This window comes from Verrucomicrobium spinosum DSM 4136 = JCM 18804 (assembly GCF_000172155.1).
In the GTDB taxonomy this organism is placed as follows: Bacteria; Verrucomicrobiota; Verrucomicrobiia; order Verrucomicrobiales; family Verrucomicrobiaceae; genus Verrucomicrobium; species Verrucomicrobium spinosum.
On record NZ_ABIZ01000001.1, the window covers coordinates 6,738,710 to 6,796,380 of the forward strand.

Sequence of the window (57,671 nt, forward strand, 5' to 3'; positions counted from 1 at the left end):
CTGCGGTGTTGAGGTTGACCTTGCAGGTTTCGTCATCCGTCCAAAACGCGATGCGGCTAACGATGGGATTGCTGGTCGTAACTTCAGCGGCATTGAAGGTCGCCATGCCGCCCTCACCTCCGGTGGGTGCCACGACGCGCCCATCCTTTAGCACATAGAGCCAGCGCACCGGCATGGGGAGGGGGTTAGTCGCAGTGGCGCCCGGCACCGGCACAGACGCGGATAGACCAAAGCCCTCCATCTTGCCAACTTCCGGATCATCCTCCCCACCCAGCAAGCTGTGATCGACGATCGGATAGTGGTTTTCCACAGTCCCGTTCGCACTCAATCTTGCCACGGGCTCATTGAGGTCAGTGAACTGGGCGGTCTGCTCATTCCACTTCGCCAGCGTTGCAGCTTCGTTCAGCGCATTGAATGAGACGCTGGACTCCGACATCTTGTCTGAGGAATACAGCCGCCAGGCGGTCTCCATGTCCGAACGACCCGCAGTGGCACCTGCACCATTGCCGAAGACGCGAATCATCCCAGGTTGAGATGCCCATGTTTTCGTCACCCCCAGGCCAGTCGTCGCTTGTCTGATCTGGCCCATCACGATACTGACGGGCATATCGGAGAGCTGACGCACTTTGGCAACCTCACTGAAAGCGGACGAAGCTCTGGTTTCTGACGAACTCATGGAGAGCATGGCCAACACCAGCCCCATGAGCAGCGCCACAATCGTCAGCACAAGTACCAGCGCCATGCCGGCTTGACGACGGTTCCATTTGGATCGCGGGGAACTGCACAATGAGTTACTCATAAGACTCAATTAAGTCGAGTGTGAACAATGAACTTCCGTGGTGACAATCTTACGTTCGCGCTAGGACCCAGAGCTTCTGCACGCCTTTTTTGCCGTGCATCATCACCCGGATACCGCACCCATCCCCTGCGCCCCGCCTTCGCGATAGAAGAGAGGAAAGGACACCCCTTTGGCAGCAAACCACCAGTGGCATCAATTGAATCAATGCCATACCCCAGTCCCGAGGGCAGGACGATTCACGCGCAAGTATTGATGCATTGCGACTACATGGTATTGCTCTGGTGATTCAATCCTCAAGCTTACGCTGCGCATTCCATAGACAGCGAGCCACAGAGACAATGCGCTTGCTGGTTACGCCAGGAAGCCAGACCGCGCAAACGCCCCCTAGCTTCGCGCTTTCGATCATGGCAAGAGCCCACATGTGAAGTGAGGTTCCGGGTCAGTTCCACCCACAGTGAACCCGACTCCGTCATGATACGCGCATTCAGCTTCCTCAAACATCTAAGTCAGGGCTGCGGGTTGTTCGCAGCCATCGGCATGGCACTGCCTGCTGCCCACGGTGGCACGGTGACGAAGGAGAACAACACCGATGATCTAAACCTGGGATCGAGCTGGCTTGGTGGCACCTCCCCTCAAGCTGCCGATATTGCACAGTGGGACAGTGCGGTAACTGGAGCCAACAACGTGATCCTGGGGGCGGACGCCAGCTGGCAGGGATTGTCCCTGCTCAATCCAGCGGGCGCAGTCGCCATAAGTGGCAGCAACACTTTGACGCTAGGCCGTTCCGGCATCGACATGAGCAGCGCCACCACCGATCTCACCATCAGCGCAGGGCTGACACTGCTGGGCAACACGCAGCAATCCTGGAAAGTGGCGACAGGAAGGACACTCCACCTTCACACGGGAAGCTTCACTCGGACCGCGGGTGCCATTCTGAATATACAAGGTGGAGGCGCAGTCACGACCACAAATATTTCCAATGATGCCACGGGCATCATCGGACCATGGGCCACGATCGGCACCGGCGCAGCCACCCGCTACGCCACCGTCAGCGGCGGAAACATCGTCGGATACAACGGCACAGCTGCCGCAACCGCCGCCAACGTCACCAGCACAGCCGGCACGGAGAACTATGAACTGGCCGCGGTGGGAGCATTCGGGGCGGGAGCCTCTTTCCACACGCTGCGCTTCACCGGCGCAACGGGGGCTATTACGGGCGCAGCAACCGCCAATGGCATTTTGAACGCGGGCGGCGGCACTCTGACGTTGAGCAACGCCATCACCGTTGGCTCCACGAACGAACTGGTGCTCAACACGGCCAACGGCAATATTACAATCGCCTTCAATGTTGCCAATAAAAGCGGAGACAGTTCCAGACTGATCAAAACCGGGTCTGGAGCCCTCACGATGTCCATCCCCAGCAACAATCCCACCAGTGACACCATCTTCAGTGGAGGCACTCACCTGCTTGAGGGAACCATCAACGTCACCACCGCACGCGGCCTGGGCGACGCCGCCACCGCCACCGTAGCCATGGAGGCCGGGACCACGCTGCACCTGAATGCGGGGGGCACCACTTTCACCATGGGCAACATTACCGGCGCGGGGACGATCAATGTCTCCTTGGGGGCTGGCAGCGCCACCACTCAACTGTCCCGGAGCAATTTGAGTGGATTCACCGGCATTCTGAACATCGGCAATGGCTCCGCAGGCGGTAAGTTCTTGCTTAGCACGACCACTGGGGGCACATCAGCTTCCGCCATTAACGTTGCCCAGAATGGGACCCTCTACGTAATCGGCGGCATCACCGTGAACGCCGCGCTCACGCTCAGTGGTGGAGATACCGGAGAGTCGCTGGGGCAACTGCGCCTGGAAAACAACAGCATCTACGCCGGAAACATCACGCTGGCCGGAGACATCTCCGGAGCAGGCGACGGGTTCTTCAACGGTGGCATCATCACGGGGAACATTGGTGAGTCCGGCGGGGTGCGCACCCTGTCAAAAGTCACCACCGCCACCCTGGCTCTTTCAGGAGCCAACACCTACAGCGGCGCGACCTCCATCCTGGCGGGCACATTGAACCTCACGGCCAATCTGGGCAATGCCAGCCGGTCTAGCGATGTCCTCGGCATCTCCTCCAGTGCGGCATCCAATCTCTTGCTCGCCAATGGCACAACCCTGAGCTGGTCAGGATCTTCCGCCGCCAGCACAGACCGTCTTTTCACCATCAACGGCAGCGCGGCCGGACACGGGGCCACAATCTCGGCCAACGGAACCACCACCGCAGCAATCCTCACGTTCACCAACACGGGCTCGATCGCCTATGGGGTGGCTGACCAGACCCGCACGCTCACCCTGCGAGGCACCAACACGGGAGACAACACCCTGGCCATGGCGATCCTGGACAATGGTACAGGTCTGGTGAGCTTGACCAAACTTGACGCAGGCACATGGGTGCTGACGGGCAACAGCAGCTACAAGGGCATCACGCTGCTCTCCGCGGGCACACTCAGCATCTCGACAAGCTCGAATCTCGGTGACGCCAGCAACACGCTGACTTTCGATGGTGGCACTCTGCGAGTGACAGGGACAAGTGTTGCGAATCTCGACAGCAGGACCGTGACTTACGGAACCAACAAGCTTGTGGCCCTCAACATCGCCGATAGCTCCCACACCTTCACCTTCAGCCAGGCACTGACACAAGGCTCCGGTGGCTTTACAAAATCAGGAGCCGGACGCGTGGATCTCACGAACGCAGGAAATAACTACACCGGGGTCACGGACATTGCTGGAGGCACACTCCGGCTCAGAGGTGCGGGGCTCCTCAGTGCCGGCAGTGCCCTGCGACTGAGCGGAGCGAATGCCATCCTCGACCTGAATGGGACGAACCAGACAGTAAAAGGCTTTTCCGGCACAAGCAGCAGCACGGCGAAGATTGTGAACAATTCCGGCAGCGGCACCTCCACCATCACCATCGGTACCGGGGCTGCGAACGGAACTTATGCGGGGCAGATATTGGATAACGACGGAGTCAGCACCGGCGGCAAGGTCGCCGTGGTTCACGATGCCGCGGGCATCACCACCCAATTCACCCCCACCGGCTCCAACACCTATAGCGGCGGCACCACCGTGAAGCAAGGCACGCTCCAGGGCAATGACGTGACCGCCTACAGCGGCGCTACGACGACCGCCGCCGTCAACCCCTTCGGCCCTGGAAAAATCACTCTGGCGGGAGGCGCTTTGAACCTCCGTATCGGAGCAGGCGATGACACCACGGCCCAAACCCTCAGCCTGGGGAATGACGTGGAGGTCACCGCCTCCTCCACGCTGAATTATGCCAGACAAGGGGGCAACACCGCGAACAAGACCCTGGCTCTGGGCAATCTCAACCTGGGAGCCTTCACCCTCACCACCGTCGGGGCAAACGGCTATGCCGTGAGCTTCTCATCCGTCACCCTCACTGGGAATGGGACCATTGGCGGCAACTCGCAAGCCCCCATGACCCTCGGAGCCATCGGCGAATCCGGCGGCTCATATTCCCTCACCTTCTCAAAAGGGTTTTCAAACACCCCTGTCGTTCTAACTTCTGCGAGCACGTACACAGGCGGCACAAATTTATCGGGGGTAGCGGTGACCTTGCAGGACAAGGCAGCCTTTGGCACGGGCACAGTCAATCTGGGGAGTAGTGGCGTGGCCACCCTTCTGGCGTCCAAGGCTCTGACTGGGGCGGACAAAATTGCCAACAACTTCACCAATACCGTAGGAACACTCACCATTGGCGGCAACAACGACATGGAATTCAGCGGGACGTGGAACGTAGCATCCAATCGCACGACCAGCATTACCAACACCGCAAAAACGGTTTTCTCTGGCACTGGCACATCGTTGGGGATTCTCGGAGTGAGCAACGGTACAGGGTCCATCGAACTGGCCACAGACCTGATCCTAAATGGCGCAACCCTGATCAACGGCAGCGGTGGTACAATCAATGCGACAGGCGGCGCCAAGCTTAAAATCAACACTGCAGGTGGCGACATCGGCACCACTGGGATCCTTACCATCAATGCAGATCTCGCCAACGGAACCGCAAGCAATATTGACTTCTGGAATAGCGGCGGAGGAACCGTCATTCTTCGCGGAGCAAACACCTGGACCGGTGCCACAAACATTCAAGGTGCCACCGTCGATGTCGTCTCGCTTAACAGCGTGGTTGGCGGTACGGCAAGCAGCAGCCTGGGCGCCCCGGTAACAGTCGCAGCAGGCACCATCGGCATGGGCTTTTCCTCAACCTCTGTCGCACTCAAGTACAGCGGCACAGGGGAGACCACGGACCGGGTAGTCAACCTGACAGGCACCACGGGCGGAGTAACCATTGAACATGCTGGCACGGGCTTGCTCAAGTTCACCAGCAACTTCACGGCCACCGGCGCCGGGGAAAAGACGCTCACCCTGTCGGGTTCCACCGCAGGTGTCGGAGAGATTGCAGGTGCGATTGTGGACAACAGCGCCGTCAACAAAACCAACCTGAACAAGACAGGAGTCGGAACCTGGGTGCTGTCCGGCATCAACACCTACACAGGAACAACCACGGTGACTCAGAACATGCTCCAAGTCGGCCGGGGGGGAAGCGGCAGGACTGGCGGCGGAGCTGTTACCATCAAGACTGGAGGGGCTCTTTCTGGCACCGGGCTAGTCCACGGCGTGACTTTCACAGCTGAGAGCGGCTCCACCATCTACGCAGGTGACGGCACAGCCCAAAGCGATTATGGCACCCTGTACTTCGAGGCCAAGACAGGCCCTGGTTACTTCGACTTTAAATCAGGCAGCAAGGTGATTCTTGGCCTCAACCCAGGCGACATCGGCGACTCGCTTGATTTCTACAGTTTCTCGGATGGAACGCTCATCTTCGATGGCGATCTCACCGTTGCCGCAGAATCCTACTCGCCCGCTGCGGAGACCACCTTTGCCCTTCTGAGCTGGATAGGAATGAGCACCACCACCTTCAACTCCCGATACGACGCCGCCTCATACAACGGCTATCTGCTGGGGAATGGGGATGACAATCTGGGATTTGATCTGCCAGATATCGCTGGCAGCGGCTACGGGTGGGACATCAGCCAGTTCACCATCGATGGTACTATCTCGACGGTAGCAATCCCTGAGCCTTCCCGGGTACTGCTGCTGCTCCTGGGGCTCGCGGCATTCTCCGCAAGACGTCGCAGATAATCTGCCCCCAAGGCTTACGAGTTGCACGCACCACCTCCCTGATCAAACCGCGGGGAAGCTAGCCACAGGGCAGCTTCCCCGTTTTTGTGGCAGCCATTCAATCTGCCTCCACTAACTCGATCTACTCCCAGCAAAACGTGGCCCGTAATTCGAGGCCTTACTCACCTCGTCTGGCGCCTCATAGCGAGCATTGCTCATCTTCCGTGTCACCGGCCACTGATTCACATCAGTGGCTGCTTATCCTGTTTCAAACCCTGACGAATGAAATTCATCGCATAGCTGAGCACTTGACGCCAACCCCCTCCCTACCGAGATGCAAAACCGTGTCAGGCGGCTACCACCGTATGGGTGGTAGACGACCTGACCGACGACGAAATTGAGGACATCGCCCGGGAAAGCCCGGTGGTGCACTTTGGCAGCTACTTGTCCATCTTCGACAAGGACAACGTCGAGCGGGTGCCCAAGCCGAACATCCTGCAGATCCGGATCAATGAGGCGTTGATGACGCTCAAGGCCCTGGAAGCGCCTGTCCGCCTACTGGTGACCAAGATCCGCCAGTGCGGCGGCTCTACCTTCTCTCTGGAGGTCGCCTACCACGAGGGCCGCAACCGCAAAGTCGATGCGGTCATTATTGCCGATGTGGGCCGGAACTCGGAGAAGATGCTGACGCGCCTGGAGGACTACAAGAACAAGGACCAGTTCCCGTGGGACACTGAAATGGTAGCAAAGCACGGCAAGATCTCCCTGACCAATGGCACCACCTTCGAGATTGATTCAGCCCAGAACTGGAACGCAGGCATTTCGCGAACCCGACAGGTCTTCCTTGCGTCAGAAACACCGAAATGGTCCCGGTCCGGCGCGAAGAATGACAAGCGCATCATGGCGGCCGTCCTGCCGTCCATCCCCAAGCGCCCTGGAACGGTCGTCATCTCAGAGGGCACCCCCTTCGGTGCGTCAGGATGGCAGTACGAACAGTGGCAGGGCGCCCTTACGTTGGAGGAGTTTGTGCGGCGACTCAAGGCTGGGGAATCCAATCCCGGCAACGGGTGGGTGAAGATCTTCGCCGGCTGGTTTGAGTTCGAAGAGAACCAAGTCCCCATCACCGACCGGGAACGAGAACAGATCGGGGCCAGGCTCAGCAACCGTGAACTGGCAGGGATTGAGAGATACGGATGGACGCCGGAGCAGATCGCCTGGCGGCGCGCCACGATCGACAGCGAGTGCGGCGGATCCGAGGAAGACTTCGACCAGTACTATCCAGAAGACGACGTCTCATGCTGGCTCAGCTCTGGCCGCCCTCGCTTCGACATGGGCAAGCTGGTGGAGTTGGAGACCCGGGCCCGCAGCGCCTCCCCGGAAACGGGGCGTCTGGTGCTCCAGGATGACGGAGAGATGGTCAGCTGGTCCCCCGACTTCGAAGGCAAAGGGGACATCCTCATCTGGGAGCAGCCCAAGGAGGGCTGCAGGTACCTGGTGTCATGTGACCCCGCGACCGGATCAGACCAGACCGAAAGCGATAATCCCGACCGTCACAGCATTTCCGTCTGGCGCGCTCCGTACGTTGACGGCTTCGGAAACGAACGCAGGATCAAGATGGTGGCCCGCGTGCGCCCTCCCTTCCAGGGCGAGGGCGATCTGGTGGCCACACACATCACCGCCCTTTCGGCCTACTACGGCGGCTGCATCGTGGTTCTGGAGATCAACATGGGGCTCCACATCCTGGAGCTGCTGAAGGCCCGCGGTGTGCCCCTCTACAAGCGCGAAGTGTTCGACGAGAAAGACCGCGACAAACCCATCCTGCAATACGGGTTCAAGCTCAAAGACAGGAACATCAAACGCGCCGTCGTGGATTGCCTGGCCATCCACATTCGGGAACGCGCCATCGAGGTGGAGTGCCTCCATTGGATCGGCGAGGCGAAGTCCTTCATGATCGATGCCCACGGCAAGGAAACTGCCCCTAGCGGCCAGCATGACGACGATGTGATGCAGGGGGCGATGGGGGTGTACTCGATTGGGGCAGCCACGCTCTATAAGACGCCTCAGAGAAGGCGGAGGAAGCCGCGGGACTGGCGGGATTGGACGCGGGCGCCGTACAAACAATAGGCCTACCAGAATTTTTCTCAGCAGTAATTTTTCAATTGCTCGACCGGACTCCAGATTCGCCAAGCGTTCAAGCATTTGGTTTTCAAAGCCCTAAGCTATTTAGTCCAATCAAACTATGCAATTCTCTATCGTGAAGCCTCAGCACAATCCTACCAATGCTTGTTGAAACTTAGACTCTGTGTTCAAATTAAGCAGGCATGTCCGATAAGACCACTGCCCGTCGCCGCCCCAAGCGCTGGAATCCAAAGGCACTTTTCGCCCTCGTTCTGGCATTCATTTTCATAGCGCTTGCGGTGCTGCCCTACCTGGGCGATCCCGTTCGGCTCGCGCTCATAGCAGGTGCCCTCCAGCTGTTTTTTGTGTTTGTGAAGCATTCCCGCTAACGTCAGAAGGGCACGTTAAGTGAATGATCGTTGAACCAGTGTTTGGGATCTGTTCAACCGGCGTTGCCCAGTACACCTCTCGAAAAGATATAATTCCTCAGAGTGATTGGGGAGGGACGCCCTATTGATGCGCCCCTCCCCTGGGTAATCTTATGGAGATTTCTCTCCGATACCAATCTCTTTCAATCTAGCTGGGTCGACTTGCCACAACCTAATCACAGTCATGTTCTCATCTAATCCACCAAGCTTGGCCTCCTGTTGAGGGACAGCCTTCTTTCGTCTTTTACGCTTACCGTCGTTTTTGTATTTATTACCCATTGGTGCCCGCAGCGAGAATTGCGCTCGCTACAGTGGCTCTCCGAAGGGGGCCACTGCTCAGCTGGAACGGACAAAAGATGCACGATGGGAAGATAGCTCGCATGGCCCAGTCGTGCAAATCAGGTCATCGCAAAGAGGCTTTTCACCCCGACTTGGCTCCAAATCGGCCGCCACCACCTCGCCAACCGCACTTTTCCCTTGCATAAAAGAGCCAACCTGTAGGTTGCTTCGTAGGGCGGAGTAATCCAGCCCACCCGGCAACCTGCCGATTGAGCCCGCGTTCGCCCTACGTTCGCGGGCTTTTTCGTGCCCGGCAATCCACTGGCCGGGATGCTTGGCCTACTCCCCCAAAAGAGGTCAGAGACCAGGGAGACCTGATCAACGCGCAATAGTGCAGCCCGTGAGACGGCAGTGCGTGCGGCGCGCTAGAAACCAGCAAACTCGTAGGGGGGGTTACCGTTAAATCCGTGAAACACCGGGTTTTGGCCGCGAGGCTAGATAAGGGTCGAGGGTTATCTCTCGCGGCTCTCTCTCCTCCGGAGGCGGGAGGGGAAATTTTGGAAAGAGGAGAAAGTTGGGCGAGGAATCAGGACTGATAGTGCGCCCCTTTTTCATGCGGTGGGCTAGTCCGTGTAGCGAACTACCAATTTTGCCGTTGACCTCTCCAAGGGAATCCCTCACCATGAGGAAATCCCCTATCGCCACCATGAAACCGCTACTCTGCACCCTGGTCGCCGCCCTGTCCGTGTCAGTCTTTGCCGCCGATTTGACTCCTGAGGAATGGACGAAGCAGGAGGCCGTATATACTGAGCAAGGAATAAAGCAGTACGCCACGGCTCTCAAGGACCCAGCATTTCTGGAGGCGTTGCAAGACGCTCGGGACGCAGCGGAGGCGAGAAAGGACGAGATCATGCAGTCGCCCGACTGGTCGCTCAAGCTCTTGGCGAAGGTGCACCTGCGGCACTATGGGCGGACCGTGGATGCTCCCGCTCCAGTGGCACCAGCGGCTCCCGTAGCCGCTGCTCAACCACCGCCTGCACCTACTCCAAAGCCGAAAAGGGTGGTGCTATCCAGTGTCGATAGCGTTAGAGCGTTCTGGCTCCAGGGGATCTCAGACCGCGACCCTGAGATTTGCGCCTACTTCAGCGCCTCTTCCAGCCGCGAACGTGCTGACACACGGAGAGCTCTCGCCGCCGGGCAATATGACCTCGAAGCGCAGGCCTTCGCCCTTCGAGTCAACTATAAGACATATGCCGATGCTGGGCTCTCGCAAGAAGCCTCGCGGTGCGCTGAAGAGCACGAGATGGTGATGGCCCAGATCAACCAACGTGAGGCCGCGTACCAGGCGCAGCAGACCGCCGCGCTGGCCGCAGAGGCTGCCGCTATCCGCGCCCAACAGGCCCGCATGGCTGCACAGTATCGTGCTGACACCATGGCCCTCCAGCGTCAGGTCCGTGACATGCAGGCAGCCCGTGCCATGCGTGATCAAGATGCCGCGTTTGGGCGCGGAGCTCCCTGACTTGGCTCCAAGTCGCCCTCTGTCCTGCTGACACATTGCCGCGCCTCAATACGCTAGGCGTATGGCAACCGTAGAAGATCAGGCAGAGCAGGATGCGGCAATACAGGAAGAGAAATTGGGATCTCAGCAACGCGCTGAAACTAACAGGATCACCGGCCCCGCACCATCCCGACAGCAAGGCCGCCCCCAAGTCACCGTCCCGCCCGTAGAGCGCCGACGGAGCACCAGCAGCCCGGACCGTGCGAAGACCGCGGATGAGTGGCGACAACGCCAGGGCCTCACGGGCCTAGATGCCTATTACGCACAGCAGAGACGCGCCCAGAGCGATCACGCCATGTCGACGATGATGGCAGGCGGGAAACAAACCTCCTCCGCTCCAGCCGCCCCTGCGACGCAGCCCGCCATCCAGGCAACGGCCACAGGCAGTGTTGGCGCAAGGTCCACCACCCAGCCCGATCCTGACACCCTAGCCCGCGAGCAAGCGGCGCTGAACGCCCTGAGGCCCTACTCAAAGCCCCTCGGTGACGGCGTGGCGATGCGCAGCAGTGACGGCAGCGTGAAATTCGAAAGCGGCGCGACGATCACGCCTACGGGCACTATCTCCACCACGGGCACGGGCAACCGTGCGCTCGCCAGCCGCTACGGCACCGGCAGCGTCACATACGGTTCACGCACTCCCCCTCCCCTGACGGCCGCGGCTCCGACGGTCTCACCTGCCCCGGCTCCGCCCTCCGCGACGCCCCTCACACCGCAGGCAACAACCGCAGCAACGACACTGCCCAAGCCTCCCACGGCCCCTGCGCCAGCAGCATCTGCCCCGTCCCCTGGTGTGGCAACATGGCAGCCTGACGTCGATGGGTGGAAACGTGAGACGCAGGCGAAACTGGACGCGTCGCGCGCCCAGACGGCCTCCCCTCCTGCACTCTCACCTGCCACTCCACCCCCTCTGATGCGCACCCCGCTCCAGACGGCGGGCATCAAACTCCAAGGCGGCGCGGCCCATGCGGCCGAGGCGTACACCGCCCCCGCCCGCGCCGCAGGTCAGGTGGTGGGAGCGGCTGGAGACCTCGCCAAAACGGCCGTTGGGGTGGCCCTCGGAACGCCCAAGAACGTCTGGAAATGGGCCAATACCCCACGACCGGTCGCCCCATGATCCCCGCCATCCTCCCGCCAGCGCTCCGTCCCTACGGCATGCCTCGCAACAATGCGCAGGGTGCCTTTCACCCGCTAGCTCTGAAAAAGCTGCTCCCACCACCTCAACCACCCCAGGCCGACGCGAACAGCGCAGCCGGAGGTCAAGCCGAGCCCCTCGACCCTCTCCGCCCGCTCAATCGCCATGGCAACCGACCCACTTGAAGTTCTTCACGACGATCCGAACCTCCGCCGACTCAACCGCGCCGCCCGCCTTGCCCCAGATGGCCGCACCAACGCGGCCATCAATCAGCAGCGTGAGCAATACATCCAGGCACGGCTCGACGAGCAGCACGCCGCCGAGCTGGAGCAAGCGCGCACCGACCGTGGTGCCTACAGCGACCAGGTAGAGCCTCAATTCGCGTCAGAGAACCGCCCTCGCTACACCGACCCGCAGGGCATCACCCGCCCCACCCAACCCGACGAGGTGTGGCAGGCACAGCAGCAGCACAAGCTGGCTGAGGAACAACGCAAAGAAAACCTGCGCATTGCCAGAGCCAGCGGCATAGAGATCGAGGCCGACCCCGCCACCGGCCTGGAGCGCCCAAAGGTGGGCCAGAATGGCAAGCCCCTCTACACTCCCGCCATCGTTGGCCAGCCCCAGCGCATGGCCACGTTGCCGTTCACGCTCAAAAATCCCGACGGCACCACCAAGCAGGAAGACCGTGCCCAGCCCGACGGCTCCCCCTGGACAGTGGTTCGAGCCCGCACACCTGACGGTCGCGAGTTCAACACCCCGGCTCAAGATGTGAAGTGGGATGCGGCAACACGCACCCACCGGCTGAAGCATCCCGAGTCCGGCCAGGAAGTGGCCATCCCGGGCGAGAGGCCTCTCACCCAGACTGACGAGAAGACGGGTAACATCTCGATCCTGTCCACCGACGCCGCCACCGGCATGCTTGCCCCGCAGGTGATCGGCAAAGACGAGCGCATCACCCGCAACCTGCAGTTCGACCAACGCACCCAGGAGGTCACCGGCCGGGCGGCATTTCTCCAGCAGGAGCATGATCTCAGAACCCTCGAGGACCAACCCAAACTTGAGGCCCTCACCGAGGCACAGAAGAAGGCCAAAGAGTTCGACAAGGAACTCTTCACCTACGCCAACGGCCAGCCTGCCCGTCTCTTCACTGACGCCCGCTCCGGCATCACCACCACCATCCCGCTGGATGACCCGGTGCAGGTGCAACAGGCGCGTGACTGGTTGACCAAGCGCGATGCAGCCCGCAGGCAGGTGGAGGAGCTCAGCATGCCCGCGAAGCAGGCGGAAGAAGCTGCCCGGGCGCGCCAAACGGAGCTGCATCGTCTTGCCCTCCGCAAGGTGCGTCTGGAACAGGCAAAGCAGGCGCACCTCCGCAAGCTCGATGAAGCGCAGCGGGCTGGTGCCATCTTGCGAACGCCTGACTGGTCCAAGCTCGAAGCCGATCCCATCACCCAAGCCAGCGCCCGGGCTGCCGTGGGGGAGCAGGATCCTGCCGCCCAGGCAGCGTTGTCAGACGCTGAACAAGCTGCGAGCAACACCATCGTTTCGAGCATCGCCCATGCCCTGGAGGGGTACACGCCTCAAAAAGCCACCCAGGACCAGCAGCATCTGGCGAAGGTCATGGGAGCCTTTGTTGATGAGGAAGGCAACATCGACACCTCAAGGTTTGGCCAGACCCTGTTTGCTGGTCTCGGTCTCATCGGAAAGGTCACGGGGACGGGCAACACCTTGACCGCTCCACTGAAGGATCTCGGCAACAAAGCCATCGCCTTCTCTGCCGCCGCGCAGACCTTCAAAGGCCTGGCAGGCAACCACGACCTCACCACCGAGCCGGGCCGCGCAAACGCGCTCAAGGCGTTATTTCCCACATCCAATCCGGACGCTCTTGTCGCCACCTCGCGCCAGGTGGATGTGGGCGGCACCCCTGCAACGCTGATCGATCTCTCCAACCCGGCCACGGGTGAAGATCTAGGAACCTACCACCCCAGCGGCAACTTCATGACCGTGGGTTGGGAAACGCAGTCCAAGATCGGCACGCTGCGGGCCCCGCAGCTCGCAGACAACGGCATCCCAGCCTACTTCGGCAATCCCAACAACCGCCTCAGCGACGGTCAGAAGCGTGCCTTGCTTCAGACAGGTCTTGAACTGCGTCTGTCCGGCGAGAATGATGAAAGCACCTTCGCCAGGCTCGATCATGCAGGCCTCGGCATCCGTGGACTGCGGGACAAGCTCCAGAAAGGTGAACTCTCCTACCAGGAGGCTCGCGCTCTCAAGAGCCAGCTCTACGGATGGGATGAAACTGACCTGCCCAAGGCCATCACGGAAGATGGCCTGACCGCATGGCTGGGGAAGAATGAAGCCTGCCGTCGAATGTGGCAGACCGCCAAGAAGCCCGAGGCAAAGGCTGAAGTGGTCACCGCCTACTTCGATGCGTTGTACGGCAAATCTCGCCAAACGGATCTCGCTTTCAACGTGGACGGGCTCAAGCAAGCGAGGGCCCAGATGCTGGAAAACCTCGCTGGGAAGGGCATGGGAGATAAGGCGCGAGACTTCGGCGCAGAGCTTGCCAAGCAGACATTCGGCTCCCTTGCCGCCATCATCTACCGCAGCGTGAAAGAAGCACCAGCCCGGCTCGGGGCATGGAAGGCAGCCGACAAGCTGACAGGCTGGGATTGGGTGAAGGCAGTATCTGACTCCGAAGACGAACGCCTCGCCATCAGCGACGAGCAGACCGCTGACTGGCTTCGGAACACCAACACCTTCTTCGGCGGCACCTTCTTTGATACCCACGGGGTGGGCTACGACTTGCGCCATCTGTTCCTCCAGCTTTCCGACAAAGCCGCCCAGGCAGGCAGCCTTGACGCCATTACAGATCCAGAAGCCGCCGAACTGCGCGATCGCATCACCGGGCTCTACCATGCTGATCGTATCGGCAGTGCCGAGGGAGCGGCCCGTGGGTTCACGCCCGATGCATTCGATGTTCGCAAGGATCCCGCCATCCGCGCGGCCCTGCAGGATTACATTGAATCAGGCAATGCCGACCACAGAGAGCGGGCCTTCCGCCTGTTTGCCCTCGATCCCAAGGCGCGCAGACTGGAGCAGCGCATCCAGGCCTACACCCTCAGCCCTCGCAGCGCCACGATGGAGGACGTGCAGGAACGTGCCCGGGAAATCTTCGGGCTGGATCTCACCAACGAGAAGTCCACGGCCATCCTTCGTCTGGCCTCAGAGATTGAAGCTGCGGGCAAGAATGAGCAGGCCATTGCCGCGCGCGTGAAGGCTGCCGGTTCCCTCATGGGAGTCGGGGACCAGCATGCCGCGGCCGTCATCTTGCAACACATAGCCGGGCAGGTCACCAATGATCCCGGCTCGTGGGCCGCCTACATCAACACGCTCGACAGCGCAGGCATTCAAGAGTTCGGTGCCGAAGGTCTCACCACCTTCGCCGGCACCGCTTTCAAAGGCCTCAAGATCCTGCGAGTAGCCGCCGGGGCCGCGGTCAAGACTGCCGCCAAAACCACTGGATCAAAGACGCTCTCCACCGCGGTGCGGATGGCGCAGCAGACAGAGAAATCCGTCGCAGGCAGACTGGCCCGCGCCAATCGCATCCTGGATGAAACCCGCTTCGGTCGGAGCTGGGACAAAGTCAAAGCCGCTCTGGCCGGGCCCGCCGCCCGTGCACCGTTCACGCCCGCACTGGGTCAGACACTGCCGGCGTGGAAACGCGCCACCAACGTGGCGTTCGCTGGCGCAGGCACCTACAGCAGGACCGCCTTTGCCGAGGGCCTCGAAGAGACCGTCGCTGCCGTAGGCGAGCCGGGGGCAACCATGGACTCTGTCGCCGAACAGACGGCCATGGGCTTCATCTACGGCGGATTGGGCGGTCCGTTGATGACCGTCACATTCGCCCCTCTCGCCGCCGCCTCCAGCGCCCGCCAGGCGCGTGCTCAAATGCAAGCCCGTGATCAGTGGGCGCAGGAGCTCAATGCAATCGGGGCTCAGGTACCAGGATGGCAAAACGTCACCGGCGCGGACTTCGACCTCTATCATGCCCTGATGGATGTGGGGACAGTGACAGCGTCTCAGGAGTCGCTGAAGGCCCTCAACACCGAACGCCAGAGCCTCGCTGAGGAACTTGCCGCCATGCCCGGGAGCGCCCCCTCTCCACGGCGGACAGAGATCAACACCCGACTGCAGACCATCGACTCTGAACGGGCCGCCCACTCCGCCGCCATCACCTTCGCAGCGGGCAACGCTGCCGGTGCCCTGGCAGCGGTGCGCGATGCACGACAACTCAGCCCCAGCCAGCGCGCCCTGCTGACCGCCGCCGCAAAGGTGGCTGGTGGCCGCACCGACTTCACGGTAGAGGAGGGGAAGGCCATCACCAGCTCCCCTGAGGTTTTTGAAGTCGCATCCACAGAGCTGGAAGGCATCACCGATCAGGGCCTGCAGCGCCTCACTGATGCCGCCAATGTCCGCCTCACAGATGCCGGACGTGCCCAGATCCAGGCGGCGATGCCAGAGCTGGGGGCGCTGATCTCCACTGCTGAGAGCAATCGCCTCTACGAGCAGCAGCAGCAGGCGCAAACCCAACAGCCATCCTCCACCCCGTCCCCCGCTACCGGGTCTGCATCCGCCGCCCCGACCTGGAGCGTTCGAGGAGACAACGGTACCCTGGCCACACTGCCCGCCACCGAAGCCGCCACGGCTGAAGAGGCTCTGCGCAAGCTGCAATTGCGACTGCCGGAAGGTGAGAACGTGGATGCACGCAGCCTCACCCAGCCTGAATCACAAGCCCCCGCATCGAATGGCGCCCCAGCCTCTCGCGAGCAGCTGATCAGGGATGTGATCGCCAGGGCCATCGCAGCCTATCCCGGCCTCAGCAGCACCGTCTCAGTGCTGGAGGGTTCCCAAGGCGTGGGCGACAGCGGTGCCGCGTATGACTACGGGCAGGATCGCGTCTTGCTGTCAATCCCCAAACTGCTTGCTGAAACCGAGGGGTTCACCGCCCAGCAGACGGCCAGTCACATCGCCACCGCGGTGGACGAAGAGATCCGCCATGCCGCCCACATGCAGGCAGCTCGTGCCCTCTACGAGCTCAGCGGAGACTCCCGTCCCTTCCACGTGTGGCGGGCCGCTCACTACGGTCGCCTCTGGAATGAGGAGTTCACCGAAGAACAGCGCCAGGCCACCTTGGACCTGTACGGCTCCACCCTCGACGCCGCCCAAGACTGGGAAAAGGCATTCGAAGGCATTCGAATGCTGTCCCAGACCAAAGCGTCCGGACAGACCACCGAGGCCGCGAAAGGTTACCACATCCAGCCCAATCAACAGGGCATCCTAGCCCACCTTCGCGCCGTCTTCGCCTACCTGAAAGATCTCGTTTCCAAAGGAAACCTTCCGGACTCCATCCGACGGGATCTCGATGCGATCGAAGCCACGCTAAAGCAATTCAGGCAGAGCGCCAGCCCCACCACTGCCACGGCATCGCCTTCAGGCAAAGCAGTGGCCCAGATGTCGCAGAGCGAGTACGCCGCGCACCTGACAGCGCACGGCCCACCAGATGGCGTCTCCTTCTATGACGCGCTCACCGCCCGGCCAGAGCACCGGCACTTCACCGCCCAACAGCGTGCGGAGTACTACATGCAGCACCGGTCCGCAGTGAAGGCCTTCACGCAACGGGTCAGCGACTTTTGGACCAAGCTCAAACAATCCCCGATTGCCGGCATCGTCGCGCGCGGAGTGGAAAGTGCCTGGACCAATTTCGAAGTTGGCAATGACACGCACGTCAAAGGCACCGACAGGCACAAGGCCTACGCCACCCTTGCAGACGTTCTGAGCCTCTCTCAGCCCGACATGCAAGGGTTCATGGAAGCACTGCGAGATGCTGGCTTCCATGGCCAGGTCAAGTTCCCCGGCATGGGCTCACGGGCGCTGCTATCCTTCGACAACGTCGTCATGCACGGGGCGACCGAGAATGATGCGAAGGTGGCGGAGCGGGTCGCGCGGGAGTATTTCGGCACCCGGGTGCAAGGCACTCAGTTCGGCATCGATCAGGGCGGCAGGAGCCACACCCAGGCCCTGGCAGACAGGGCAGAGCAGAGCTTCAAGAGCCAGGCCAGGTCCACCACCACGGCTGCGGTCAAGCATGCCGGGCACCCTGCCACATCCGCCATACATCGGGCGGAAAACGCGATGCTGGCCCCCTTGCTGGGTGACAGCCCCAGCATCTCATCACAGCTCTCGGCCTCCCCCTTGCAGCCCAGCGTTTTCTGGTCGCGTCTCTACCGGCAAAATTTGGCAAAGTGGCAGGCTGGGGAGCCCCTCGGCCTCCCTTTGGTTCGCCTAGGGCCCACCCCCGCGGTCATCCGTGCCGCTGGGGCCGAGGGACACATGCTCGTACTTCCCAACAGCCTTTTCGACAAAGTCACCAAAGAGGTCCACGCAGTTCCTCTCGCGGCGCTCGAGCAACTTCCGGAGGGTTTGGCCGATCCCGTAGCCATCTTCCCCTCCCGCACCCGCCCAGACAGCCTGCTGGTGCTTACAGAGTTCACAGAGCCTGGCCAGGGCCCCATCGTCGCAGCCATTCACTTGGACAAGATCTCAAGCCACGGAGTAGCCGTCAATCAGATCCAGTCTCTCTACGGCAAATCTGCCAGGGAAATCGCCCTGATGTTCGGAGAGAACCCGATCTACGAGAACAAAACAAAGAGCCTTTCGATGGCACGACTATTTGGGCTCCAATTGCCCAAACGCGGGACGCCACCGAAAGGCTTCTCAAAGATACTCGGCCCGGATGACATCGTCAACCCCCAAAGCGGGTCAGGCACTCTCAACGCCGCCCCCTCCGGGAGTTCCGCCAGCCAGGAAACCCTGCGCCTCCTCCTGGAGCGAGCCCGCACCCTGGGCCTTGCCCACCAGCTCTCCGGCATCAGCTCGCGCGCCAGCGCCCTCATCAGACTCGCCTCCCAGAAACCGCAATACCACATCGCCCCCGCCCTCCGCGCCGCCCTCCGCGCCTTGATCGGGTTCAAGGAAAAAGGCGGCAAGGGTACTGTCGAGGAGTATCTCCAGCAGCAGGACAGGCTCACTCCAGGCACTGCCCCAGAGATGGCACAACTCGCCGCCGCCCTGGGGAAAGCAACTTCGCCAGAGTCCGTTCGTGCCATCCTCGATGAGTACTTGCGCCTCGCCCATGCGGTCACCACCACCACCGGCGAGCCGCTGCCCACCAACGCAGACCTCATCCGTCGTGCCATTGATCAGAGCAGCATCCCATCCGGCAGCTCGGCAACCCAGCGGCTCAACACATCCCCCATTCGGCAGGAAGACCTTCGATTTGCGGCCCAGGCCTCTGCCGAGCTGGCGAAACACGACGAAGTCTTCCGCCACCCTGTCAGTAAGAGCGGTTTGTTGGAAGATGTGATGGCGGATGTCGTGGATTTTGCCACTTACTTGGGCGAAGACACCCGGCCGGATGAACGTCAGGAATCCGAGGCCGACAGGCGTTTTGTGTTCCGCACCGATAATGGCAAACTCTTCTACGTGTACGAACGCGGTCAGCGTGGCCGTGGTGAGGTCTGGATTGATGTGAGTCGATTGGAGGAGGGGGATGGTGGATCGGCCATCTATGCCGCTGTCGGCAACTATGCGAAAAACAGCCGCCGCAAGTTCATTGGCGATCCCAAAGGGCTGTCCGAATCCGCAATCGTGCGGAGAACCTCAGCCATGCTTTCCCTGGCTCTGCGACATGGCAGAACAGACTTCATGGAGCCAGCCGCAGAGCAACTTAAAGGCGTTCCCGAAAAAGGCATTGCACCGCTCAAATGGGAAGGCGATGATGTAGCCAAGATCGCTTCGCTCATCGAGACGTTCCTTTCGCATCTCCACCAGAAGATCCCGGCCCTTCGCAACTACCGTTATGACTTCGAGCGACAACAGTTCATTTACAGAGACGGAAGACCCGTTGGCCGAGAACGCTTTGACGCCGGAGCAGAAACGAATCTGGTTCGCGCATCTCGAGCGGGTCAGGCAACACTACGTCGCGCTATATTCCTCCAATCCCTTGCATCAAGCCAGGGCAGCGAAAGACCCCAACTACTGGAAGCACTTCTCCATGGGAATCGTGAACATGCCGGGAGTGGAGACCCCTCAGTTTCATTAAACGAGGGCGGCCCCCTCCATCAGCTCTTTGCCGCCCCCCTCCAGCCCCCTTCAGGAGGCCCCTCCCTCCACGAGCGGGCCCTGCGGGCCATCCTGGCCCCTGTCCCGCAGAAGATCCGCCTGATCTTCGCCGAGTTCCTCAAGGACCGCCCCATCGCCGGGATTGCGCAGGAATCCGGCCTGCCTGAGGTGGCGGTGCAGAACATCGTCAACCAGATGCGGGCCCGGTATCTCACTGCGCTCAAGTTGCTGCAGGCGGACGCTCTGGCACTGCAGGCCGCCGGGCCCATGACCTCCGCGAGCACCCGGCCGCGGTTGAGCTTCAGCCGGGGACAAGGAAACAACTGGCACAACAGAGCCCCCGCCTCCCGGCGTGGCAGCACGAGCCCCTCCGTGTACCGCGAGGCGCTGGCAGCCATCCGGCAACGCCTCCCCGGGCTGGTGCACCAGCGTGTCCTGGTCTTTGACTCGCCAGCGGATCTCGCCGCCTCCTCCTATGGGGAGGACTACAGCGATGCGGAGATCGCAAGCATGGAGGAGGCAGAAGCGCTCTTTGACCGGCACACGGGGCGCACCCTCATCTTTGCCAGCCAGATCGAGCTGCGCGTGGGCGAAACGCCGCTGCACGCCCTCGCCCGCCTTCTGCTGCATGAGCGCGTAGGCCATGAGGGGGTGAACTTCCTGCTGGCCACGGATGAAGCCGTTGGGCGTTCGTGGAACCAGCTCGCCTCGCGCATCCCCCGCGGCGAGCTGCAGGCCATCCTGAATGAGCCAGGCTACCAGCATCTGGCCGGTCACCCCGCAGACCTGGCCCTGGAGTGGCTCGCCCGCAAGGTGGAGCAGGTGGAAGGGGCCCGCACCGTGGCAGAGCTGGAGAACAAGCTGCCTTCCCTGGCCCGTCGCATGTGGCAGGCCCTCCAGGAGGCGGTCGCGAAGCTCCTGTCCATGTTGTCCAGAAATGGGAAGGCCGCCTTCGAGCGCGATGTGCGTGACCTCATCTCCAAGGCCCGCCAGGCCGCCCTGGACGGCCGCAGTGCGGCGCATCTCACCGACGACCTGCTGCGCCGCGCCTCGGAGCGTGTGCCCCGCAGCCAGCCCCCTGATTTCATCCGTCTTGCCCTGCCCCACAACCCTGATATACTTGACCCAAATGGAAACCAAACCGGCCGTTCCCATCAAGATCGCAACCCTGGACGAGCGCTTGAAAGCCTCCGCCGCAGTGCCCTGGGAGGACGCCCTCGCCGCCATGAAAAGGCAGGCCGGGTACAAGGCGGACCAGAACGACGATCCGGCCGTGAGAGCCCTGGCTTATCTCGAGTCCATGGAGAAACGCTCACACGGGGAATAGCACCTCTCCAAAAGCTCGGTGGAGCGGAGCACGATGTCTATCCACACCAGCCTTCCAACCTGGCCGTCAAGCTCACCAAGCCGGGCGAGTTTGGCTGGGACGGCAACTTGCAGACCTACCTGCGCCGTCTGGCCTGGGGCAACCTTCTTTTCGACGATGACGTTGCTGTTGAAGGCCTGACCCAGCTTCCTGGCGAAAGCCTTCCACGCCTGGTCACCACCCAGCCGTGGTACCGCGCAGACAAAGTGCGTCCGCATCCAGATGCGAGCGAGGTGGAGGCCTACATGCGCGCCAGGGGCTTCCTCAAGGTGGCAGACGGTGCGTACGTGCACAAGCATCTGGACATCTCGGCCAGCGATGCCAAGGCAGCCAACTTCATCCGGACGGAGGCCGGGGTCATCCACCCCATTGATATCATCCTCGACCACACCCCTGAGCAAGAGTACCGACGCCTGCGAGAATTGGCGGAGCGGACTCCGCAGATGCTTGCTCCCCGGCAGACAAAGAGCGGGACGGGGCCGGACGCCCGATTGCAGTTTTCCTCTACCGGATCTCACGAACGGATGGTACAGGCACAGCAGGAGCTCGAAAATTCATTCGAAAAAATACAAAAAATCACCCAGGGCATGTGGGGGAGGCTGCCGGCCAGCTTCCAGTCGACGGTTGAAGCGTTGATACGCGGTGAGGACGCTAAATATCCCGGTATCGAGGCGATTCGACCAAGAAAGGGGCTTGATCGCGAGTCTCGAATTGTCGAAGCATCATTCGCTCACTACATCGCTCAGGATCCAGAGAGGGCACTGCAACGTTACTTTGAAATATCCAAACAGGAGTTTCCGCATGGGCGCTATGTTGGCCCCGATGCAGCGAGAGAGGTGCTGCCCGAGTATTCAGAACATGCCTGGTTTCGAACGGCTTTCAATCTGGCCACTCTGGCACCTTCTGGATATATAGCCTATCGTCTCGCAATGCCCACGCTCTATGCCGATAAATCACGCTCAGTCGTGTTATTTACGGCGGGAGGCTACGCGAGCGGGAAGACAATGGCCACGAAGTTGGCGTTGGGAAAACTAGTTGAGGCTGCCGCTGCCGTTGTGGATTCAACGGTTAGCAGTGAAGCAGCAGGATCCCGCCTCATTGAGGGGGCATTGGCTGAGGGTTTTCAACCTGCCTTTGTATTTGTTTACCGTCCCTGGCTGCCTGCATACCGAAGCGCGGTCAGCCGACTACAGTCGAGCGGCAGGCCTATTGGAGCTGTAGAAACTGCCAGTGCTCACTACGAATCGCAGAAAGCATTTTTGGAGCTGGCCAAGAAGTATCATGGGAAAGCTACATTTTTTGTGCTGGTGAATGACGGTGCACTAGAAGACATTCGCAGAGAGCCTGTTGAGTATCTTGAAAAACACGCGTATTATAAAGCAGATGAAAAAGGAAGCCGACAACAAGAAATGGCGGGCGAATATGCCGCCTACCTCGACGGAGAGTTCTCTGCCGGAAGACTTGGGGCGCTTGAGTACACCGCCGCCAGATTTGGCAATGCTGATAGACGAGTCCTTGACCGACTTCAAGGAGAAGGCGAGAGCGTACCGTGACGAGCATGGAATTCCGTTGCCACCACCCGAGACGCGTTTCTGAAAGAATTTGGATCCGAATTGACCTGCCGAATTCGACAATGCAATGCATGATATTGTCAGTTTGAATGGCGGGACTCCTGACCTGTTATTTCAAAATACGCCCCCGGACGGAGTGACGTGACACGGCTCTGTAAAATACGATGGCGCAATGCGACTCCGACAACCGTGAATGTGAGTTTAGCAAGTAGGCCTGATCTGGAATTTGACTGATCCACCGCTCCTTGCTGACCTTGCCCCTCTCCCGGCTAACGCTGTGCGAGGGGTTTTTCTTTGTCAGCTATCGCCATTCCAGGCCGCCACCCCCGCTGACGCATGGTATTGCCTTGAACCTCAGCAACACGCGCCACCGCACCATCACCTGCTGAGGCGAAGGCGGTGCACGCGATACTAGCCGAGACGGCGGAGGAGTTCGAGGAAGGTGTGCAGGCGGGGAGCCCCTCGGCCTCCCTTTGGTTCGCCTAGGGCCCACCCCCGCGGTCATCCGTGCCGCAGGGGCCGAGAGACACATGCTCGTACTTCCCAACAGCCTTTTCGACAAAGTCACCAAAGAGGTTCACGCAGTTCCTCTCGCGGCTCTCGAACAACTTCCGGAGGGTTTGGCCGATCCCGTAGCCATCTTCCCCTCCCGCACCCGCCCAGACAGCCTGCTGGTGCTTACAGAGTTCACAGAGCCTGGCCAGGGCCCCATCGTCGCAGCCATTCATTTGGACAAGGACACAGGCCGCGGAGTGATCGTCAATCAGATCCAGTCTCTCTACGGCAGACCTCCAGGTGACATCGCCATGATGTTCGGGGAGAGCCCGATCTACGAGAACAAAACAAAGAGCCTTTCGATGGCACGACTATTTGGGCTGCAATTGCCCAAACGTGGGACGCCACCGAAAGGCTTCTCAAAGATACTCGGCCCGGATGACATCGTCAACCCCCAAAGCGGGTCAGGCACTCTCAACGCCGCCCCCTCCGGGAGTTCCGCCAGCCAGGAAACCCTGCGCCTCCTCCTTGAGCGAGCCCGCACCCTGGGCCTTGCCCACCAGATCTCCGGCATCAGCTCGCGAGCCAGCGCCCTCATCAGACTCGCCTCTCAGAAACCGCAATACAACATCGCCCCCGCCCTCCGCGCCGCCCTCCGCGCCTTGATCGGGTTCAAGGAAAAAGGCGGCAAGGGAACTATCGAAGAATATCTCCAGCAGCAGAACAGGCTTACTTCGACTGCCGCACTGGGGGCGACAAAGCTCGCCATTGCCCTTGGTAATGCCTCCTCAGCCACAGCGGTGCGCTCGATCTTCGACGAGTATCTGCGACTCGCCGATGCGGTAGACACCACCACGACCGACATCTTCGGCAAGCCACCGGCCAACCGGGAAACCCTCATCGCACGGGCCACAGCCAAGGTGCCTGCATCCACCCTGCTCAAAACGGTGCCACTGACGCCGGTGCAGGCGGCGGCCTTCCGCAATCTCACGGCGGCAAAGCAGCGCCTGGGCACCCTCCCCTTCCCGCTGGAGGCCCGCCGTCAGGAGATCGCCAACGAACTGCTTCCCGGGGAGAATTCAGTGACGCAGATGGTCGCGGCCCTGGTGGCCGTGGAGCAACCGCAGGCACTGGCCGCCTACCGCAATCTCGAAGCCGGGCGACAGCGGCTTGGTGCCCTTCCGGCTCACGCGGAAAAGGCTCGCAGCGCCTACGAAGGGAGGGTTCAGGATGCACTGATCCAGGCGAGCACGATGCTGGAGCTAGACACACGGCCCTCCCGCAACACCCTGCTGGGGGCAGCCTCGACCCGGCAGCCCCTTCCCTCCTTCCTCACCCCTCTTGACAAAACTCGGGACAGGGCGAGCTTTGAGAATCATGAGCACCGAGATCCAGCCGGCTTCCTCGCCTTCTTTACCGGAGACGAAGGTGACCGAGTCTCAGGCCTACGCCCAAATCGCTCGAAGCGCCGGAAACATGGGGTGGAACTCACCCGTCGTGCCGGAATTCTTGAGAGAGCTCTACGGGAAGCAACTCGACTCGATCCAGGTCCAGTCGTCCAACGATTAGAGGGCGCACAAAAACATTCGCCTACAGAGGCTCCTTTCGCAGGTGGGGAACACATCGTCATCTTTGACAATGTTACCCAGCGCGCTGTCAAACTTACCAAGCCGGGGGTCTATGGCGCACAGGGCCAGGACTTTGAAGCATATGTTCGCCGCTGGGCCGTCGCGAACGCCGCGCTGGGAGACGGGGTGGCGTTTGAAGGACTGGTCACCCTTCCAGGCGAAACAGAGGCTCGCGCCGTCATTTCACAGCCGTGGGTTGCGGGCCGCGATGGCACAGATCGTGAAATGGCAGATGCGTTCATGGGCCATGGGTTCGTCGAACTTGAACCAGGAAAGTGGATTCACCCCATCCGTGAAATCACCGCCTGGGACACCATCACACCCGGTAACGCTATCACGCGAGCAGACGCATCAACGCAGTTCGTCGACCTGCAACTAGATGACGCATCCCCGGCTGATCTTCGCGCAATTCGCCAACGAACCCGATTTGGTGAGAGCACACTGTTTGCTTCTTCAACAAAGCCCTCCCTCCACGAGCGGGCCCTGCGGACCATCCTGGCCCCCGTCCCGCAGAAGATCCGCCTGATCTTCGCCGACTTCCTCAAGGACCGCCCCATCGCCGGGATTGCGCAGGATTCCGGCCTGCCTGAAGTGGCGGTGCAGAACATCGTCAACCAGATGCGGGCCCGGTATCTCACCGCGCTCAAGTCGCTGCAGGCGGACGCTCTGGCACTGCAGGCCGCCGGGTCCAAAGCCTCCGCGAGCACCCGGCCGCGGTTGAGCTTCAGCCGGGGACAAGGAAACAACAGGCACAACAGAACCCTCGCCTCCCGGCCCAGCAGCGCGAGCCTCTCCGTGTACCGCGAGGCGCTGGCAGCCATCCGGCAACGCCTCCCCGGGCTGGTGCACCAGCGCGTCCTGGTCTTTGACTCGCCAGCGGACCTCGCCGCCTCCTCCTATGGGGAGGACTACAGCGATGCGGAGATAGCAAGCATGGAGGGTACGGAGGCCCTCTTTGACCGCCACACGGGGCGCACCCTCATCTTTGCCAGCCAGATCGAGCTGCGCGTGGGCGAAACGCCGCTGCACGCCCTCGCCCGCCTTCTGCTGCATGAGCGCGTCGGCCATGAGGGGGTGAACTTCCTGCTGGCCACGGATGAAGCCATTGGGCGTTCGTGGAACCACCTCGCCTCGCGCATCCCCCGCGGGGAGCTGCTGACCATCCTGAGCGAGCCGGGCTACCAGCATCTGGCCGGTCACCCCGCAGACCTGGCCCTGGAGTGGCTCGCCCGCAAGGTGGAGCAGGTGGAAGGGGCCCGCACCGTGGCAGAACTGGAGAACAGGCTGCCCTCCCTGGCCCGCCGCATGTGGCAGGCGCTGCAGGAGGCGGTCGCGAAGCTCCTGGCAGTGTTATCCAGAAATGGGAATATCGCCTTTGAGCGCGATGTGCGCGACCTCATCTCCCTGGCCCGCCAGGCCGCCCTGGACGGCCGCAGTGCGGCGCATCTCACCGACGACCTGCTGCGCCGCGCCTCGGAGCGTGAGCCCCGCAGCCAGCCCCCTGATTTCATCCGTCTTGCCTCACCCCACAACCCTGATACACTGGACTCAAATGGAAACCAAACCAGCCGTTCCCATCAAGATCGCAACCCTGGACGAGCGCTTGAAAGCCTCCGCCGCAGTGCCCTGGGAGGACGCCCTCGCCGCCATGAAAAAGCAGGCCGGGTACAAGACGGACCGGAGTCAACACCCGGGGGTCAAAGCGCTGGCTTACCTCGAGTCCATGGAGAAACGCTCGCCCGAGGCATAGCCGACCTGGAGCAACTGGGTGAGGCGGAGCACGATGTCCACCCACACAGGCCTTCCAATCTCGCCATCAAGCTCACCAAGCCGGGCGAGTTTGGCTGGAACGGCAACCTGCAGACCTACCTGCGCCGTCTGGCCTGGGGCAACCTTCTTTTTGACGATGACGTTGCCGTCGAAGGCCTGACCCAGCTTCCTGGCGAGAGCCTACCGCGCCTGGTCACCACCCAGCCGTGGTACCGCGCAGACAAGGTGCGTCCGCATTCGGATGCGAATGAGGTGGAGGCCTACATGCGCGCCAGGGGCTTCCTCAAGGTGGCAGACGGGGCGTACGTGCACAAGCATCTGGACATCTCGGCCAGCGATGCCAAAGGAGCCAACTTCATCCGGACGGAGGCCGGGGTCATCCACCCCATCGATATCATCCTCGACCACACTCCGGAGCAGGACTCCCGCCGCCTGCGAGACCTGGCGGAGAAAACTCCGCAGATGCCTTCGCCCCGGCAGACAAGGAACGGGACGGGGCCGGACGCCCGGCTGCAGTTTTCCCTGCCCGAACTTGAAACACCCAACGCTTCAGACGGCTCACGTGCACCCCAGTCGCCGCGTCGTGCCAGGTCTTCGCAGCAGACCTCTCCACCACAACCCGGCCTGAACGAGACGCTTGGCACCCCCGGCACGCCGTTGCGAAGCCTTCTGGACAAGCTGGGAGTAAGAGATCTGGACACCCACGTCTTCACCAAGGATCAAGCCGGGCAACTGGTGACCCTTCTCAAACAAAATACGCCGCCGAAACTCGGCACTCTAGTGCGGGAGATGAAAGGCTGTGAAACTTACAGCAGTGAGCAGATCCGGACGATTGTGGAGGAGTTCGCCACCTTCATGCCCCCGGCGCTGGCCAGACAGCTTGCCAAACATCCTGTGGCCATCGCCTTTGACGAGAAATTGGGCAAGAAAGTCGCAGTATATCGCCCTGAAAGCAACAGTATTGCGGTGAATCCCATGGCCCCTGATCTGCCGACATTGCGGCGCAATCTCTTCCATGAGTTGGTACACTGGACACACCTCAAAGGTCCGTCATCCTTCAGAGACCGGGTAACCGCCCTGGCTTCACGACGTACTGGAGGTTTTGCGGAACCGCAACTTATCCTCTACTCGAGCACCGGAAAGCTCTATGGCCCTAAAGTGCGAGGCATGCGGGACGACTGGGCTGATCTTAGTGGCAATGAATATGCAGGGAGGATCTATCCCAAGGGGGGCGTTTCCGATGCCGTTGAGGTGCCTGCTGTACATTTGGAAAAACTAGCCGACAGTCCCGCGTTGCTCGCAGACCATCTAAATCACCGCAGTACACGTACCGGACGGCTCGCCTGGCGAGAGGCTTTTCTCACCTGCCTGGATGTCTTTTTACCGCCTTAATCGAAGCCATGACGACAACCCTTACCTACGTCAAAAATAACGAACAGCTTACACTGACTCTGGAAACTGGCCCCTTGGGAGGCATTCTGTCCCAGGAGTTCAAAGGTAACTCCAGTTTCAGGAAATCCGTTGAGAGTTACGTGTCCCAAAGTTCCGGCACCTACGAAGATACTTTCGGGCTTGCCATAGGTGCTGCGAAAAAATTTGGCCTTCAGCTCGCGGTACAGCATGAAGGCGAGCCGCCTGATCCAGACGATCTGGAGTTTGATTGAATCTCTGCTCCCGGATCACCTCACCCCTCTCCCGGCTGACGCTGTGCGAGGGGTTTTCCTTTGCCCGCTCTCGCCACGCCCCCCACCGCCACTGACGCATGATATTGCCTTGAACCTCAGCAACGCGCGCCACCGCACCATCACCTGCTCACAGAGCCTGGCCGGGGTCCCATCGTCGCAGCCATTCACTTGGACAAGATCTCAAGCCACGGAGTAGCCGTCAATCAGATCCAGTCTCTCTACGGCAAATCTGCCAGGTGACATCGCCATGATGTTCGGGGAGAGCCCGATCTACGAGAACAAAACAAAGAGCCTTTCGATGGCACGACTTTATGGGCTCCAATTGCCCAAACGTGGGACGCCACCGAAAGGCTTCTCAAAGATACTCGGCCCGGATGACATCGTCAACTCCCAAGGCACTCTCAACGCCGCCCCCTCCGGGAGTTCCGCCAGCCAGGAAACCCTGCGCCTCCTCCTTGAGCGGGCCCGCACCCTGGGCCTTGCCCACCAGATCTCCGGCATCAGCTCGCGAGCCAGCGCCCTCATCAGACTCGCCTCTCAGAAACCGCAATACAACATCGCCCCCGCCCTCCGCGCCTCCCTCCGCGCCTTGATCGGGTTCAAAGAAAAAGGCGGCAAGGGTATCATTGAGGAATATCTCCAGCAGCAGGACAGGCTCACTTCGGCTACCGCACCGGGGGCGACAAAGCTCGCCATTGCCCTTGGCAATGCCACGTCAGCCATAGCGGTGCGCTTGATCTTCGACGAGTACCTCCGCCTTGGCGACTCGATCGACACCACCACGCCCGACATCCTCGGCAAGCCACCGGCCAGCCGCGAAACCCTCATCGCACGAGCCACTGCAAAGGTGCCTGCATCCACTCTGCTCGGTGCCGCCCCTTTGACCCCAGTCCAGGCGGCGGCATTCCGCAACCTCACTGCGGCAATGCAGCGCCTTGGCAGTCTCCCCTTCCCGCTGGAGGCCCGCCGTCAGGAGATCGCCAACGAAATGCTCCCTGGACAGGATCCGCACACCCAGATGGCCGCCGCCATGGTGGCCGTGGAGCAACCGCTGGCCGTGGAGCAACCGCTGGCCGTGGAGCAACCGCTGGCCGTTGCCGCCTGCCGCAACCTCGAAGCCGGAAGACAGCGGCTAGGTGCCCTTCCGACTCAGGTTGAAAGGGCCCGCTGAGCGCGACCAGACAGGCTATTGCGAAATAACTCCACCACTCCACCACTCCACCACTCCACCACTCCACCACTCCACCACTCCACCACTCCACCACTCCACTGCTCCCACATCCCTCCCCCCCCGTCATCCACCACCTTGGCATCCCAAGCCTTCGTGCCTTCGTGCCTTCGTGTGAGACATTCCTCCCTCCGCAGCCCCCCGCAAAAGGACCGTCTCGCCTCTTGTTTCCCAAAACCACCCAGCCCACCAAGAGCCGGGACGGCTCTTCCACCCTGCCCGCTGCCGACAGGCCCTCCTCCGTACATCAAAAAATTATAGTTTATCATTGTTTCTCCAGCAGTTTCAGGTAGTGGGGTGTCCGATTTTTACAAAAGCCTTTCTCCCAACAACAACACACCGACACAACCAACCCCAAGGCACCCTCTTCACATTCATGAAATTACTCCCCTCCAAGCGCCTCTCCCGGGCGCTGGCACTGCTGCTGCTGCCCGCCCCCTTGGTTGCAGCCGAACCGGCAGAGAAAAACCCCGGCAAGGCAGCCATCCTGCCCCCTGCCGCCGTTCACCCCATGTACTTGGGCACCGTGAACGCCGGCGTCAAATCCAGTGACGCCTACACAGATGGCAACTTCTCCATCGTGGCTCCCGTCTGGAGCTCCCTGGGCGCTGAAGGCACCCTCAGCGGCGGTGTGCTCTTCCTTGAACCCTACACCTCCTACGGAGAAGGCGGCGAGATCGCGGCCTCCCTGGGCCTGGGCTACCGCTACCTCTTTGGCGCGCAGCCCATCTCCGCGCTCACCCGCAAAGACGCCCCCCAGGCCGGTTTTTTTGAAGAAGGTGTCTTCGTCGGCACCAACGTCTTCATCGACATGCTCGATACCGAGGCCGACAACCAGTTCTGGCAGCTCGGCGTGGGGGTGGAGTTTGGCAACCGCTACCTCGAGTTCCGCGGCAACTATTACATTCCCCTGTCTGACAAACAAGTCGCAGAGCAGTTCAAAACCCGGGAGGTCCTCCAGTCCTCCTCGACGAGCCGCTCCCAGTCCGTCACCCCGCTGAACAACCCCTACGCGACCGGCTACACCATCGCCCAGGACGCGCTCTACACCACCCGCGCCACCACCACCACCCGCACCACCACGATCGACCGTCTCTTCAGCCGGTACGAAGAAGGCATGGAAGGCTGGGACGCTGAGGCCGCCTTCCTTGTGCCCGGGCTCGACAAGTACTTCGATCTCCGCCTCATCGGCGGCTACTACAGCTTCGACAACCAGCCCTTCGGTCCCCAGACCGGCGGCACCGGCAATGTGGAAGGCTGGAAAGCAGGCGTGGAAATCCGCCCCGTCCCCGCCATCATCCTCACCGGCACCTGGTATGAGGACGACCGCCTCACCGGCAGTGACTGGACCGCTGGCGTACAGCTTCAGCTTCCCTTTGAAGTCGGCGACCTCGGTGATGGCAAAGGCTTCTGGGGCCGCATGGGCGACGCCTTCAAGTCCCGCCGCCGCCACCTCGCAGAGCGCATGGCTGAGCCCGTGCACCGCCAGAACGCTGCGGTGAAAATCGCCACTAGCGTGGGAATGGACAAACAAACGTCCACCACCAAGTCCAAGACCGAGACCAAGGTCATCTCCCAGCGCCAGGCCATGCTCGTGCTGGTCAACGACGTGGTCTTCGTCAACAACGAAGGTCCGGTAGGCAACGGCATCCAGGCCGGCGACTCCCCTGGCAACGGCGCCAACGGCACCGCCGAGCGTCCCTTCAACAACATCGAGGACGGCGCTGAGCTGGCTGGCAACAACAGCAATGCCACGACCCGGCTTTGGAGCGTTTACACCCAGGCTACGGGCAGCGAGTACAACGACGACGTCGAGCTCACGGGCAGCACCCGCTTCATCAGTTCCTTCCACCCCCTCGCAGGCGTGGGCGGCCTCAACTTTGGCGGGAACACGGACCGCCCAGACGTGGACGGCGGATTCTATGCCGAAGACATCGCCACCTTCATCATCCAGGGCTACAACATTTACGATGGTTTCGACGGGGACGAAGACATCATCTACGCTGAAAACGTGCAGAACCTGGTGGTGACGGACAACGTCATCTCCGATGCTGAAGAATCGGGCATCGACATCGAAACCTATGCCACCGGCGTCTTCAGCGCTCTCATCGCGAACAACCGGTTCTCCGGAGACTCCGATGAGGCCGTGGAAATGCAGGCCAATGATGCCTCCACGCTCAACGTCACCTTGCGGAACAACATCCTGACGCCCGACAGCAACGATGACGGTTTCGTCTTTCAGCTCGAAGAGAGCGGCAGGATCAATGCAGTCATCGATGCCAACCTCTTTGACGGCGGTTTCAACTGGGGGATCGACTTTAATGTTACAGACGGGAGCCTTTTGTACGCCTCTGCTACCAACAACGTCTTCGCGGGTGAATTCGAAGAGGACGCCATCTTCCTGAGCGCCGACGGCTCCACCCTCGTGGAACTGCTCATCGATTCCAACACCTTCAGCGGTGAGTTTAATGACGGAATCGACGCATTCGTCCGCGACGGCGTGAATGCCGAAGTGTGGGTGACAAACAACAGCTTCAATGGACCCTTCTACGCCTCCGGGATCAGGTCCTTTGTTGATGGTGGTGCTGAGTTGACCACCTACATCGGGGGGAACACCTTCTCCGGGCGCTTCTATGAGAACGCCATCGACCTGCGCACGACCAACGGCGGGGATCTGAAGGCCACCGTCGCGGACAGCCTCCTCAGCGGCCGCTTCGACGCCTACGGCATCTACCTGTACAGCAATCAGGGCTCCGACAGCAATCTCGAAGTGCTGAACAACCAGTTCACCGGACGCTTCTACGAAGGCGGCATCTACTCCGAGTCCCAAGAAGGTGCCTTGCTCACCTTGTTGGTGGACGGGAATGAATTCTCCGGACGCTTTGAGCAGGCCATTGGGGCCACCAAGGGGGGTATCTCCGTGAGCGATGTGACGGTGACGAACAACGTGTTCTCCGGGGCGTTTGACAATGACGCCATTCTGCTCGCTTCCTTCGGCTCAGAGGAAGGTGACTCAGAGCTCAATGCAGTGATCACCAACAACCTCTTCAGCGGCACCTTTGAGGAGAACGCCATCAATGCCCGCAAAGACGACGACAGCTTCCTCCGTGTGAGAGTCGCCGAGAACACCTTTGCAGGCACCTTCGATGGCGCCGCCATTCACTTCGAGTCCTTTGGGGATGAGAATCCGTCGTCCACCCTTGTGGGCTCCGTCGTTGACAACACCTTCTCCGGCGCATTTTACGCCGAGGTCATCCGTGCGATCACTTACAACCAGACCAATGACGAGATCGATTTGATCTTCACTGGTGCCAACATGGACCTGGTCGTCACCGGCAACCTCTTCACGCAAGAGGCCACGGCTGTCGGCACCTTCCTCTCCGCTTTTAGCGAAGTCGCAGCGGATCTGGACATCCTCGCCCTTGATGCCAACAACATCCTGGGTGCAGTGGACGGCGGCTTCGCCTTCGGCACCGACGGCTCAGGCGTCTTGGAAGTCTTCGGCACCGAGAACAACGTGTTGTACCAGTTCAACTTCGACGTTCAGTATGACGGCACTCCCGTCGTGAACTTCATCCTGAATGGTGTCACGGAGTCCAATCCGTAACCTGCCCTGAGATCAGCTCCCCCTGGGGGCACTCCACCGGCCGTGACCGCAAGGTCACGGCCTTTTTTGTGGGCGCACCCCGCAACGACCGGCGGGAGTTCCGAAAAGATGCAGAGAGCTTCGGAAGCCTTCGAATATCATAAGCCCAGTGTACCCAGAAACGCTACCAGACAGAGAAAGCGCGACCAGACAGGCTGTTGCGAGATAGCTGCCCCGTCATCCGGGCGGCAGCTCGAAACAACGGAGCGTCCACGTTGCCCCCAGCTTCCGCTCCCCCGCGACTGGCCCCCTCCTCACCGGAGGCCCCTATCCCCAGAGGGGATATCTACCACAGCCCAGGGTTAGACGAGCTTCAAGCGAGTCAACCCTGGGTACCCCACCCTGGCCGATCAGGTGGGGAGGCCGACACCATTTCCTAATACCCCACACGCCCCGCCGAAACCCACGATGGTCCACTGTGGTTGGGCACCCGTTCGCGGTCTTGGGTCGTTCGGTGCTTGTTCTTCATTCGCTCCGTAGCCCAGTGCGTCAGTGGGCAGTGCAACGCCCCGTGCTCCAGCCTCGCACCGCCACCCCCGAAGCTCATCCCTGAAGGGGATGCATAACACAGCCCAGGGTTCGACGAGCCTCCAGCGAGTCTACCCTGGGTACTCCGCCCCGTATGCGATCAGGTACGGAACCCAACATCATTTCCTAAAACCCCACCCGCGCCGCCGATACCCAACGCCCCCATTCCTCATGTCTTGAGTCTTGTGTCTTCCAGTCTTGCATCACCCCTCTTCACTCCTGCGACCCCAGGGAGAAGCTTAGACATTGATTTCCACCCCATCGGTGGCAGCCTTCACCTGTCGCCCAGGAGTATAAACCTGCGCTGTGTTGGACTCGACGCCAGCAGGCGATGCTGGGCGGGACCTCTTGGCCGACTCCCACAAATGGCGCGGCCTCCCTTCCGGCGCTGAGGTGGCCTGGTCGATCGAAGGTTCTTTGGGGCTCCCCACTCCCCCTCTGTCACTACAGTGATTGGAAGCACCCGGAATATCATCGACGACTATTGCCATCAATTTCTGTTTATCGCTTCGGCGACGCGTTTCAGGATCACGGGGGTATCTTCCATAGTGAGGAGACGATTGGCGAGATCCTTCGCGTTTGCTGATCCGCCATCCCCCGCGATGCCCAGAGCGGTGACACGGGTGGGGAGCGGAGTGGCTGGACTGGCCGCGAGGTCCCAAGCTTTGGCGCGGACTCGTGCGAGCTGCTCCGTGTCCACGTCACGGATGTAGCCGTCACGCAGAGCGATGAGCGCGCTGCCGGGTGTGATTTCATCTGTCGAATCGACTGCCGCCCACAGGGCATCCGCAATGCGCTTGTCAAAGCCGCGTTGTTCCCAGAGATGGCCGAGATGTTGGATGATGTAATCGCGGACGACGGGATCGGTCGCAGGAACCGCGGCAACATCTACAAGCTCATCTGGTAGCCTGGCACACAGCCCCCTTCCGCAGCCTGCGTCAGGCGCACTCCCCTGCCTCACGCAGTCCAATGTAGAAGAACCGTCTCGGTTCTTGCCCCCGCCACACCCAGCACCCCCAAGAGCCGCGACGGCTCTTCTACCTTGCCCCGGGCCAACCATCAGGGTCGGCAGGACGCAACTCTCCCTCACACCACCTTGCGTTCGATGCCCTCCCCCCTCATCCGGGTGGCAGCTCGAAGCAACGGAGCGTCCACGTTGCCCCCAGCTTCCGCTCCCCCGCGACTGGCCCCCTCCTCACCGGAGGCCCCTATCCCCAGAGGAGATATCTACCACAGCCCAGGGTTAGACGAGCTTCAAGCGAGTCAACCCTGGACACCCCACCCTGGCCGATCAGGTGGGGAGGCCGGAGCCCTCACCTCCTTCACCACGCCGCCGCCAGCACCCCCACGTCCCACGTCCCAGGCTCACATCCCTTCGTGCCTTCGTGCCCTCGTGTGAGACAACACCTCAAACTTCCAACCCTCCCCACTCCATCACTTTTGAAACTCCCGCTTCACCATCTCCAGCGCCCCAGGCACCTCGCCCATGGGCAAGCCCCCCTTGGCTGTGAGCTCCAGATGTGAAGCCAGGCGATAATCCCACCCCAGGCGGTCCATGCCCTCAAAGCATTCAGGAAACACCTCCTGCACACCAGCATCACCCAACGCCCAAGGCTCGATGATCGACCAGGTCATCCCGTAGTCATGGGAAACGCCCACTGTAAAACTTGGCTTCTCATCAGCACTCCCAACGCCCGGCCGCTGAATCACGTGGGTCGTCGCCACCACCGCCGCCAGATACGCCCCTTTTCTCGCGATGCGGGACACCGGTCCCACCTTGATGGACTCACGCTTCCCTTCTCCCGACCCGTAGGCGAGATCAATCAGGCCAGACACTCCGGTGGCACCTTCTCCTGACGACTTCAGATGGGCCGCCACTGCGGGCAGCATGCCTCTCATCCATCCCTCTGCATCCCCACGCGCCAGAGCGCCTTGCTGCTCCTGCACCGTCGCAAGAAGCCTCGCCCTCAGCGGCTCCTCCTCCTTCATCACTTCCGCGCGGGACTTCAGCACGCGGGTACCGCCCCCATCTTTACCGCTCAGATTCCAGCTCAAGACAGGCCTGGCCCCTTCGGCGAACTCTCTGAAAAAGATGGCATCCAGTTCCTTGTCTTTGATGACCATATCCTCGTAGTGCACCCGGCGCACATAGTCTGCATGAACCCCTTCAGGATCCGCCTTCATAGCCTTGACCAGTTCAGGGAAGTAAGCGCCCAGGTCCCGGCCCACCGTGTCGTCGTAATCGAGGAATGACCACTTCTCCCCCCCATCTTCTGAGAGGGCAATGACATACTTTCTCGTATCTCCGCGATTCCCTTCATACCCACGCGCGGCGTCTTCGGGATGGGGTGGCGTCCAGTAGGGATGCAGGTGTGGTACGACGCACACCAGCCATCCCCGGTCATGCACCATCACTGATGGTCGCCCTGCTGTGAATTTAAACTGGGACCTTCGATCAACAACAAATTCGTTCTCCCGGTCTGTCAGCACCTTGTCCTCGCCCCCCAACCGTTCCAGATAAGGTGGGAAGATATTTCGCGCATATCCTAGTCGCACCTTTTGGGAATCCTGTCTGGAGTTTTTGAATCGCTCCATCTGTGCCGCGACGTTCTTGGCCCTCGCATCATCCCCCGGCCTCAACTCGGGAAACGGCATGCCTTCGGTCCTATTGTCAGCACGTTCCTTACGTATGCCCTCCCAGAGCTTCGTTTCCCAGCGGTCGTCGGCGCCGCTATGCCACCAGATTTCATACGACATCCATCCCAGGAGCCCTAGAAAGACGGCTCCAAGCGCCATCAGCACGACGCGTTTCTTCTCAGGCGACAGCTCCCCACTCCCTCCAACCACCCGCGGAGCCCGCCCGGCCGGCACGGCACCACGCTTGCCCTCGTTGGACTTGTCAGACGACGTGTGATCAGGCGCTGGAGATTCAGGTGAGCATTCCATGGAGATTGAGGCCCACCTTGCCATGTATTCACTCCCCCTCAAGCCCAAAACAACAGCCCCCAATCCCCCATGAGACTGCACCACCTCATCCAAACCCTTCACCAACATTCAGAAAACAACACGCAAACAACAGCTATCATCCAGCCGATGCCTCGCCCCGGCCTGATCACACGATAAACCATCCCATTACTCAGCCCCCTCGGGGAAGAAGCGCACCATCAAGTCGCAGCATCCGGCTTCGCCGCGTCGCCACTCACGACTATCCCGGCCTCACCTGCCCCAGATGCCCCAGATGCCCCAGATGCCCCAGATGCCCCAGATGCCCCAGCACTTCCCGCTCCAGCAGCTCCCGCTGCCGCAGCCGCCTCAGCTTCTGCCTTTGCCCTGTTTTCCGGCAACTCCTCTTTGTTGTGTGCGTAGAAGCTCTTCCGCGCCGCTCGCTGCTCACTGGAGAAGAACATGTGCTGATGCATGTACTCGAACACCCAGTCTGAGAACCTGCCCCAGATGGCTGGATCCGGACCTTCACCTTCGTGATCCTTCTCGATAAAGCGGTATATAAGCGGGTCAGGATCTGTCGTGTCCGCATCGTACCACGCCACCGAGTAGCCTTCGTGGCTGTAGACACCGACAATCTTCCCCTCGGGCAAGGGCACGTCATCAGCCTCCAGGAGGGTTATGACAAGTTGCCCGATGTCCTCGATGGCATCAATGAACCAAAAGTCCTCTTTGAACAGCCCCCATTTATCATGTCCTGCCCAGAGCAGGAACTCGCGATGTGCCTCCGCCAGGCGAACCCCCAAGTTCTCCTCCACGATCTCAAGCTCCTCCTCAAGACAGCCAATAGGTTGCAGATCGTCGCTAGGATACCGCTTCCGATACAGGTCAATGCACTTTTGAATGTGTTTCATCGCTAATGCTTTTTGCTCAATCTGTTCTGTGATATAAGAGTGGTCTACAACATTTCGCAAGCCCCTCTGCTCACCAACAGGCTCGAGCATCCGAAGAGCAGTGGACATCACCTTCTTGCATCTTGACCCGGCTCGTCGTTGTCCACCTTGAGGTCTGCAAAGCAGGCATCCCAGATTTCTTGCAGACGCTCTTGCACCCCCTCCTGCGTCTCCAGGTCCACAAACGTCCATTTCTCAAAGAGTGGCGGCGTCACCGTGCCCTCCTTCTTTAGCGCAGCTCAAGCTCCGTCTTGAAGTGATCCCGCTTTTCACGGGACACCTCCGGCAGGTCTTGGCGACGTGCCCATTTGCAAACGCTTTCAAGATCATAGTCCTCCACATTGAGAAAGGTACTAATGACAGCTTCCAATGCACTATCGGATTTCATATGTTGATTTAGATGAGGGCAAGGAGAAGCCATGAGCCATTCGCCGCCCCAGTCACGCCCGATTGTCAGAAATCAAGAGGCCTGCAGTGATGCCGCCCTTCGGCGCTATTTACCAGCGGCAGCTCTGCAAACGACACCATCCGTTCACTTTGATTTCTTGGGTTCCCCAAAGCAGACATCCCACAGCTCTTGCAGGTGATGTTGCACAGCCGACTGATCTTCAGCATCCACATTAGTCCATCGTTCAAAATCTCTTGGAGAAACCAGGCCCACATCCTCAATCGCAGCTTGAAGTTGTTCCCGAAAAAGCCTCTGGACTTCTTTATGATCAGCAGGCAGATCGCGTGATCTCATCCAGGCACCAAACTCTTCCAGCGGATAGTATTCCACGTCAAAGTGGCCTTTGATCAATTTCGCCAACACGTCAGTTCGCTTCATAGTCTCATCCACCTCAGCCTGGGTCACCCCGGTGCGCTGCACCGGGCGCGCCCCTGGGGCGGAACCCTCTAGGTTGTTTCCTTGTTGCTGGCTGTAGAAGAGGTAGTTTGGCTTCGCATCTGGTCCAAGTAGGCGGAATAACTCAACGCCTCCTCGATCAGATGCCACTCCTCCTCCGTTACGCTCCTGATCCGCCAGATCTGACGAACTACCCAGTCCAGATCCATATCCTTCCACCTCGGATTTTGCGACAAGGGCCCGAGAAAGTGTTGCCGCACTAACTCCGCTGTCTCCGGGGTCCAATCCCGCCACGAGAGCTCTAAAATCTCCTTCGGATAACCTTTGCCACTGAACTGTCCCATCGGCACCTTTCTTTCGTTGCAGCACCGTATCCGACTCCGGCTCATAGCGCAAGTCCTCCAGCAGCACGATCTCCGGCTCCACGTCGGGGCGCACGGGCGGCAGCGTTGGCGGCTCGCCTTTGCGGGTGGCCGCCTTTTCTCTCTCGAATCACTTTGGAGACTCCGGCTCACCAAAGCAGACATTCCAGAGTTCCTGCAAACGTTCTTGTACCTCTTCCTGAGTCTCTACACTCTCATCAGTCCACCTTTCGAAAAGTTGTGGGCTAACGGGGTAAGGTTCTACCAGCGCCTGCTCAAGCTCCACTTTGAATGCATCACGTTTCTCCCGGGATGGCTCGGAAAGCTCTTTGCTGCGAGCCCAGTCGCGTGCTCCCTGTAGATAGGTGGCATCCGCATTGAGGAAAGTGCTTACTATGGATTCCAAGGCTGTTTCTTTCATCATGATTTAGGTTGGGTTGGGGTAGAGAGTCAGTAAACACCATTTTCCATGAATGTCTCGTCTTACAATCGCGAGTACGACACCCGAGTTTGTGAACAGGGTTGGATTGGCAGTCCCGCCTGGCTGCGCTGGTCCAACGCGTGTAAAACCTGCCACATGTTTCTCAAAATGCGGACCAAAAACCCGAGTTATGGGGATTTTGATCCTAAAGGAACCCTGCTGTTCAACTGTAAGCAGATCAGCAAGGCCGTCTGGTGCGCGGAGCGCAGCCGGGCAAGTTTGCGCGTATGCCTCGATATACAGCCCTGCAACGTCGTCGTCTAGTGCGCCAGTTTCAATCCAGCGGCCTGACCCTGGCAACTTTTTGCCGGCTTCATTCTTTGAGTGTCTCAAGCCTTTGTGCCTGGCGTCGCCATGTTGAACTTCAGAAGCGCTCCTCTGATCCTGCGCCGCCTCCATGGCTGCCGGTGGAAGTTTCCTCACCTCCGGGGAGCACTGCTGCGGGACTTCCCGGCTTGGATTATCTCATCGAAGCGGGTCTCTGGCGTCTGCACGTCCCTTCAGGCTTTGGCCGCGATGAAGTGGCCGCCCTCCTTGAACTTCTCCATGCCAGGCAGGGAGGTGCCCCATGCTAAGCCTGGGTCCTGCCACCAAAGTCCATTTGCTGGCAGGCGCCACCGACATGCGCCTTGGGTTTGAGGGGCTGCTCGCCCTGGCTTCTGGTCTGTTGCGCGAGGATCCTTTGAGCGGTCACCTCTTTGTCTTTTGCAACAAGCACCGCACCCGTCTCAAGGCCCTCTACTGGGACGGCTCGGGCTTGTGGGTGTGCGCCAAGCGGCTGGAGAAGGGGCGCTTCCACTGGCCGCAGCCCCCAGCGCAAGGAGCTTCACGCAAGGTGGTGCTCACCCAGGCGGAGCTCACTTTGCTGCTGGCGGGCATTGACCTGGAAGGCACCCAACGGAGGGCCTGGCACCGGGTCGGGTGAGGGTGCGGGAAGAGGTGTTTTTTAGGGTTCGCGGTAACAACTTGTTGCAACGAGCCCGCTGCTGGGCATCATGCAGCTCCCGCTGCTCATGCCCGCCACTCCTGCCACCCCGGATCTGCCTGAAGCCCTGTTGCTTTCTTTGGGACCCCGGGAGCGTCTTGCCCTGGAGGAGATCCTGCGTCAGCGCGATGAGCGTATTGCCACCCTGGAACTGGAAGTGCGCCTGCGTGAGGAGCAGTTGCGGCTGGCCCTCATCAAGAAGTACGGTCCCAAAGGCGAGGGCCTCGGCAAAGACCAGGCCCTGCTGCTGGATCTGGAGCCCGGCGTGCAGGAGGCCGAGGTGGCCCTTGAAGTGGGCCTGGCCCTGGCGGACAAGACCCTGCCCGAGGCTGGACGCCTGGAACAGGAGCAGGCCGCCCGGCTCAAAAAGAAAAAGCCCGGCACCCCGCGCTACGCCCAAGTGCATCCTGGGCGGCACGAACTGCCCGCGCATCTGCCGCGGGTGGAAGTCATCCTACCATGCTTGGAAGCGGCGCAAGGCGAACTGGTGGGCTATGAGATCAAGGAAGAGCTCGTCATCAAGCCTGCGGAGTTCTTTGTGCGGGTGCTCAAGCGCGAGAAGCGAGTCATCCAGCTGGGGGACCGTCGCACGGTGGCCACAGCCGCCTCCCCTGGGCGCATCGTCGACAAAGGGCAGCTGGCCAACGAGACGGTGGTGGAGCTGGTGGTGCGCAAGTACGCCGATTATCTGCCGGTGTACCGTCAGCTACAGGGGTGGGAGCGCGATCACAGTGTGACCGTGCGTCAGGCCACGGCGACGCGGGCGGTGATGGCCGCAGGAGCGTTGCTGCAACCTCTGGCGCGGGCCATCGGCCAGGAGCTGCGGCAGGGGCCGCTCATTCAGGCCGATGAGACGAGGCTGCCGGTGCTGCAAGATCTGGGTAAAGGCCGCAACGATGTGGCGTGGTTGTGGCAGTACTCCATCCCCGGAGGGCTGGTGTACTTCGAGTACCAGGACAACCGTGCCCAGGCGGGGGCGAGGGCCTATTTGAAGGACTACGGAGGCATCCTGCAAAGCGACGGCTATGTGGTCTATGACTGTCTGGAGGGGCAGGTGCAGCGGCATGCGGGATGTTTTGCCCACGTGCGACGCAAGTTCGTGGAGGCGTGCCAGGCCGCCCCCAAGGAAGTGCCGTGCGAACCGGGGCTGGCGGTGGTGGCCAGCATCGGCGCGTTGTATGGAGTTGAAGAGCGGGCGCGGGAAAAGCAGTTGAAGGGGCAGGCCCGTCTGGACTACCGGCAGGAGCAGGGTGTGGCGCAAAAGCTCTCCAGCCTCAAGGCGCAGATCCTGGAGGTGCGGGCCAAGGCCCTCCTGCCGCAGAGCCTGCTGGCCAAGGCCTGTGACTATGCGCTCAACCAGTGGGAGAAGCTGGAGGTGTATGCCAGCCACGGGGAGGTGGAGATAGACAACAACTGGTGTGAGAATGCCATGAGGCCGGTGGCGCTGGGGCGCAAGAACTGGCTGCATCTAGGAAGCCACGAGAGCGGGCCCAAAGTAGCGGCGATCCTGACGGTGCTGGCCAGTGCTCAGCGGCTGGGGCTCAACGTGCGGGAGTATCTTGGGGAGGCGCTGGAGACCCTGTGTGACGGTGAGGGGTTCAACATCACGCGCATCGGGGAACTGCTGCCCAGCCGCTGGAAGCCCAAACCTGCGTCAGGGCTCGAACCTGAAGCTATGCCACGGGATTGCTGAACTGCATACGTTCAACTACAGGGTCCGCCAACGCGTCAGCGTATTCTTGTGAATTCAAAATAGCATTTCGAGCAGCAATCAAACTTCGCCTCGTCGCAAACTTCGTAGCATGACGGCTAAATTTGTGTGTCGCACCATGATCGCCATCAGTATCAGTTCCCGTGATCGGATCGTGCCCAAGAATACACCGATCCTTCAGCTGCTGATCCGTCACCTGCTCGCCGTGACGCTCAATGTAATGGGATAGCACAAGACCCGTTTCACCCGCATGCTTGCGCCTCCGTCGGTCCGCTGAGTCGGCCATGTCCGCATCGTAGTCATGGTCAATTTCCTCGTCCGTCTTCACTTGCCCGCTCGCAGGGAAATATGAGAGGTCCAATTGCGCGCCTTTGGGCACATACGGCGCTTTTGGCGGCGGGTCTTCAGCCTTCGACGCTGGATCCGTGCTTTCTGTGGAGGCAGACGCGCCCGCCCCTGTGCTTCCTTTCGGATTGGAGAACGACAGGCGACCAGCGGAAGCTGTCCCGTTCGTCCCATTCACTGAACCAACCGTAGCTCCGTTCACGGAAGCATTGCCCCCGCTAGCCTGCCCGTTCTTCACCATGCGGCGCGCCCCGGAGATCATGTCGCGCACATACGCATCCAGCGCCGCATCGCTCATCATCTTGCCGCCGCTGACCGTGTGCATGATCTTCGCCACATAGTCCTTCAGCGTCTGCCACATCTCTGCTGCCGCGCTGCCGGGCTTGAAGCTCTGGGAACTCATCCGGTCCCCGGTCTGATGCGCCAGCCACTCCAGCGCCAGATCCGCCGGACGGTCCGTCAGCTCAGGGTACTTCTGGCGCAGAGACTGCAGTTCTGCCGCAGGGATCAGGGCACTGGCCTTGTCCCATTTCTTCTGGAACTTGGGCTCCGTTCCCAGCAGCGCATTCACGCCACCGTGACCTACCCGTTCATGCATCACCACACGGGCCACCGCCATGGCCGGCGTCTCACCCTCGCGCACCTCCACCTGGTCGCGCAACACCACCGCCCCGCCCGTCTTGGTATCAATGAAGCCCTCGGCCGTCTCGATGCCTGCCCATTCATCCGGCTGATAGTCCGCCTCACCCGGACGGCCGTCCTTGCCATCCAGCTCCTGGCGGTTGCCCACGATGAGCAGGCTGTCCGTGAGCCCGGCCGCCTCAGGCAGCGTGCGCAGCCGCTTCAGCGCCTCATCCACCTCCGCCTGGGTCACCCCGGTGCGCTGCACCGGATGTGCCCCTGGGGCGGAATCCTCTAAGTTGTTTCCTTGCTGTCGACTGTAGAAGATTTCGTTGGGGTCTGCATCTGGTCCCAGTAGTCTGAATAGTTCACGGCCTGGGTCCTCAGATACTTCTCCTCCTCCGTCAACCTCCGCAGCCTGCCGATGTTCCTGGCTATCCCGCCCACGGTCATGTCCTTCCAGTGCGGATCTTGTAACAAGGGCCCGAGAAAGTGTTGTCGCACCAACTCCGCTGTTTCGGGGGTCCAGTCGCGCCACGAGAGCGTCAAAATCTCCTTGGGATAGCCTTTGCCGGGTAGAATCACGCCAGACTGTATCCGTTGTCTGGTCATAGTGCAAGTCGTCGATATCCAGCCCACGCTGCTTCATTTCTTCGCTCACATACTCAAGCTCCGCCTTGGCCATGAGCTCCACATTGTGTTTGTAGGCCCCCTCCGAGTTGTCACTGCGCCAGCCCGGCACCTCATCGTAGGCGGTCTGCGTGTCTGGATCATAACCCTGAGGGGAGAGGTGTTGGGTAGATCTGTAGCGCAGTGCACTGCTCAGCATCTGTGAAATGCGCCGCCGCCGTGCAATCGGCTTTACACCCATGGGGTCTGGCACAAACTGAAGCCCGTTGTTCCGGGCATAAGTCATGGCAGACTGGTAGACAAGATCTCCCCCCTGCCGGGGCTGACTCGGGTCGTCTGCCCTCATGCTTGATGTGTCCACCCAGACTTTGCCCCTTTGCACAAGCACGTAAGCCTCACCCCCTGCTTCCGCTTGGATGGCAAAGGTGATACCGCTGTGTCCCATGACTCCATATCCCAACTCCTTGACGGTGGCTTCGTTGGGGGTGACCTGATGATGGGCAACAATCTGACCAAGATCCTTGCTCTCTGTTGGTCCCTTGCGCAAGAACCGCCTCCAGTCCTGCGCCAACTCCATGAACCAACTCCCCGGAGTCCGGCTCCCCTGACTGAAGCTCAAGCGCGGTTGCACCGCCCCGCCCGTCACCGCCGTGGCCTCCACACCGGCCGCAGCTTGCCCTTCGCCTGCCGCACCCAGCCCGCCCGACCCCTGGAGCGTCCCCTCCGCGGTGATGCCCCCTGCCCCGGCCTGCACGGGGGCTTGCGCACTGGCTCCCGCCGCCAGCGTCGCCTGCTGCGGCGATGCTGCCGTTTCCCCCGGCTCACGCAGGGCCTGTCCCAGCGGCGTACCGTGTGATTCCGTCTTACCTTTCCCATCCCGCCAGTTCGCCACCTTCATCACCGTGCCCGTCATCAGCATGGTCACAAACAGCGACGCCACATCCTCCACCGAGGGCAGATGAAACTCCTCCCCGTCAAAGAGGTAGTGCAGCGCAGCCGAGCCCCCTTCCTCCAGCACCTCCGCATGCAGGCCGTCCACATTGGCCCGTGCCAGCATCTTCTGCACCGCCTCCAGCTTCTTGCCGGGGTTCGCCTTCGCAATGGCCAGGAACAGCGCGTGCTTGCCCAGCTGGGCCTTCATCGGCTCAGAGAGGCCCCGCATGGCCTGTTTCACAGCCTGCTCCCCACCCAGGGCGCTGAAGACACTCCCCAGTTTCTCGGAAGTATTTTCCATGAACTGATACCGGAACGCCTTCCCAAACGCCGACCACACCGAACCCGGCCGCTCCGTGGCATCGATGTGCGCCACATACTGGTCCAGGTCATTCTGCGTCACTTGCACCCCTTGGGTGCCCAGATCCGTCACCGTGCGGTCCAGCACGCGGGAGAGCGTGCCCGTCGCCGTCTGCGCGGCCACGCTCGCCGCCCCGGCCAGCCCACGCACCACCAGGCTCTTGCCCGCCTTCCGCTCTGCCAAACGCAACAGGGCATCGCGTTCCGCCCCGCGGGCAAACTTCTTCAAATAGACATAGACCGCCTCCAATCAAAAGCCGTTTCCGCAATATCGGGCAGAAGACGGACCCGAATTGCCACTGCGCATCAGATGCTCACAAAGCTCATAGGCATGGCGATCCTGATCTCAATGCCTCTCAACTGCCACCTGCCACGGTGTTTCCCTCTTCAGGCCCGGTCTCTGCACCCAAATTTTCCGCCGCCACTCTGAACTCGCGCAGGGTCTCCTCATTTTTGAATTCCACGACAACAGCCTCCCCATCGATGACCCGCTCAACGATGCTTTTCGCCTCCGTAAGCGAGACCCCCGCAAGCCTCTTCACTTCAGACACCAAGGATACTACTTTGGCACCATATCTAACGCCAGTTATTTGGATTTTGTTCATAGTCCTGTCTCGAGTTTGATCGGTCGCGGAATGTGCGCCAGCCCTCTCCCGGCCTTGGCACCTGTAGTACGTTTTCCACCTTGAATCACAACAAACTTTTTCCCGGCTTCTCTACCTAGAGCCTTTGCCACCTCCATTACCTCAGACATGCTGCCATCGCCTTCGATGTGTGCCCCGGCCATCACAAATGAGTCCCCTTCCAACTTGGCAGTAAAAATGAATCTCGCCTCCCCTCTCCGCACAGGAATCCTGCCTGAGATTTCATTTCCCTCCCTTTCAACGATCTCAATAATGGAACTTTTATACTCAACTTCGAGGTTGTTTCCATTCCCTTCCTTTTCTTGAGCGATCGTGGCGGACTCGCGCGCATCATTTATACTGAGCCCAGAATCATTTTGATCCTCATGATCATCGGAAGACTCTTGTTGGATATTTTTGCGAGGTGAGCTGTTATGTTCGGCACTCGCCCCATCACCGGTTGAGAACGACAGGCGACCAGCGGAAGCTGTCCCGTTCACCCCATTCACTGAACCAACCGTAGCTCCGTTCACGGAAGCATTGCCCCCGCTAGCCTGCCCGTTCTTCACCATGCGGCGCGCCCCGGAGATCATGTCGCGCACATACGCATCCAGCGCCGCATCGCTCATCATCTTGCCGCCGCTGGCCGTGTGCATGATCTTCGCCACATAGTCCTTCAGCGTCTGCCACATCTCTGCCGCCGCGCTGCCGGGCTTGAAGCTCTGGGAACTCATCCGGTCCCCGGTCTGATGCGCCAGCCACTCCAGCGCCAGATCCGCCGGACGGTCCGTCAGCTCAGGGTACTTCTGGCGCAGGGACTGCAGTTCTGCCGCAGGGATCAGGGCACTGGCTCTGTCCCATTTCTTCTGATACTCCGGCTCCGTCTTCAGCAGCGCATTCACCCCGCCGTGTCCCACCCGCTCATGCATCACCACGCGGGCCACCGCCATGGCCGGCGTCTCACCCTCGCGCACCTCCACCTGGTCGCGCAACACCACCGCCCCGCCCGTCTTGGTATCAATGAAGCCCTCGGCCGTCTCGATGCCCGCCCATTCATCCGGCTGATAGTCCGCCTCACCGGGACGGCCGTCCTTGCCATCCAGCTCCTGGCGGTTGCCCACGATGAGCAGGCTGTCCGTGAGCCCGGCCGCCTCAGGCAGCGTGCGCAGCCGCTTCAGCGCCTCATCCACCTCCGCCTGGGTCACCCCGGTGCGCTGCACCGGATGTGCCGCCTCGGTGGAACTCTCTAGGTTGTTTCCTTGTTGCTGGCTGTAGAAGATTTCCTTTGGGTTTCCTTCTGTTCCCAATACTCTGTATAAAGTACTGCTTGGGTCACCAGATAGTTTTCCTGCTCCGTTAGACTCCTGATGAATCCTATGTTCCACACCACTCCCAATAGTGGCCGATCCTTCCACCTCGGATTTTGCGACAAGGGCCCGAGAAAGTGTTGCCGCACTAACTCCGCTGTCTCCGGGGTCCAATCCCGCCACGAGAGCTCTAAAATCTCCTTCGGATAACCTTTGCCACTGAACTGTCCCATCGGCACCTTTCTTTCGTTGCAGCACCGTATCGCTGGCAGGGTCATATTGCAAGTCCTCCAGCAGCACCAACGGGGGCGGCTCCGGCCAGGGCGGGAGCGTCTCGCCATTCCGTTTGGCATCCTTCTCCGCTTTCTTTTGCCGTGCCTCCCGCAGACTGGGCACTGCCGCCATCTGTTCCCCCACCCACTTCAACTCCTCCCGGATCAGCAGCTCAAGGTTGTGCTGATAGTCCTCAGGAGTCTGCTCCTCGCGCCATTGATCTGCCACCAGGTCCTTCGTGACCTTATCAGGGGTGGTTGCGGAATACGCAGGGCTCACCGGTGAAAGATGCTTGGTGGTGCCGTGACGCAGCGCACTGGAGAGCATGTGACTCACCCTTCGGCGCAAGGCCTTTTTGGTCACTGAACGTGGATCGGGCGAGAACTGCAGACCATTGTTGAGTGCGTAGGTCATCGCAGCTTGATAGACCAGATCTCCCCCTTTGAGCTCCTGCTCCTGATTGTTGCCTTCGCCCGTTGCAGCCTTGCCCTGGACTCCCTGGGTGTCCACCCACACCTTGTTGCCTTCCACGTTGAGGACGGCTTCTCCTCCTGAGGCCAGAACAATCGTGTGGGCCTTACTAACACCGGGGCGCACGCGAACAGCCTTATCCAGGCGCGCTTCTCCCGGTTTCAAGGAGTAATGAGCCAACACCTCTTCCAGGCCCTTCGCATCCGTTTTTGAACCTCGCCGGAAGCGCCCTTCCAGCGCCGCAAGATTCACGAACCGATCCACCAACCGGTGCCCTCCGCTCCCCTGACTGAAGCTCAAGCGCGGCTGCACCGCCCCGCCCGTCACCGCCGTGGCCTCCACACCGGCCGCAGCTTGCCCTTCGGCTGCCGCACCCAGCCCGCCCGACCCCTGGAGCGTCCCCTCCGCGGTGATGCCCCCTGCCCCGGCCTGCACGGGGGCTTGCGCACTGGCTCCCGCCGCCAGCGTCGCCTGCTGCGGCGATGCTGCCGTTTCCCCCGGCTCACGCAGGGCCTGTCCCAGCGGCGTACCGTGTGATTCCGTCTTACCTTTCCCATCCCGCCAGTTCGCCACCTTCATCACCGTGCCCGTCATCAGCATGGTCACAAACAGCGACGCCACATCCTCCACCGAGGGCAGATGAAACTCCTCCCCGTCAAAGAGGTAGTGCAGCGCAGCCGAGCCCCCTTCCTCCAGCACCTCCGCATGCAGGCCGTCCACATTGGCCCGTGCCAGCATCTTCTGCACCGCCTCCAGCTTCTTGCCGGGGTTCGCCTTCGCAATGGCCAGGAACAGCGCGTGCTTGCCCAGCTGGGCCTTCATCGGCTCAGAGAGTCCCCGCATGGCCTGTTTCACAGCCTGCTCCCCACCCAGGGCGCTGAAGACACTCCCCAGTTTCTCGGAAGTATTTTCCATGAACTGGTACCGGAACGCCTTCCCAAACGCCGACCACACCGAACCCGGCCGCTCCGTGGCATCGATGTGCGCAACATACTGGTCCAGGTCATTCTGCGTCACTTGCACCCCTTGGGTGCCCAGATCCGTCACCGTGCGGTCCAGCACGCGGGAGAGCGTGCCCGTCGCCGTCTGCGCGGCCACGCTCGCCGCCCCGGCCAGACCACGCACCACCAGGCTCTTGCCCGCCTTCCGCTCTGCCAAACGCAACAGGGCATCGCGTTCCGCCCCGCGGGCAAACTTCTTCAAATAGACATAGACCGCCTCCTTCCCCAGCTTGGTCACGGCCTTGCGCGTCGCCGTGGCCACCCCGGCGGTGGTCAGCATCTCGATGCCGATGGAGGCAGACTCCGCCGCCATGTCCAGCGTCGTAGCCAGCCAGGTGTTGGGACGCCCCATCTCGATGAGCGTCTCATGCAGCATCTGCAGCTCCTCCTGGCTCACCTCCTCCCCTCTCTCCAGGCGGCGCGCAATCAGCACCATGGGCGCCATGATGCGCACAGAGTACAGCCCACCCAGGATCGGCGTCTTGCTCAACCAGGTGTCTGGATTGCTCGCCAGTTCTTTGATAGGCCGCGGCAACTTGCTCGCCGCCTGCAACAGCGCACGGTGCTTCACCAGCGTCTTGGTTGCGTCATCGAACCCGTAGGGCTCCAGCAGGTCATCCTCCTGCTTGTCGATCTCGGCAATCTGCGCCTGCAGAGCCTGATACTCCTTGTCCTCGTGTTGATCCGCCTCCTTCTCCTCTTGGCTGAGTACCCTCACTGATTTGGGTGAGTGATTGCCACCACTGTAGCGGGCTTTTCTCACCTCCGCTGGGTCGGCAAAGCGTTTGTCATAGACAATCTGCCGTGTCCCGTTCTCTAACACAATCTCAGCCGCTGGTAGCAGCATTTTACGCAAATACTTCCGTGTGGCAGGCAGGGCCCGCGGATCCCCGCCCTCTCCACTGTTCCAGATTCCCTTGGCACCCAGCATCCGGTCCACGAGGACTGCCTCTGCGTCCTGCTCAATCGCCTCCTGTTCCTTCTGCTCCACAAGCGCCGCAGCTCCGCCACGGTAGCCAGCTGTCTCGAGAAACGAATCGAACCGCCTCACGGAGAGCAGGCTATTCTGCACGTCGTGGTCCGCCTCAGTCGCCTGTTCACGCAGCCTCTCCTGCTCCCGCTCCCCCCAATCTCGCGAGGTCTGCGCCAACTCCAGTAGCAAAGCCTCCATCTCATCATTTGACTTGGTTGAGCCCACTATCTGATCTCTGCGGGCAGCAACAAGCTCAGAGAATGCCTCCCTACGCCTCAGCGACTCCTGCGCCCAAGTTTGATACTTCGCTTCGGTGGCAAGCCGTTTTTTCCGAAGTTCCACCCAGGCCGCAGATTCATTGGCATCGCGACTCTGCGGCACATAGTCCCCCGTCGGCGAAGACGCGAACGCAATGCCATCATGCACACTGGCCGTAAAGCTTCCACTCGCATCCTTCTTCCGGGCCATCATTATATCCGGACTCTCTAAATATACCTCACTATTCCCGGCATGATGCAGAGCAGGGCGCAACATCGCAGCATCTCGGAGCATAAACTCCCCCCCTGTCCCCCGCTCAGCGATCTTGTTGGTTCCCGCAACCATGTCACCGCCCGGACTGATGACAACCCCCCCTTTTTTATCATTGATGCCTTTGATCACTGAGCGACGATCTTGGTCTCTCTCCAGGGCCTTGCGGAGCAGGTCCTGATGTCGCACTTCTTGGATGATGAAGTCAAGCATTTCCTTCTCCGAGACATCGGAGCGCCCCATGCGCTTTTGCACCCAGGCTGGCTTCAGCGCTGGGTAGTCTTTCGCAACCATCCCCACATCCTGACCCAGATCCACGGCGAGGTACGCGATGTTGAGGCTCTGATAATATTTCGCATCCCTCTCTGAGGAAGTCGGAGGCGCGACGTTCCCCGGACCACCTGCTGGCTCGCTGACTGCCCCCAGAGCAAGAAGCACCTTACTTATTTCCTCCCTCTGTTGTTGCCGCTGGGCCTCGGCCCCCGACTTTGGCCTTCCTCCCTGGAGCTCGTCAGCACCTGCAACGCCTGGCGGGCTGTCATTGGCACTGGTCTCATCAGTGTGGAGGGCTTCGTCGTTCTCCTGGGCCCTATTCCCTGTCGGGGGTGGTGACAAGAAGGACCGCTCCTCCTTCTCCGGTCCGGCTTCCGCCACAGGTTTGGTCTGGCTGGCTACCACCTCTTTTGCTTCCGTCATGTCAATTCAGGTTTGATATTTCTCTGTCGCATCCTGCACCGCCGGAGAGCCTTCCCGGCCAGGCCCACCACGGGCACAATTCGACGCCAATTTTTCCTGAAACTCCAGTCATGCCCGCAAGCTCGGACGTCATGCCCAGGTCTCCGCTCTGTCCCTGAGCAGCCTCGCCCCCGCTGCCAGCACCGCCTGCGCCCCGGCATGCCGCTGCTCCACCACTGTCATTTCATCGATCCATTTCTCCACCTCCTTCGTGGTGATGGGCCGCCCCAGGGTGGAGGCATAGTGGTCCAGCCCGCGCATGAGGTTGAAGGCCTGCCAGGAGGACTCCAGCTTGCCCGCCGCCGGTCTCGCCCTCGGCGCGAGGGACTCGCCCCCGGACTGGAAGCTCCCTGGTTGGTACTTGCCCGGGTCCAGTGAGGTGCCTCCACCCAGCTCCTCCGCAGCAGCATGAGGCGCTAGATTCAGGAAACCACTCTCATGCATGAGGTGGATCTGCCGCATGCCCAGGTGCAGGGATCCGCCCGTACCCGGAGGCTGCTGGCTCACGGAGTCCAGACGGGAGGAAAGCAGGCTCCCCACCGGATCCGGCAGCATGGCCAGATCCGCACGCAGACGCTGGAACTCCGCCTCACGCCCGGGCATGAGGCCCATCTCATCACTCTGCATCACCCGCATGTACACGTCCGGCAGGCGCAGAATGCTCTCGTCCGGCTGGGTCACCATGGGGCCAATCTCTTCCACAGTGGTCCGTGGCCGTCTGGCTCTGTTTGTAGGCAGACGGGTTTTCGACGGGGAACTCACTTCATCCGCGCGCCAAAATGATTGACATGCGCACTACCCGAACTATGTTCCCTCTGCCTCATAGGTGAAGTGCATCTTTCTTAAGACCCTATGTGTGAGCAGCCCTGGAGCTTTAGATGCAAGCTCGCGCGTGAGAGACCGTGCAGTATGGGCCAAAAGGTGGCTGGCTTGCTGGCAACCTGCACTCCTGGCTTTGGGCTTTCGGGTTCGAGGTCAGGGGTGCGAATTCCCTTGTAGGGTGCCTGGTCAAGAGGAACTCGCCATGCTCTTCAGGAGCGGCTCCGCCTGCCTCAGCAGCTTCTGCTCGTTGTACACTGGCGTCCACCACCAGGGCATCCCGGGCCTTCTGTTCCCCTCTGTCATCGCATAAATTGCGACTCAAACCCGGATTTGTCAAACGGCGAAGCAACCCTTCCCCTTTCAGGAATTGAGTTGTGTATTAGTTATTTCCCTTTTCTCCGCATTGTTCGTCTCGCTAGCTCCCGCTTCATTGGCGGCCATACGCTCCTGCTCTCTCAGACGATCACGCCGATAAATTTCAAACAGGTAGCTGTTCTCGTCCACGGAGGCCCAGCCCCGCCCCCACCTATCATCGCCGTACCTAAACATTGAGCTACGATACGAGTAGGATATGCACTCGCGATTTTGAATGATCCGGCCCAACTTAAGAGCCTCGTTCAAGGGCTCACATGCCATGGCTGGATCGGCAGCCGCCGACCTGAGTATCTGCAAGCTTTTACGCAACCACCCTAGCAGCCGGTGCATCGCCGCGTTGTATTCGCGCTGTTGAATTCTCTTGCGATCTCTTAACTGGGCCATTTCCACACCAATTTCCGTCATCATCCCCGGCAACCAATTCTTTACCTTCTCCCGTGCCTCGGCCTTGCGGGCGAAGGGCGGATACTCATCTTCCTTCCCCTTTCCACACCAGATGTTGGCCGCCTGGAGAAAGACCAACGACGCGGGCTTGCATCGATCCAGCGCGGCCAGGAGCAGTCGCTCCTGAAGCTGCAGACACTCGGCAAAGGACGTCTTCTGCCCTTTGAGCTGCCAGCGCCGGTGCATGATCGAGGCCCATGCTGCGTCAATGAGCTCCACCCCCACTCTCTTGGCCAGCCGCTCTTCAGTAAACCGCCCATCCCACCGTGGATACACCACCATGAGGCGCATCCGCACCGCATCCACCCCCAGCGTGATGTGCGCGGGCACACCGCCCGCCTCCGCCTCCTCCTCAGTGAAGTACTCGGCCAGCCCCACCCCGAGCTTCTTCAGGAGCGGCTCCGCCTGACGCAGCAGCTTCTGCCCAGGCTCCTGCTGGTTGTACACCGGCGTCCACCACCAGGGCATCCCGGGCCTTCTGTTCCCCTCTGTCATCGCATAAACTGCGGCTTAAACCCAGATTTGTCAAACAGCGAAGCAACCCTTCCCCTTTCAGGAATTGAGTTGTGTATTTGTTATTTCCGTTTCCTTCGCATTGTTCGCCTCGCTAGCTCGTGCCTCACTGGCGGCCATACGCTCCTGCTCTCTCAGACGATCACGCCGGTAAATTTCAAACAGGTAGCTGTTCTCGTCCACGGAGGCCCAGCCCCGCGCACAGCCATCTTCGCCGTACCTAAACATACTGCTGCGATACGAATAGTATGTGTATTCGCGATTTTGGATCACCCGCCCTAGCTTGAGAGCCTCGGTTATCGGTTTGCATGTCGTAGCGGGATCCGCGGCCACAGCTCTCAGTAGTTGCAGGCATTTACTCAGCCAACCAAGAAGACGGTGCATTGCTGCATCATACTCTCGCTGCTCAATTTTTTTGGACCGCCTCACCTCTACCATCTCAAGACCAATTTCCAACATCATCCCCGGTAACCAATTATGAACCTTCTCCCGTGCCTCGGCCTTGCGGGCGAAGGGGGGATACTCATCCTCCTTCCCCTTTCCACACCAGATGTTGGCCGCCTGGAGAAAGACCAACGATGCGGGCTTGCAACGATCCAGCGCGGCCAGCAGCAGTCGCTCCTGAAGCTGCAGATACTCGGCAAAGGACGTCTTCTGCCCTTTGAGCTCCCAGCGCCGGTGCATGATCGAGGCCCATGCTGCATCGATCAACTCCACCCCCACTCTCTTGGCCAGCCGCTCTTCGGTAAAGCGTCCATCCCACCGTGGATACACCACCATGAGACGCATCCGCGCCGCATCCACCCCCAGGGTGATGTGCGCGGGCACACCGCCCGCCTCCGCCTCCTCCTCAGTGAAGTACTCGGCCAGCTCCACCCCGAGCTTCTTCAGGAGCGGCTCCGCCTGACGCAGCAGCTTCTGCCCAGGCTCCTGCTGGTTGTACACCGGCGTCCACCACCAGGGCATCCCGGGCCTTCTGTTCCCCTCTGTCATCGCATAAATTGCGACTCAATTCCGATTTTGTCAATCGGCAGAGCAACCCTTCCTCTTCAGGAACTGGCTTGCGCATTTGTTATTTCCCTTTCCTCTGGATTGTTCGCCTCGCTAGCTCTTGCCTCATTGGCGGCCATCCGCTCCTGCTCTCTCAGACGGTCGCGCCGATAAACTTCAAACAGGTAGCTATTCTCATCCACAGAGGCCCAGCCTCGCCCGCCGTTGTCGTCGCCGTACCTAAACATGCTGCTGCGATACGGATCGAGAATGTATTCTCCATTCTGAATCATTCTTCCCAGTCTTAGCGCCTCTGTTATGGGTTCACATGCCATGACAGGATCTGCCGCTGCAACTCTCAGCAGTTGCAGGCATTTGCGCAGCCAAGCTCGCAAACGATGCATCACCGCGTTGAAGTCCCGCTGCTCTATCTTCTTGAATCTCCTCACATCCACCATCTCCCGTGCAATTTCCGTCATCATGCCCGGCAGCCAGTTCTTTACCTTCTCCCGTGCCTCGGCCTTGCGGGCGAAGGGTGGATACTCATCTTCTTTCCCGCAACCACACCAGATGTTTGCTGCCTGGAGAAAGACCAACGACGCGGGCTTGCAACGATCCAGCGCTGCCAGCAGCAATCGCTCCTGAAGTTGAATGTACTCGGCAAAAGTTGTCTTCCGCCCTTTGAGCTGCCAGCGCCGGTGCATGATCGAGGCCCACGCGGCATCAATGAGCTCCACCCCCACTCTCTTGGCCAGCCGCTCTTCAGTAAACCGCCCATCCCACCGTGGATACACCACCATGAGGCGCATCCGCACCGCATCCACCCCCAGAGTGATGTGCGCAGGCACTCCGTCAGCCTCCGCCTCCTCCTCAGTAAAGTACTCGGCCAGCTCCACCCCGAGCTTCTTCAGGAGAGGCTCCGCCTGACGCAGCAGCTTCTGCCCTCGCTCTTGCTCGTTGTACACTGGCGTCCACCACCAGGGCATCCCGGGCCTTCTGTTCCCCTATGTCATCGCATAAACTGCGGCTTAAACCCCCGTCTGTCAAACGGCGGAACAACCCTTCCCGTTCAGGAACCGGTTGGCGCATTTGTTATTTCCCTTTTCTCCGCATTGTTCGTCTCGCTGGTCTTTGCTTCATTGGCGGCCATCCGCTCCTGCTCTCTCAGACGATCACGCCGATAAATTTCAAACAGGTAGCTGTTCTCGTCCACGGAGGCCCAGCCTCTCCCACAGCCATCTTCGCCGTACCTAAACATACTGCTGCGATACGGATCGAGAATGTATTCTCCATTCTGAATCATTCTTCCCAGTCTTAGAGCCTCTGCTATTGGTTCACATGCCATGACCGGATTTGCCGCTGCAACTCTCAGCAGTTGCAGGCATTTGCGCAGCCAAGCTCGCAAACGATTCATCACCGCGTTGAAGTCCCGCTGCTCTATCTTCTTAAATCTCTTCACATCCACCATCTCCCGTGCAATTTCCAACATCATCCCCGGCAACCAATTCTTTACCTTCTCCCGTGCCTCGGCCTTGCGGGCGAAGGGGGGATACTCATCTTCCTTCCCCTTTCCACACCAGATGTTGGCCGCCTGGAGAAAGACCAACGCCGCGGGCTTGCATCGATCCAGCGCGGCCAGCAGCAGCCGCTCCTGAAGCTGCAGATACTCGGCAAAGGACGTCTTCTGCCCTTTGAGCTCCCAGCGCCGGTGCATGATCGAGGCCCATGCCGCATCGATCAACTCCACCCCCACTCTCTTGGCCAGCCGCTCTTCGGTAAAGCGTCCATCCCACCGTGGATACACCACCATGAGGCGCATCCGCGCCGCATCCACCCCCAGGGTGATGTGCGCGGGCACACCGTCAGCCTCCGCCTCCTCCTCAGTGAAGTACTCGGCCAACTCCACCCCGAGCTTCTTCAGGAGCGGCTCCGCCTGCCGCAGCAGCTTCTGCCCAGGCTCCTGCTGGTTGTACACCGGCGTCCACCACCAGGGCATCCCGGGCCTTCTGTTCCCCTCTGTCATCGCATAAATTGCGACCCAATCCCGGATTTGTCAAACGGCGGAACAACTCCTCCCCTTCAGGAACTGGTTGTCGCATTTGTTATTTCCCTTTTCTCCGCATTGTTCGTCTCGCTGGTCTTTGCTTCATTGGCGGCCATCCGCTCCTGCTCTCTCAGCTTTTTCCGTCGGTAGTTTTGGAACAAATAGCTGTTCTCATCCACGGAGGCCCAGCCCCGCGCACAGCCATCTTCGCCGTACCTAAACATACTGCTGCGATACGAATAGTATGTGTATTCGCGATTTTGGATCACCCGCCCCAGCTTGAGAGCCTCGGTTATCGGTTTGCATGTCGTAGCGGGATCCGCGGCCACAGCTCTCAGTAGTTGCAGGCATTTACTCAGCCAACCAAGAAGACGGTGCATTGCTGCATTGTACTCTCGCTGCTCAATTTTTTCGGACCGCCTCACCTCTACCATCTCAAGACCAATTTCCAACATCATCCCCGGTAACCAATTATGAACCTTCTCCCGTGCCTCGGCCTTGCGGGCGAAGGGGGGATACTCATCCTCCTTCCCCTTTCCACACCAGATGTTGGCCGCCTGGAGAAAGACCAACGATGCTGGCTTGCAACGATCCAGCGCGGCCAGCAGCAGTCGCTCCTGATGCTGCAGATACTCGGCAAAGGACGTCTTCTTCCCTTTGATCTCCCAGCGCCGGTGCATGATCGAGGCCCATGCTGCATCGATCAACTCCACCCCCACTCTCTTGGCCAGCCGCTCTTCGGTAAAGCGTCCATCCCACCGTGGATACACCACCATGAGGCGCATCCGCGCCGCATCCACCCCCAGGGTGATGTGCGCGGGCACACCGTCAGCCTCCGCCTCCTCCTCAGTGAAGTACTCGGCCAACTCCACCCCGAGCTTCTTCAGGAGCGGCTCCGCCTGACGCAGCAGCTTCTGCCCAGGCTCCTGCTGGTTGTACACCGGCGTCCACCACCAGGGCATCCCGGGCCTTCTGTTCCCCTCTGTCATCGCATAAACTGCGGCTTAAACCCCCGTCCGTCAAACAGGGACCACAGACAGATGCATGTTACTCCCGGACCTTGATGATCTTGGCACCATCGAGCCCGTCTTTGAGGATTCTCTGACTGGAGAGCGTTTCCTGCACCGGGCCATGGGGGGTGTTTATTGCATTCGCGGAGGTGAACACGGCGTGGATGTCGCCATTGACATAACATCTGACATAGATCCGCGCCCCTTTGTGCTCCAGGATAAGATCGTAGTCCGCTACGGTCTACACCATCGCCGGCAGAGACAGGGATTTCTCCGGCTTCAATATTCTGGGGCCCGTCTTGTAGCTGTCTGTCACCGCATGAGAAGCCACCAGATGCTTCGCCCTCGTTCTCAAGCCGTCCTTCTCCCGCCCCTCCGGATGCGCCAGCAGGATGCGCCCCGTCCCAGGGGCATCTACCACGGGATGATCCCGCAGGAACTGCTCTGCCTGATCGATCAGGGCCTGGTCTGCGAGATTCGCATCCAGCACGGGCAGCGAGTCCTTGGCCCTGGGCAGATGCTTCTTCACCTTGTCGAACACGGCCCCTGCCTTCAATTCCGGTGGCAGCGGTGTCTTCTGGTTCTGATGCCACTCCGTCACCTTCTCGGGACTGAGGATGTAGCTCTGCGCACTGCTGTAGAGCATCCCGCGCTGGGGCGGTAACTTCGCACCGAACTTGTTGATCCACAAAGCCGACCTCACATTGCTCTCATAGAGCAGTTCTGTGGTAAACAAGCGTCGTACATCCTCCTTCTCCATCCCCACCAGCCCAC

The 57,671-nt window shown here is 60.5% G+C and carries 32 protein-coding genes (2 of these 32 running past the window's edge); 14 read left to right on the forward strand and 18 right to left on the reverse strand.

Annotation, left to right across the window (positions count from 1 at the left end; genetic code table 11):
• A protein-coding gene (vccA, locus tag VSP_RS27340; RefSeq protein ID WP_009964747.1) for a Verru_Chthon cassette protein A crosses the window boundary here: on the reverse strand, positions 1-742 show its start. The gene continues 3,251 nt to the left of window position 1, outside the view; only the first 742 of its 3,993 coding nucleotides appear in the window; it begins with the start codon at positions 740-742; its stop codon lies off the left edge, out of view.
• Between the two features lie 528 nt (positions 743-1,270).
• Here vccA and VSP_RS27345 point away from each other — a divergent pair.
• The 10 genes from VSP_RS27345 (at position 1,271) to VSP_RS27395 (ending at position 33,053) form a co-directional block, all read left to right on the forward strand.
• Positions 1,271-6,025, forward strand: a complete 4,755-nt coding sequence (locus tag VSP_RS27345) for a beta strand repeat-containing protein (protein ID WP_029190806.1) — start codon at positions 1,271-1,273, stop codon at positions 6,023-6,025.
• Between the two features lie 348 nt (positions 6,026-6,373).
• Positions 6,374-8,128, forward strand: a complete 1,755-nt coding sequence (locus VSP_RS27350; protein WP_009964750.1) for a hypothetical protein — start codon at positions 6,374-6,376, stop codon at positions 8,126-8,128.
• A 197-nt stretch (positions 8,129-8,325) separates the two neighbouring features.
• Entirely contained in the window at positions 8,326-8,511 is a 186-nt protein-coding gene (locus VSP_RS27355; protein ID WP_009964751.1) for a hypothetical protein, read from the forward strand.
• A gap of 1,024 nt (positions 8,512-9,535) precedes the next feature.
• A complete protein-coding gene (locus VSP_RS27360; RefSeq protein ID WP_172682524.1) occupies positions 9,536-10,348 on the forward strand; it encodes a hypothetical protein in 813 nt (270 codons plus the stop codon).
• A gap of 61 nt (positions 10,349-10,409) precedes the next feature.
• A complete protein-coding gene (locus VSP_RS27365; RefSeq protein ID WP_157211088.1) occupies positions 10,410-11,501 on the forward strand; it encodes a hypothetical protein in 1,092 nt (363 codons plus the stop codon).
• Between the two features lie 183 nt (positions 11,502-11,684).
• A complete protein-coding gene (locus VSP_RS27375) occupies positions 11,685-22,622 on the forward strand; it encodes a MuF-C-terminal domain-containing protein (protein ID WP_009964756.1) in 10,938 nt (3,645 codons plus the stop codon).
• Between the two features lie 548 nt (positions 22,623-23,170).
• A complete protein-coding gene (locus VSP_RS43220; protein WP_009964758.1) occupies positions 23,171-27,925 on the forward strand; it encodes a MuF-C-terminal domain-containing protein in 4,755 nt (1,584 codons plus the stop codon).
• Positions 27,926-27,933: 8 nt separating this feature from the next.
• Complete coding sequence (locus tag VSP_RS27385; RefSeq protein ID WP_009964759.1) at positions 27,934-28,197, forward strand: hypothetical protein; 264 nt, start codon at positions 27,934-27,936, stop codon at positions 28,195-28,197.
• A 319-nt stretch (positions 28,198-28,516) separates the two neighbouring features.
• Positions 28,517-29,389 carry a hypothetical protein gene (locus VSP_RS27390; protein ID WP_157211089.1) on the forward strand — a complete coding sequence of 291 codons (873 nt, stop codon included), beginning with the start codon at positions 28,517-28,519 and terminating at the stop codon, positions 29,387-29,389.
• A 433-nt stretch (positions 29,390-29,822) separates the two neighbouring features.
• A complete protein-coding gene (locus VSP_RS27395) occupies positions 29,823-33,053 on the forward strand; it encodes an inverse autotransporter beta domain-containing protein (protein ID WP_009964762.1) in 3,231 nt (1,076 codons plus the stop codon).
• 1,057 nt (positions 33,054-34,110) lie between these two features.
• Here the strand turns inward: VSP_RS27395 and VSP_RS27400 are convergent.
• The 7 genes from VSP_RS27400 to VSP_RS42660 all read right to left on the reverse strand — a co-directional run bounded on the left by VSP_RS27400 (position 34,111) and on the right by VSP_RS42660 (position 39,146).
• A complete protein-coding gene (locus tag VSP_RS27400; RefSeq protein WP_009964763.1) occupies positions 34,111-34,581 on the reverse strand; it encodes a hypothetical protein in 471 nt (156 codons plus the stop codon).
• Between the two features lie 473 nt (positions 34,582-35,054).
• On the reverse strand, positions 35,055-36,566 hold the full coding sequence (locus tag VSP_RS27405) for a hypothetical protein (RefSeq protein ID WP_156346439.1): 1,512 nt from the start codon (positions 36,564-36,566) through the stop codon (positions 35,055-35,057).
• A 218-nt stretch (positions 36,567-36,784) separates the two neighbouring features.
• Positions 36,785-37,567: an SMI1/KNR4 family protein gene (locus VSP_RS27410; protein ID WP_198141241.1), complete on the reverse strand. Its 783-nt coding sequence runs from the start codon at positions 37,565-37,567 to the stop codon at positions 36,785-36,787.
• A 17-nt stretch (positions 37,568-37,584) separates the two neighbouring features.
• The gene (locus VSP_RS42645) at positions 37,585-37,731 is read right to left on the reverse strand and encodes a hypothetical protein (protein WP_009964766.1); all 147 of its coding nucleotides are present in this window, start codon (positions 37,729-37,731) and stop codon (positions 37,585-37,587) included.
• 14 nt (positions 37,732-37,745) lie between these two features.
• Complete coding sequence (locus tag VSP_RS42650; protein WP_009964767.1) at positions 37,746-37,904, reverse strand: hypothetical protein; 159 nt, start codon at positions 37,902-37,904, stop codon at positions 37,746-37,748.
• 144 nt (positions 37,905-38,048) lie between these two features.
• Positions 38,049-38,786 carry a hypothetical protein gene (locus VSP_RS42655; protein ID WP_172683313.1) on the reverse strand — a complete coding sequence of 246 codons (738 nt, stop codon included), beginning with the start codon at positions 38,784-38,786 and terminating at the stop codon, positions 38,049-38,051.
• Positions 38,787-38,852: 66 nt separating this feature from the next.
• Positions 38,853-39,146, reverse strand: coding sequence for a hypothetical protein (locus VSP_RS42660; protein WP_157211091.1), 294 nt, complete (start codon positions 39,144-39,146; stop codon positions 38,853-38,855).
• Between the two features lie 45 nt (positions 39,147-39,191).
• Between VSP_RS42660 and VSP_RS43225 the strand changes: the two genes are divergently transcribed.
• The 4 genes from VSP_RS43225 to VSP_RS27445 all read left to right on the forward strand — a co-directional run bounded on the left by VSP_RS43225 (position 39,192) and on the right by VSP_RS27445 (position 41,881).
• A complete protein-coding gene (locus VSP_RS43225; RefSeq protein ID WP_198141452.1) occupies positions 39,192-39,467 on the forward strand; it encodes a hypothetical protein in 276 nt (91 codons plus the stop codon).
• Positions 39,431-39,778, forward strand: a complete 348-nt coding sequence (gene tnpA, locus VSP_RS44040) for an IS66 family insertion sequence element accessory protein TnpA (RefSeq protein WP_075090741.1) — start codon at positions 39,431-39,433, stop codon at positions 39,776-39,778. Before VSP_RS43225 ends, tnpA begins: the two co-directional genes overlap by 37 nt.
• Positions 39,772-40,128: an IS66 family insertion sequence element accessory protein TnpB gene (tnpB, locus tag VSP_RS27440; protein ID WP_009960173.1), complete on the forward strand. Its 357-nt coding sequence runs from the start codon at positions 39,772-39,774 to the stop codon at positions 40,126-40,128. Before tnpA ends, tnpB begins: the two co-directional genes overlap by 7 nt.
• A gap of 217 nt (positions 40,129-40,345) precedes the next feature.
• Entirely contained in the window at positions 40,346-41,881 is a 1,536-nt protein-coding gene (locus tag VSP_RS27445) for an IS66-like element ISVsp4 family transposase (protein WP_076611853.1), read from the forward strand.
• On the opposite strand, the gene VSP_RS27450 is transcribed toward VSP_RS27445, so the two are convergent.
• The 10 genes from VSP_RS27450 to VSP_RS43495 all read right to left on the reverse strand — a co-directional run.
• A complete protein-coding gene (locus VSP_RS27450) occupies positions 41,862-45,017 on the reverse strand; it encodes a hypothetical protein (protein ID WP_232289515.1) in 3,156 nt (1,051 codons plus the stop codon). The genes VSP_RS27445 and VSP_RS27450 overlap by 20 nt on opposite strands.
• 127 nt (positions 45,018-45,144) lie before the next feature.
• On the reverse strand, positions 45,145-45,393 hold the full coding sequence (locus VSP_RS27455) for a hypothetical protein (RefSeq protein WP_029190808.1): 249 nt from the start codon (positions 45,391-45,393) through the stop codon (positions 45,145-45,147).
• A complete protein-coding gene (locus VSP_RS43490) occupies positions 45,390-50,660 on the reverse strand; it encodes a hypothetical protein (protein WP_009964776.1) in 5,271 nt (1,756 codons plus the stop codon). The genes VSP_RS27455 and VSP_RS43490 overlap by 4 nt, the downstream gene beginning before the upstream one ends.
• A gap of 129 nt (positions 50,661-50,789) precedes the next feature.
• Entirely contained in the window at positions 50,790-51,383 is a 594-nt protein-coding gene (locus tag VSP_RS27465; protein ID WP_009964778.1) for a hypothetical protein, read from the reverse strand.
• Positions 51,384-51,881: 498 nt separating this feature from the next.
• Positions 51,882-52,835 (reverse strand): hypothetical protein, encoded by a 954-nt coding sequence (locus VSP_RS27475; RefSeq protein ID WP_009964781.1) that lies wholly within the window; start codon positions 52,833-52,835, stop codon positions 51,882-51,884.
• A gap of 57 nt (positions 52,836-52,892) precedes the next feature.
• Positions 52,893-53,846: a hypothetical protein gene (locus VSP_RS27480; protein ID WP_009964783.1), complete on the reverse strand. Its 954-nt coding sequence runs from the start codon at positions 53,844-53,846 to the stop codon at positions 52,893-52,895.
• Positions 53,847-53,902: 56 nt separating this feature from the next.
• A complete protein-coding gene (locus tag VSP_RS27485) occupies positions 53,903-54,829 on the reverse strand; it encodes a hypothetical protein (RefSeq protein ID WP_029190810.1) in 927 nt (308 codons plus the stop codon).
• 83 nt (positions 54,830-54,912) lie between these two features.
• A complete protein-coding gene (locus VSP_RS27490; RefSeq protein ID WP_009964786.1) occupies positions 54,913-55,866 on the reverse strand; it encodes a hypothetical protein in 954 nt (317 codons plus the stop codon).
• Positions 55,867-55,922: 56 nt separating this feature from the next.
• A complete protein-coding gene (locus VSP_RS27495) occupies positions 55,923-56,876 on the reverse strand; it encodes a hypothetical protein (RefSeq protein WP_009964787.1) in 954 nt (317 codons plus the stop codon).
• 262 nt (positions 56,877-57,138) lie between these two features.
• On the reverse strand, positions 57,139-57,671 hold the 3' portion of the coding sequence (locus VSP_RS43495; RefSeq protein ID WP_009964789.1) for a hypothetical protein. 2,410 nt of this gene lie beyond the right edge of the window; 533 of the gene's 2,943 nt are visible here — the last part of the coding sequence; the start codon falls outside the window, past its right edge — the gene reads right to left on this strand; its stop codon occupies positions 57,139-57,141.

Bases quoted from the DNA above. Each gene is read 5' to 3' on its own strand.
- VSP_RS27485 (WP_029190810.1), bottom strand. From the start codon at position 54,829: ATGCCCTGGTGGTGGACGCCAGTGTACAACGAGCAAGAGCGAGGGCAG.
- VSP_RS27360 (WP_172682524.1), top strand. From the start codon at position 9,536: ATGAAACCGCTACTCTGCACCCTGGTCGCCGCCCTGTCCGTGTCAGTC.
- VSP_RS27365 (WP_157211088.1), top strand. From the start codon at position 10,410: ATGGCAACCGTAGAAGATCAGGCAGAGCAGGATGCGGCAATACAGGAA.
- VSP_RS27480 (WP_009964783.1), bottom strand. From the start codon at position 53,846: ATGACAGAGGGGAACAGAAGGCCCGGGATGCCCTGGTGGTGGACGCCG.
- VSP_RS43490 (WP_009964776.1), bottom strand. From the start codon at position 50,660: ATGACGGAAGCAAAAGAGGTGGTAGCCAGCCAGACCAAACCTGTGGCG.
- VSP_RS27490 (WP_009964786.1), bottom strand. From the start codon at position 55,866: ATGACAGAGGGGAACAGAAGGCCCGGGATGCCCTGGTGGTGGACGCCG.
- VSP_RS27355 (WP_009964751.1), top strand. From the start codon at position 8,326: ATGTCCGATAAGACCACTGCCCGTCGCCGCCCCAAGCGCTGGAATCCA.
- VSP_RS43220 (WP_009964758.1), top strand. From the start codon at position 23,171: ATGCTCGTACTTCCCAACAGCCTTTTCGACAAAGTCACCAAAGAGGTT.
- VSP_RS27465 (WP_009964778.1), bottom strand. From the start codon at position 51,383: ATGGTGACCCAGCCGGACGAGAGCATTCTGCGCCTGCCGGACGTGTAC.
- VSP_RS27395 (WP_009964762.1), top strand. From the start codon at position 29,823: ATGAAATTACTCCCCTCCAAGCGCCTCTCCCGGGCGCTGGCACTGCTG.
- VSP_RS42650 (WP_009964767.1), bottom strand. From the start codon at position 37,904: ATGAAATCCGATAGTGCATTGGAAGCTGTCATTAGTACCTTTCTCAAT.
- tnpA (WP_075090741.1), top strand. From the start codon at position 39,431: ATGCCTCGATATACAGCCCTGCAACGTCGTCGTCTAGTGCGCCAGTTT.
- VSP_RS27375 (WP_009964756.1), top strand. From the start codon at position 11,685: ATGGCAACCGACCCACTTGAAGTTCTTCACGACGATCCGAACCTCCGC.
- VSP_RS43225 (WP_198141452.1), top strand. From the start codon at position 39,192: ATGAATGTCTCGTCTTACAATCGCGAGTACGACACCCGAGTTTGTGAA.
- VSP_RS27455 (WP_029190808.1), bottom strand. From the start codon at position 45,393: ATGAACAAAATCCAAATAACTGGCGTTAGATATGGTGCCAAAGTAGTA.
- VSP_RS27405 (WP_156346439.1), bottom strand. From the start codon at position 36,566: ATGGAATGCTCACCTGAATCTCCAGCGCCTGATCACACGTCGTCTGAC.
- VSP_RS42660 (WP_157211091.1), bottom strand. From the start codon at position 39,146: ATGATGAAAGAAACAGCCTTGGAATCCATAGTAAGCACTTTCCTCAAT.
- VSP_RS27390 (WP_157211089.1), top strand. From the start codon at position 28,517: ATGGCACGACTTTATGGGCTCCAATTGCCCAAACGTGGGACGCCACCG.
- VSP_RS27495 (WP_009964787.1), bottom strand. From the start codon at position 56,876: ATGACAGAGGGGAACAGAAGGCCCGGGATGCCCTGGTGGTGGACGCCG.
- VSP_RS27410 (WP_198141241.1), bottom strand. From the start codon at position 37,567: ATGCTCGAGCCTGTTGGTGAGCAGAGGGGCTTGCGAAATGTTGTAGAC.
- tnpB (WP_009960173.1), top strand. From the start codon at position 39,772: ATGCTAAGCCTGGGTCCTGCCACCAAAGTCCATTTGCTGGCAGGCGCC.
- VSP_RS27475 (WP_009964781.1), bottom strand. From the start codon at position 52,835: ATGACAGAGGGGAACAGAAGGCCCGGGATGCCCTGGTGGTGGACGCCG.
- VSP_RS27385 (WP_009964759.1), top strand. From the start codon at position 27,934: ATGACGACAACCCTTACCTACGTCAAAAATAACGAACAGCTTACACTG.
- VSP_RS27345 (WP_029190806.1), top strand. From the start codon at position 1,271: ATGATACGCGCATTCAGCTTCCTCAAACATCTAAGTCAGGGCTGCGGG.